Annotated in this window: 54 protein-coding genes and 1 pseudogene (2 of these 55 only partly in view); 24 read left to right on the top strand and 31 right to left on the bottom strand. The window is 62.9% G+C overall.

The window, feature by feature from the left end; translation table 11 throughout:
• From mcpP to OO306_RS06465, 11 genes are all read left to right on the top strand, one after another.
• A protein-coding gene (gene mcpP / locus OO306_RS06515; RefSeq protein ID WP_099429535.1) for a methyl-accepting chemotaxis protein McpP crosses the window boundary here: on the top strand, positions 1–1,448 show its 3' portion. It extends 187 nt beyond the left edge of the window; 1,448 of the gene's 1,635 nt are visible here — the last part of the coding sequence; the start codon falls outside the window, past its left edge; it ends in the stop codon at positions 1,446–1,448.
• Between the two features lie 114 nt (positions 1,449–1,562).
• Positions 1,563–2,129, top strand: coding sequence for a nicotinamide riboside transporter PnuC (pnuC, locus tag OO306_RS06510; protein ID WP_027594774.1), 567 nt, complete (start codon positions 1,563–1,565; stop codon positions 2,127–2,129).
• Positions 2,126–2,677, top strand: coding sequence for an AAA family ATPase (locus tag OO306_RS06505; RefSeq protein ID WP_265968124.1), 552 nt, complete (start codon positions 2,126–2,128; stop codon positions 2,675–2,677). Before pnuC ends, OO306_RS06505 begins: the two co-directional genes overlap by 4 nt.
• A 298-nt stretch (positions 2,678–2,975) precedes the next feature.
• Entirely contained in the window at positions 2,976–3,413 is a 438-nt protein-coding gene (locus tag OO306_RS06500; RefSeq protein WP_027594772.1) for a hypothetical protein, read from the top strand.
• Position 3,414: 1 nt separating this feature from the next.
• Positions 3,415–3,987, top strand: a complete 573-nt coding sequence (locus OO306_RS06495) for a hypothetical protein (protein WP_027594771.1) — start codon at positions 3,415–3,417, stop codon at positions 3,985–3,987.
• A gap of 51 nt (positions 3,988–4,038) precedes the next feature.
• Positions 4,039–5,538, top strand: coding sequence for a heme utilization protein (locus OO306_RS06490; RefSeq protein WP_265968123.1), 1,500 nt, complete (start codon positions 4,039–4,041; stop codon positions 5,536–5,538).
• A gap of 64 nt (positions 5,539–5,602) precedes the next feature.
• Positions 5,603–6,283, top strand: coding sequence for a C39 family peptidase (locus tag OO306_RS06485; RefSeq protein ID WP_027594769.1), 681 nt, complete (start codon positions 5,603–5,605; stop codon positions 6,281–6,283).
• 44 nt (positions 6,284–6,327) lie between these two features.
• Entirely contained in the window at positions 6,328–7,086 is a 759-nt protein-coding gene (locus tag OO306_RS06480; protein ID WP_265968122.1) for a hypothetical protein, read from the top strand.
• A 46-nt stretch (positions 7,087–7,132) separates the two neighbouring features.
• Positions 7,133–8,413 (top strand): hypothetical protein, encoded by a 1,281-nt coding sequence (locus OO306_RS06475; RefSeq protein ID WP_027594767.1) that lies wholly within the window; start codon positions 7,133–7,135, stop codon positions 8,411–8,413.
• 138 nt (positions 8,414–8,551) lie between these two features.
• Positions 8,552–10,753 (top strand): LTA synthase family protein, encoded by a 2,202-nt coding sequence (locus OO306_RS06470; RefSeq protein WP_265968121.1) that lies wholly within the window; start codon positions 8,552–8,554, stop codon positions 10,751–10,753.
• A 96-nt stretch (positions 10,754–10,849) separates the two neighbouring features.
• Positions 10,850–11,575: a thioredoxin family protein gene (locus OO306_RS06465; protein ID WP_265968120.1), complete on the top strand. Its 726-nt coding sequence runs from the start codon at positions 10,850–10,852 to the stop codon at positions 11,573–11,575.
• Positions 11,576–11,713: 138 nt separating this feature from the next.
• On the opposite strand, the gene ureG is transcribed toward OO306_RS06465, so the two are convergent.
• From ureG to OO306_RS06375, 18 genes are all read right to left on the bottom strand, one after another.
• The gene (ureG, locus tag OO306_RS06460; RefSeq protein WP_265968118.1) at positions 11,714–12,337 is read right to left on the bottom strand and encodes an urease accessory protein UreG; all 624 of its coding nucleotides are present in this window, start codon (positions 12,335–12,337) and stop codon (positions 11,714–11,716) included.
• A gap of 11 nt (positions 12,338–12,348) precedes the next feature.
• Positions 12,349–13,023 carry an urease accessory protein UreF gene (locus tag OO306_RS06455; RefSeq protein ID WP_265968116.1) on the bottom strand — a complete coding sequence of 225 codons (675 nt, stop codon included), beginning with the start codon at positions 13,021–13,023 and terminating at the stop codon, positions 12,349–12,351.
• Positions 13,023–13,568 (bottom strand): HupE/UreJ family protein, encoded by a 546-nt coding sequence (locus OO306_RS06450; protein ID WP_265968115.1) that lies wholly within the window; start codon positions 13,566–13,568, stop codon positions 13,023–13,025. Before OO306_RS06450 ends, OO306_RS06455 begins: the two co-directional genes overlap by 1 nt.
• An 18-nt stretch (positions 13,569–13,586) precedes the next feature.
• Entirely contained in the window at positions 13,587–14,084 is a 498-nt protein-coding gene (ureE, locus tag OO306_RS06445) for an urease accessory protein UreE (RefSeq protein WP_027594762.1), read from the bottom strand.
• Between the two features lie 10 nt (positions 14,085–14,094).
• Positions 14,095–15,798 carry an urease subunit alpha gene (gene ureC, locus OO306_RS06440; RefSeq protein ID WP_265968114.1) on the bottom strand — a complete coding sequence of 568 codons (1,704 nt, stop codon included), beginning with the start codon at positions 15,796–15,798 and terminating at the stop codon, positions 14,095–14,097.
• Positions 15,795–16,112, bottom strand: a complete 318-nt coding sequence (locus OO306_RS06435; protein ID WP_027594760.1) for an urease subunit beta — start codon at positions 16,110–16,112, stop codon at positions 15,795–15,797. The genes ureC and OO306_RS06435 overlap by 4 nt, the downstream gene beginning before the upstream one ends.
• Positions 16,113–16,131: 19 nt before the next feature.
• The gene (locus OO306_RS06430; RefSeq protein ID WP_027594759.1) at positions 16,132–16,434 is read right to left on the bottom strand and encodes an urease subunit gamma; all 303 of its coding nucleotides are present in this window, start codon (positions 16,432–16,434) and stop codon (positions 16,132–16,134) included.
• Positions 16,435–16,444: 10 nt separating this feature from the next.
• Positions 16,445–17,278 (bottom strand): urease accessory protein UreD, encoded by an 834-nt coding sequence (locus tag OO306_RS06425; RefSeq protein WP_265968111.1) that lies wholly within the window; start codon positions 17,276–17,278, stop codon positions 16,445–16,447.
• Positions 17,279–17,647: 369 nt separating this feature from the next.
• A complete protein-coding gene (xerC, locus tag OO306_RS06420) occupies positions 17,648–18,562 on the bottom strand; it encodes a tyrosine recombinase XerC (RefSeq protein WP_027594757.1) in 915 nt (304 codons plus the stop codon).
• Positions 18,563–18,822: 260 nt separating this feature from the next.
• Positions 18,823–21,084, bottom strand: a complete 2,262-nt coding sequence (locus OO306_RS06415; RefSeq protein ID WP_265968109.1) for an ATP-dependent DNA helicase — start codon at positions 21,082–21,084, stop codon at positions 18,823–18,825.
• Positions 21,081–22,730: a VRR-NUC domain-containing protein gene (locus OO306_RS06410; protein ID WP_265968108.1), complete on the bottom strand. Its 1,650-nt coding sequence runs from the start codon at positions 22,728–22,730 to the stop codon at positions 21,081–21,083. Before OO306_RS06410 ends, OO306_RS06415 begins: the two co-directional genes overlap by 4 nt.
• Positions 22,731–22,982: 252 nt before the next feature.
• Complete coding sequence (locus OO306_RS06405; protein ID WP_265968157.1) at positions 22,983–24,290, bottom strand: MFS transporter; 1,308 nt, start codon at positions 24,288–24,290, stop codon at positions 22,983–22,985.
• 97 nt (positions 24,291–24,387) lie between these two features.
• Positions 24,388–25,605 (bottom strand): fumarylacetoacetate hydrolase family protein, encoded by a 1,218-nt coding sequence (locus OO306_RS06400; RefSeq protein WP_027594754.1) that lies wholly within the window; start codon positions 25,603–25,605, stop codon positions 24,388–24,390.
• A 26-nt stretch (positions 25,606–25,631) separates the two neighbouring features.
• Positions 25,632–26,702, bottom strand: a complete 1,071-nt coding sequence (locus OO306_RS06395; RefSeq protein ID WP_265968107.1) for an Ldh family oxidoreductase — start codon at positions 26,700–26,702, stop codon at positions 25,632–25,634.
• Between the two features lie 16 nt (positions 26,703–26,718).
• A complete protein-coding gene (locus OO306_RS06390; RefSeq protein ID WP_265968106.1) occupies positions 26,719–28,299 on the bottom strand; it encodes an aldehyde dehydrogenase (NADP(+)) in 1,581 nt (526 codons plus the stop codon).
• Positions 28,300–28,334: 35 nt separating this feature from the next.
• Positions 28,335–29,876 (bottom strand): UxaA family hydrolase, encoded by a 1,542-nt coding sequence (locus OO306_RS06385; protein WP_265968105.1) that lies wholly within the window; start codon positions 29,874–29,876, stop codon positions 28,335–28,337.
• 164 nt (positions 29,877–30,040) lie between these two features.
• Entirely contained in the window at positions 30,041–31,006 is a 966-nt protein-coding gene (locus tag OO306_RS06380) for a LysR family transcriptional regulator (RefSeq protein WP_265968104.1), read from the bottom strand.
• Between the two features lie 34 nt (positions 31,007–31,040).
• The gene (locus OO306_RS06375) at positions 31,041–31,988 is read right to left on the bottom strand and encodes a LysR family transcriptional regulator (protein WP_099429552.1); all 948 of its coding nucleotides are present in this window, start codon (positions 31,986–31,988) and stop codon (positions 31,041–31,043) included.
• 101 nt (positions 31,989–32,089) lie between these two features.
• Between OO306_RS06375 and OO306_RS06370 the strand changes: the two genes are divergently transcribed.
• Together OO306_RS06370 and OO306_RS06365 are read left to right on the top strand one after the other, a co-directional pair.
• On the top strand, positions 32,090–33,403 hold the full coding sequence (locus tag OO306_RS06370; RefSeq protein ID WP_265968103.1) for an L-fuconate dehydratase: 1,314 nt from the start codon (positions 32,090–32,092) through the stop codon (positions 33,401–33,403).
• Between the two features lie 67 nt (positions 33,404–33,470).
• A complete protein-coding gene (locus tag OO306_RS06365) occupies positions 33,471–34,772 on the top strand; it encodes an MFS transporter (RefSeq protein WP_265968102.1) in 1,302 nt (433 codons plus the stop codon).
• Positions 34,773–34,779: 7 nt separating this feature from the next.
• On the opposite strand, the gene OO306_RS06360 is transcribed toward OO306_RS06365, so the two are convergent.
• The 3 genes from OO306_RS06360 to OO306_RS06350 form a co-directional block, all read right to left on the bottom strand.
• A complete protein-coding gene (locus OO306_RS06360) occupies positions 34,780–36,153 on the bottom strand; it encodes a GntR family transcriptional regulator (protein ID WP_265968101.1) in 1,374 nt (457 codons plus the stop codon).
• The gene (locus OO306_RS06355; protein ID WP_265968099.1) at positions 36,153–37,535 is read right to left on the bottom strand and encodes a hypothetical protein; all 1,383 of its coding nucleotides are present in this window, start codon (positions 37,533–37,535) and stop codon (positions 36,153–36,155) included. Before OO306_RS06355 ends, OO306_RS06360 begins: the two co-directional genes overlap by 1 nt.
• A 515-nt stretch (positions 37,536–38,050) precedes the next feature.
• On the bottom strand, positions 38,051–39,076 hold the full coding sequence (locus OO306_RS06350) for a zinc-dependent alcohol dehydrogenase family protein (protein WP_027594744.1): 1,026 nt from the start codon (positions 39,074–39,076) through the stop codon (positions 38,051–38,053).
• A 204-nt stretch (positions 39,077–39,280) separates the two neighbouring features.
• Here OO306_RS06350 and OO306_RS06345 point away from each other — a divergent pair, with 204 nt between their 5' ends.
• The 3 genes from OO306_RS06345 to OO306_RS06340 all read left to right on the top strand — a co-directional run bounded on the left by OO306_RS06345 (position 39,281) and on the right by OO306_RS06340 (position 40,870).
• Positions 39,281–40,195 carry a LysR family transcriptional regulator gene (locus OO306_RS06345; protein WP_027594743.1) on the top strand — a complete coding sequence of 305 codons (915 nt, stop codon included), beginning with the start codon at positions 39,281–39,283 and terminating at the stop codon, positions 40,193–40,195.
• Positions 40,196–40,239: 44 nt separating this feature from the next.
• Positions 40,240–40,398, top strand: a complete 159-nt coding sequence (locus tag OO306_RS28415; protein WP_369124824.1) for a Wadjet anti-phage system protein JetD domain-containing protein — start codon at positions 40,240–40,242, stop codon at positions 40,396–40,398.
• A 154-nt stretch (positions 40,399–40,552) separates the two neighbouring features.
• Positions 40,553–40,870, top strand: a complete 318-nt coding sequence (locus OO306_RS06340; RefSeq protein ID WP_265968098.1) for a type II toxin-antitoxin system PrlF family antitoxin — start codon at positions 40,553–40,555, stop codon at positions 40,868–40,870.
• Positions 40,871–41,028: 158 nt separating this feature from the next.
• On the opposite strand, the gene OO306_RS06335 is transcribed toward OO306_RS06340, so the two are convergent.
• Positions 41,029–42,489, bottom strand: a complete 1,461-nt coding sequence (locus OO306_RS06335; RefSeq protein WP_265968096.1) for an MFS transporter — start codon at positions 42,487–42,489, stop codon at positions 41,029–41,031.
• Between the two features lie 98 nt (positions 42,490–42,587).
• Here OO306_RS06335 and OO306_RS06330 point away from each other — a divergent pair, with 98 nt between their 5' ends.
• Complete coding sequence (locus OO306_RS06330) at positions 42,588–43,418, top strand: helix-turn-helix transcriptional regulator (protein WP_265968095.1); 831 nt, start codon at positions 42,588–42,590, stop codon at positions 43,416–43,418.
• Positions 43,419–43,888: 470 nt separating this feature from the next.
• Here the strand turns inward: OO306_RS06330 and OO306_RS06325 are convergent, their stop codons facing one another.
• A complete protein-coding gene (locus OO306_RS06325) occupies positions 43,889–44,404 on the bottom strand; it encodes a cupin domain-containing protein (protein ID WP_265968094.1) in 516 nt (171 codons plus the stop codon).
• A gap of 157 nt (positions 44,405–44,561) precedes the next feature.
• On the opposite strand from OO306_RS06325, the gene OO306_RS06320 reads away from it, so the two are divergent.
• The 4 genes from OO306_RS06320 to OO306_RS06305 all read left to right on the top strand — a co-directional run bounded on the left by OO306_RS06320 (position 44,562) and on the right by OO306_RS06305 (position 50,168).
• The gene (locus tag OO306_RS06320) at positions 44,562–46,349 is read left to right on the top strand and encodes a thiamine pyrophosphate-requiring protein (protein ID WP_265968093.1); all 1,788 of its coding nucleotides are present in this window, start codon (positions 44,562–44,564) and stop codon (positions 46,347–46,349) included.
• A 98-nt stretch (positions 46,350–46,447) separates the two neighbouring features.
• Entirely contained in the window at positions 46,448–46,975 is a 528-nt protein-coding gene (locus tag OO306_RS06315; protein ID WP_265968092.1) for a (2Fe-2S)-binding protein, read from the top strand.
• Positions 46,972–47,973, top strand: coding sequence for a xanthine dehydrogenase family protein subunit M (locus OO306_RS06310; protein ID WP_265968091.1), 1,002 nt, complete (start codon positions 46,972–46,974; stop codon positions 47,971–47,973). Before OO306_RS06315 ends, OO306_RS06310 begins: the two co-directional genes overlap by 4 nt.
• Entirely contained in the window at positions 47,970–50,168 is a 2,199-nt protein-coding gene (locus OO306_RS06305; protein WP_265968090.1) for a xanthine dehydrogenase family protein molybdopterin-binding subunit, read from the top strand. Before OO306_RS06310 ends, OO306_RS06305 begins: the two co-directional genes overlap by 4 nt.
• Before the next feature lie 15 nt (positions 50,169–50,183).
• Here OO306_RS06305 and OO306_RS06300 read toward each other — a convergent pair whose 3' ends face one another.
• Positions 50,184–50,414, bottom strand: a complete 231-nt coding sequence (locus OO306_RS06300) for a hypothetical protein (RefSeq protein ID WP_238214826.1) — start codon at positions 50,412–50,414, stop codon at positions 50,184–50,186.
• A gap of 162 nt (positions 50,415–50,576) precedes the next feature.
• Here OO306_RS06300 and OO306_RS06295 point away from each other — a divergent pair, with 162 nt between their 5' ends.
• A complete protein-coding gene (locus OO306_RS06295; protein WP_238214825.1) occupies positions 50,577–51,080 on the top strand; it encodes a CinA family protein in 504 nt (167 codons plus the stop codon).
• Between the two features lie 16 nt (positions 51,081–51,096).
• Here the strand turns inward: OO306_RS06295 and OO306_RS06290 are convergent.
• From OO306_RS06290 to OO306_RS06280, 3 genes and pseudogenes are all read right to left on the bottom strand, one after another.
• Positions 51,097–51,765, bottom strand: a pseudogene (locus OO306_RS06290) (OprD family outer membrane porin); the annotation flags it as partial.
• 140 nt (positions 51,766–51,905) lie between these two features.
• Positions 51,906–52,628: a DUF72 domain-containing protein gene (locus OO306_RS06285; protein WP_265968089.1), complete on the bottom strand. Its 723-nt coding sequence runs from the start codon at positions 52,626–52,628 to the stop codon at positions 51,906–51,908.
• A complete protein-coding gene (locus tag OO306_RS06280) occupies positions 52,628–52,912 on the bottom strand; it encodes a hypothetical protein (RefSeq protein ID WP_265968156.1) in 285 nt (94 codons plus the stop codon). Before OO306_RS06280 ends, OO306_RS06285 begins: the two co-directional genes overlap by 1 nt.
• 357 nt (positions 52,913–53,269) lie before the next feature.
• Between OO306_RS06280 and OO306_RS06275 the strand changes: the two genes are divergently transcribed.
• Positions 53,270–53,758: a DUF2878 domain-containing protein gene (locus tag OO306_RS06275; RefSeq protein WP_265968155.1), complete on the top strand. Its 489-nt coding sequence runs from the start codon at positions 53,270–53,272 to the stop codon at positions 53,756–53,758.
• Positions 53,759–53,956: 198 nt separating this feature from the next.
• Here OO306_RS06275 and OO306_RS06270 read toward each other — a convergent pair whose 3' ends face one another.
• From OO306_RS06270 to OO306_RS06255, 4 genes are read right to left on the bottom strand one after another with little or no spacing between them, the layout of a single operon-like run.
• Positions 53,957–55,498, bottom strand: coding sequence for a cryptochrome/photolyase family protein (locus OO306_RS06270; RefSeq protein ID WP_265968087.1), 1,542 nt, complete (start codon positions 55,496–55,498; stop codon positions 53,957–53,959).
• Positions 55,492–55,797, bottom strand: coding sequence for a DUF6482 family protein (locus OO306_RS06265; protein WP_099429573.1), 306 nt, complete (start codon positions 55,795–55,797; stop codon positions 55,492–55,494). The genes OO306_RS06270 and OO306_RS06265 overlap by 7 nt, the downstream gene beginning before the upstream one ends.
• Positions 55,794–56,330, bottom strand: coding sequence for a DUF3833 domain-containing protein (locus OO306_RS06260; protein WP_265968085.1), 537 nt, complete (start codon positions 56,328–56,330; stop codon positions 55,794–55,796). The genes OO306_RS06265 and OO306_RS06260 overlap by 4 nt, the downstream gene beginning before the upstream one ends.
• A 2-nt stretch (positions 56,331–56,332) precedes the next feature.
• Positions 56,333–56,869 carry a chalcone isomerase family protein gene (locus OO306_RS06255; protein ID WP_265968154.1) on the bottom strand — a complete coding sequence of 179 codons (537 nt, stop codon included), beginning with the start codon at positions 56,867–56,869 and terminating at the stop codon, positions 56,333–56,335.
• Between the two features lie 223 nt (positions 56,870–57,092).
• Here OO306_RS06255 and OO306_RS06250 point away from each other — a divergent pair, with 223 nt between their 5' ends.
• Positions 57,093–57,276, top strand: the start of a protein-coding gene (locus OO306_RS06250) for an SDR family oxidoreductase (protein ID WP_265968084.1). Its footprint extends 1,145 nt past the window's final position; 184 of the gene's 1,329 nt are visible here — the first part of the coding sequence; it begins with the start codon at positions 57,093–57,095; its stop codon lies off the right edge, out of view.

The raw sequence follows: 57,276 nt of genomic DNA, 5'->3' as shown, positions 1-57,276 counted from the left end.
GCCTGGAGGCGGCCGGCACGCTGAGCCGCGATGCCGCCCAGCAACAGGCGTTGCAGGTGGTGCGCGCCCTACGTTACGACCACGACGACTACTTCTGGATCAACGACCTGGGGCCGAAGATGATCATGCATCCGGCAAACCCCAAGCTCGACGGCCAGGACCTGTCTGCCATTCGCGACCCCGACGGTTTTGCCGTGTTCAACGAAATGGTCAACCTCGCCCGCAGCCAGGGCGCCGGCCCGGTCAACTATCGCTGGCCCAAACCCGGCGCCAGTGAACCGGTGGCCAAAACCTCCTATATACAGCTGTTCAAGCCGTGGGGCTGGGTTATCGGCTCAGGCGTTTACATCGATGACGTGCAGGCCGAATTTGCCCGGCAATTGCGCGACGCCTCGCTAGTCGGCCTGGGCATTGCGCTGCTGATGGCGCTGGTGGTCATGCTGATTGCCCGCAGTATCGCCCGCCCCTTGCAGGAGGCCGTGCAGGCCATGGGCACAATCGCCAGTGGCGAAAGCGACCTGACCCGACGCCTGGACACCCACGGCCGAGATGAAATCACGCACTTGGGTGAACACTTCAACCGCTTCAACGGCAAGCTTCAGGGCGTGGTCGGCCAGCTACAGGGCGCCGCCCATGACCTGGCCAGGTCCGCCGGCCATGTCGGTGACAACGCCGGGGCAGCGCAACAGCACAGTGCCCAGCAATCCCAACAGATGGAGCAGGTGGCCACGGCCGTCAACGAAGTCACCTACGCCGTGCAGGATGTGGCCAAGACGGCCGAGCAGGCCGCCGGGGAAATGCGCGCGGCGCAGCAACAAGTGCAGCACGGCCAGCAGGCCATTCATGGCAGCCTGGAACAGATCGATCGGCTGTCGGCGACCATCGACCAGGCTGTTCATGTGATTCGCGACCTGGCCGGGCACAGCACGCGCATTGGGGGTGTGCTGGACGTGATCCGCTCCATCGCCGAGCAGACCAACCTGCTCGCCCTCAACGCGGCCATCGAAGCGGCACGCGCCGGTGAACAGGGCCGTGGCTTTGCGGTGGTCGCCGACGAGGTTCGCCTGCTGGCCCAGCGCACCGCTCAGTCCACGGCCGAAATCCATACCATGATCGAGCACCTGCAAGGCCAGTCGGACGCGGCAGTACGGGCTATCGACACCAGCAGCGAGGCTTCGCGCCAGACTATCGAGCAGGCCCGCGAGGCCGGTGCCAGCCTGGATGCCATCAGCCAGGTGCTGCATAACCTGACCGCGCTCAACGCGTCCATCGCCAGTGCCACCTTGCAGCAATCGCATGTGGTCGAAGAGATCAACCGCAACGTGCTGGATACCGCCGGCTTGTCCCAGCAGACCGCCGAGGCGGCGCGCCAGTCGAGTGATGCAGGCGTGGCGCTGGGGCGGTTGAGTGAGGAACTGGAGCAACTGTTGCGGCAGTTCCGCGTGTAGCCCCCTGTAGGCGCGGCCTTATTGCCACGCAGGCCGCGCCTACACCCGTACTACTCCTTCTATTATCGACAAGCTACAATCGCGCCCCTCTTATCGCCTCTCCAAGGATCGCCGATGTCCGGCCTTGAACTCATCGCCGCCGTACTCGGCGTCACCGCTGTCTGGCTCACCGTCAAGCAGAACGCCTGGTGCTGGCCGATCGGGCTGGTCATGGTGTTGATCTATGGCTGGCTGTTCTTCGAGGTGAAGCTGTACTCGGGTATGTTGCTGCAAGTGGCCTACGCCCTGTTGCAGCTGTACGGCTGGTGGCAATGGAAGCGCCCAGGCCGTGCGCACGATGCCCGCCAGGTGACACGCCTGCACACGCGCGCGCTGTGCACCGGGCTCGCACTCGGCGCACTGCTCAGCACGGCCCTGGGTGCAGCCATGGCCAACTGGACCGATGCCGCCCTGCCCTGGCTCGACGCCACGCTGACCGGCTTCAGCCTGGTCGCGCAACTGTGGATGGCACAGAAACGCCTGCAATGCTGGCCATTGTGGTTTGTGGTAGACATCGTCTATGTCGGCCAATACCTGCATCAGCAACTGTATTTCACCGCAGGCTTCTTCGCGGTGCTCACGCTGATCGCCATACGTGGCTGGCTGGAATGGCGCCGTGACCCCGCGCTGGTGCAAGCATGAAGGTGCTGGTGCTGTGCGGGCCGGAATCCAGCGGCAAGAGCTGGCTAAGTGGCGTGCTGCAGGCGCATTTCGGTGGCGTGGTGGTCGCTGAATACGTGCGCCACTTCATCGACCAGGAATGCCGCGACACCTGCTACGCCGACATCCCCACCATCGCCCAGGGCCAGCTCGAGTGGGAAGACCGCGCCCGCGCGCAAGCGCCCGAACTGTTGATACTCGACACCCACCTGCTCAGCAACATGCTTTGGAGCCGCGCCCTGTTCGACGACTGCCCGGCCTGGCTGGAACACGCCTTGCTTACTCGGCACTACGACCTGCACTTGTTACTGAGCCCTCAAGGCGTGGACTGGGTTGCCGATGGCCAGCGTTGCCACCCCGACCTGAACGACCGTCAGCGCTTTTTCGACGACAGCCTGCAGTGGCTGCAACGCCATCAACAAGCGCTATTAGTGATTGATGGCAATTGGCCGCAACGCCAGTTGCGGGCCTTGCAAGCAGTCGCTACGCTGCTTGATAGCGATGCGCCAGCCTGCCCCACCGAGTGTTAAGCCACTGACACACCCTGGTGGGTGATAGTCCCCGCAAATGCGGGGGTTGCCCCTGTTCCGGGGGCAGTGTCAACCTCGTGAAACACCCCTGCAAAAATCCCTCCAGGCACGGCCTGTGCTGGCTTTGCCAGTGGCTGGCCAAATGCTCTGTTTCAGCGGTGATACAAAAAAAGCCGCTCTTCTTCAGCTTTTCTTCCCAACGTGTTGATTCCATAGCATTAACTGAAAGCGGCACACCTTCTGCTCTCTTCTTCGCAACGCTGAATAGGGCCAGCGCTCAAAAGAAGGAATTGCCATCGTGGGGAATCTTGATAAAGGCATTTATCGGCTCCTGCTGGTCAGTAGCATCGTCGGATCGGGTTTGAGCCTGCCTGCCCAGGCCGAGAATGGGATCATCACCATTACCCGCGATGTGCAAACGCGCAACGCGACCATCCCGCCGCTGATTCCTGACCCCAGCCCGACCACCGTCAACGCCAACCCGTCCGCGCAGATTCTCAAGCAAACCCATGAGCTGAGCGACGGCGACTTTGCCAACATCAGCAGCGGTGCCGGCATCAGCGCCCTGGTCACGCAACAGACCAACACCATTGGCGGCAACGTCACTAACCAGACGCAACTGCCCAACCTCGCCGCCGGGCGCGGCTCAGGTTCAGGCAACGGCATCTCCAACATGGTCAACTCAAGCGTGCAACGCGGCCTGGCCCCCTTGCAAATCCTGACGGGAGGCAAGTGAGATGAGGCATACGCTGCTGATCCTGGCCACGCTCTGCAGTGCGCCGGCCTTTGCCCAATCCCCCGTGATCAACAACGCCAACATCGACGATTCGGGCAGCCAATACCAGGGCAACCTCACCGTCAACCAGGCAGCCGGCGACCTGCAGCAGCAGGCTAACGCCCGCGCCATCGCCGTGGGCCATGAGGCCAGCGCCACCACCCAGATACGCCAGCGGCTCGGCACCGCAGTCGACCGCAACATGGATGCCACCGCCAGCATCCAGGGCAATGCTTTCAGCCAAGGCAGCGGCGCCCTGGGCGTCAACCAGAGCGCCGGTGCCAGCACCCAGCAAGCCAACGCACTGCGCATCAGCCTCAGTACTCAACCGCAAAGCATCGACGACAGCGTCCTCATGCAACAGAACGTGGCGCTGCTCAACAACTCCGATCCAGCTGACACCGCACCCGGCCATCGCCAGGTCACGACCAGTGACCAGGCATTCACCGGTAGCCGTGGGGTGATTCAGGTGAATCAGAGTGCCGGGGTGGGAAACCGAATGGCCAACACCTTGAGCATACGGGTCGCGGATTGACCCAAACAGTTAAGAACAACACTTAACCTAAATAAAGTACGGAGAATCACCATGAAACCCTCGATGGCAATCAAGCCTCTGGTTTTCGCAATTGCTGCGGTCATGGCTGTTGCTGTACAAGCTGGGCAAAACGATCGGCGTAATGACCATCACAATGGCCACCACAACAATGGTCAGCACACGCCTCCACCCACCAAGATCCCGGTGTACGCCACCGCCAATGCCATAGATAGCCAGCGCAGCACCGGCAATACCGTCACCAACCAAGGCACCATCAACGAAGCCGAGATGAGCAGCTCGGCCACCGGTGCCAGCGGCAACGTCGGGGTCAACGTGGCGGCCGGTAACGGCAACCAACAAGACAACGCCGCTGCCATCGCCAACGCAGCGTCCGACTCGAGCCTGGACAACAGCTTCGTGTTCGGCACCGCCGAAGCCACTGCGGACGTTCGCCAGTTCAGCAACAACAACCGGGTCGACAACTGGTCTACCCAATCGTCTGCGGTGATGAGCGGTTCGGGTGACGGCTCCTCCGGTAACGTGGGCGTCAACATTGCTGGCGGCGACCTCAACCAACAGAAAAACACCATGGCGATCGCCAACACCAATGCGCCATTGGGTAATGCCACCGCAACCGCCTCTGCCGACCAGAACGGCCCAGGCCTGACCGTGCACAACAACGCGGACCGCACCTACCGTGTGGATACGCTGACCTTCACCACGTCGGCCAGCGGCTCGAGCTCTCGCGATGGCTCGTTCACCTCCAGCGATGACCGCAGCTCGTCCTCGAGCTTCAGCGTGGCGGGCGCCCAAAGCGCCAGCAACAATGGCTCCAGCTCCTGGAACTCCAGTGGCTCGGCCAGTTCGAACGCCAGCGGCTCCAACAGCTCCAACGCCAGCGGGTCGAACAGCGCCACTGCCAGCGGCTCCAATAGCTGGAACGCCAGCGGCTCTGCCAGCGGCAACGCCAGCTCGTCCAGCAGTGCCAGCCTGAACGCTACCCTGGCTGCTGCCGCCGATGCGACGCGCACTGTGACCACCGACGATGGCCGTCGTGAACGCACCCGTACCGACAGCTTCGATGCTTCGCTCAATGCGTCGCTCGATGCTTCGATCGACAAGTCGCATGAAAGCGCCTACGACTCGTCGTTCGAAAAAGCGTTCGACTCCTCCTACGACAAGACCCGCAACTCTTCGTACGACAAGTCTCGCGACTCTTCGTACGAGAAGTCCCGCGACTCTTCGTATGAGAAAGCCCACGATTCTTCTTACGCAAACGCTTCGGAGTCTGCGTACGAAAAATCGGGCGAAAAAGCCAATCAATCGTCTAACGACGTGTCGAAAAGCTTCAGCGAAAGCAGCTCGTATGACCTGAGCAACACCGTGTCCTTCCAAGTGCTGACCCCAACCGGCTGGGCCAACCCTGTGACCAACACTGCAACCCTGAGCGGTTCGGTGAATGGCGGCAGCGGCAACCTGGGCGTCAACGTGGCAGCCGGTGTGGGCAACCAGCAAAGCAACTCGCTGGCCATCTCCAACACCTCGTTCTAACGGCTGTAGCCTCGAGGCCCCCTACGGGGGGCCTTTTTCAACCAGAACAAGAAGGCACCCGATCATGCGTATTTTCGCCTTGGCGTTTTTGCTGTGCCTGGCCAGCGTGAGCGAAGCTGCACAAATGCCGTTGTCCGTGCTGCCCGGTGGCGCGGTGGTGTTCAAACCCATCCAGAGTGTGCGCGAGCGCAAGTTCGCCGACCTGGTGCAACAAAAAACCGACTTCAGTTGTGGCGCCGCGGCGCTGGCCACCATCCTGCGCCAGGCCTACTGGCTGGACGTGGACGAACAACACATCATCGAAGGCATGCTGGCGCACGCCGATCAAGACCTGGTGCGCACGCAGGGCTTCTCCATGCTCGACATGAAACGCTACGTGGAAAGCCTGGGCATGCGCGCCCGTGGGTACCGGGTAGCACCCGAAACCCTGACCAGCGTGCGTATCCCGGTCGTGGTGCTGATGGACATCCGTGGCTACAAGCACTTTGTGGTCATGCAAAAGGTCGACAACGGCTGGGTGTACATCGGTGACCCTGTGCTGGGCCACAAACGCTTCAAGGTCGAGGACTTCCTCAAAGGCTGGAACGGCATCATCTTCGCCGTGATCGGCCAGGGTTATGACAAGGGCAATGCCCTGCTCGACCCGCCTCTGCCACTGACTGCCAAGGGCCGCGTCAATAACTTCACCCCGGTGCAGGACGCAGAGCTGCTGGATTTCGGCTTCATCAAAAGCGACTTTTTCTAACGGTTCTTCTAACGATAGGGAGCACGACGCTCCGGGAGCATCCAATGAAGATTCCATTCTGGCTAGCCGTGGCATGCCTGGCCGCCAGCCTACCGACCCACGCACAGCCGCTCACCCCCATCGAACTGAAGGATCAGGAGTTGGCGAACCTGCGCGGGCGCTACGTGATGCCGGGGCGGATCGTCAGCTTCGGCATCGTCATGACCAGCACCTGGCAGAACGCCAAGGGCGACGTGATCGGGGCATCGTCGACGCTGCAAGTACAGCAAAACACCATCAAACCGCAGTTCTATGTGTCGATGATCGACGAAAAAGGCACCAGTGCGGCTCATTCGCAAAGTGCCAGCCCTGCGCCCGGCACCGGTGCGGTAAGCGGCGGCAGCGGCCTGAACACCACCGAAGGGGTGACCCAGGTGGTGCGTGCGGCGGGCGACAACAACACCGCCTATAACAATGTCGACATCAACGTCACCAAGGCCAACCAGGCGCCCGTGGCCCAGCCGCAGGGCCAGGCACTGACCGCAGGCTCGACCCTGGTCGGCGAAAACGGCGCAGGCGCGCTGAGCGTTTCGTCCACCGGCGTGGGCGTGCAGCTCAATATCAATGCCGCCAACAACCAGGGCAGCACCGTGCAACGCCTGGCCCAAGGGGGCCTGACGCAGAACACGACGTTGCTTGGCAACGGCAACCAGGTCAGCAACCTCACCTCCCTCAACGTCGTCATGCGCGAGAACGTACCCACGGCCGCTTCGCTGAACGGTAGCCTCGACCAGCTCAAAGGTCTTCGCACTCTCGGATACTGATCTACGCTCAGTCTCATCAAAAGTAGTCGGAAGGGACGGCATATCCATGCACCGATCGTTAACGTTCAGAGCTTTTGTCTGTTTGACTACCCTGGCCCCATCCACCGCCCTTTATGCAGCAGTCGACCCACAGGTTGAGGCCCTGAAACAAGAATTGATGGCGTTGAAACAGCGCTACGAAGCGCAGCAGCAAGCGTTGATGGTCCTTGAACAACGGGTTCGCCAGGTGGAGGAGACCCCCGCGGCGCCGCAGCCTAAACGGTTGACCAAATCCCCGGCCGAAACGGTCAAAGGCGGGCAGACCGTCGCCGCCGGGGCGCCAGGCACCACCGGTAGCTCCTATGGCCAGTCGCTCAAGGACGATTCCGAACCTGCGCAAAGTGTGTCCAACCTGTACGACGAGGCCAGCGGCTTCTTCGGGGGCGGCAAGTTCAGCTTCGAAACCGGCGTCACCTACACCCATTACGACACCCGCGCACTGGTGCTCAACGGCTTCCTTGCGCTGGACTCGATTTTCCTCGGCAACATCAACCTGGACCGCATCAAGGCAGACAACTGGACCCTGGACATGACCGCCCGCTACAACCTGGCACAGCGCTGGCAGTTCGACATTAACGTCCCAGTGGTCTACCGCGAATCGACCTACTCGTCTGGTGGCGCCGGTGGTGCAGCCCCGGTCACCAGTGATGAAACCGTCACCCGCGACCCGGAAATCGGCGATATCAACGTCGGCGTTGCCTACAAGTTCATGGACGAGTCCGAAAACTGGCCCGATGCGGTAGCGACACTGCGGGTAAAGGCGCCAACCGGCAAGGACCCGTATGGCATCAAGCTGCGCGAGGTGCCAGGCAACGACAACCTGTCGGTGCCAGAAAGCCTGCCGACCGGCAACGGCGTATGGGCGATTACACCGGGCATCTCGCTGGTCAAGACCTTCGACCCCGCCGTGCTGTTCGGCAGCCTGTCCTACACCTACAACATGGAAGACTCGTTCAGCGACATCAGCCCCCAGGTCAACAGCAAGGTGCCGGGTGACGTGAAACTCGGCGACTCCTGGCAAGTCGGGGCCGGTATCGCCTTTGCCTTGAACGAGAAGATGAGCATGTCGTTCTCGGTTTCCGACCAGTTTGCCCGCAAGAGCAAGATCAAGCCGGATGGCGGCGACTGGCAATCGATCAGCAACAGCGATTACAACTCAGCCAACTTCAACATCGGCATGACCTTTGCGGCCAGCGACAACCTGACCATCGTGCCCAACCTCTCGATTGGCCTGACCGACGATGCGCCAGACTTCTCCTTCAGCCTCAAATTCCCCTACTACTTCTGACCCCCAGCCGCCTGCCGGGCCTGCGCAAGCCAGCCCGGCATTTAGTTACCAGCCTTGTAGCCCGCCGTATTCCCTGGCCCAGCCTGTTATCATTCAGCACAGTTGCATGACGATTTAATGGCAAAAGGGAAGTTTTCTGTGAAGAACCTGTTCGACCACCCACGCACCCGGCTCGTCGCTTTGGCGGGCCTGGTGCTGGTGATCCCACTGGGTACGCGCGCCATGCTGGGTTGGTCCAACCCGCTCGGTTATCTGTCCGACCTGGCCCTCGGCAGCCTGCTGGTCTTGCTGCTGCACCGCCGGCCGTGGTGGCTGGCGTTGCCGGTTTTGCTGGCCTGGGCGGCGCTCTGGGTGGCGTCGGCCGAGCTGGTGAGCGCGGTGGGCAGGCTGCCCACCAGCGCCGACCTCGGCTACCTGACCGACTCCCAATTCATGGAGAACTCAACCGGCGGCGGCCTCGCGCATGGCTGGTTGCCCTGGCTTTTGGCGGCCGGCCTGCTGGGCTGGTTGCTCAGCGTCTGGAGCAGCCGCGGCCAACGTGTCGCCCCCCTGCCCCGCAAGGCCTGGGCAGTTACGCTGCTGCTGTTTGGCGCGCACTGGGGCAGCCAACACCTGGCGCCTTCCGATGCCGAGCAGTGGCGGCAGTACAACCTCTCCCATCAGTTGCTGTCGGCCGGCGTCGGTAGCCTGCAGCGCCAGGCCCTGGGCTGGGCCGGCCAGGAACAGGGGGTCACGCCCTTGCCCAGCAGTGGCCTGACCCAGTCCGACCTGCATGGCCAGAAGCTGCTCAAGGCACCGGGCAGTGCACGCAACCTGTTGGTCATCACCGTCGAAGGCATCCCCGGGGCCTACATTCGCCCCAACCGCCAGGCCCTGCACAGCCGCTTCGACGAAGACCTGATGCCAAAGCTCAGCCGTTGGGCCGAGCGCGGCATGAACACCCCGGATTATGTGCTGCACACCCACCAGACCATCCGTGGCCTGTACTCGATGCTGTGCGGTGATTACGACAAGCTGGCCAACGGCACGCCTAAGGGCGTCGAACTGCTGACCCAGAACGACCGTAACCAGGCCTGCCTGCCGGCACAGTTGCGCCAGGCCGGGTTCACCACCCACTACCTACAGGGTGCTGGGCTGCGCTTCATGGCCAAGGACCGCATCATGCCGCACATCGGTTTCGATTCGGTGCATGGCCTGGAGTGGTTCCGCAACAAGAACTACCTGGAATTCCCTTGGGGCAAGGACGACCGCGCTTTCTTCGAAGGTGCCCTGGACTATGTCGGCCAGCTGAGGAAACAAGACAAACCTTGGATGCTGACCTTGCTGACCGTGGGCACTCACCAGCCATATTCGGCACCGGCGGCTTACCTCGAGCGCTACGACACGCCCAAGCAGGCTGCCGTCGCCTACCTGGATGATGCAATCGGCGCGTTTCTCGATAGCCTCGAACGCCAGGGTGTGCTCAAGGACACCCTGGTGGTAGTCACCTCCGACGAGTCCCACGGCATAGACGGCGTGCGCCTGGCATCCTCGTGGGGTTTCAACCTCACCCTGGCGCCGGAGCAGGCGGAGCTACCCACTATCAAGCGCGGCACTTATGGCCATATCGACCTGACCACGTCGCTGCTCGACTACTTCGCCTTGCCGATCCCCGTCGCACTGGGTGGCCGCTCGCTGTACCGCGATTACGACACTGGCCGCGAGATGATCTCCTACACCAACGGCATGCTGCGTTACCACAACGGCCAAGGCGTGTTCACCGAATGCGACTTCCAGCAGCGCTGCCGACGCTATGCCAGCGAAGGTTTCATCGCCGACCAGGCGCGCTACCTCGGCACCGGTGACGACATGCTCGGCCAGCAGGTCGTTACCCTGGCCGGCACCCTCGACCAGTCGCTGCTGCAAACGCCGCTCAACCTGCGCTACCAGTTCGGCGGCCCATCACCGATAAAGTTGCGCAAGCGTATTCACGATGACTGGGCCGACAACCTGATCGGTGCGCAGTACCTGGAGATGCCCGGCGGCTCGCACACCCGTGTACGGGTCAAGGTGCGCTCGCTGGACCCGCGTCGTGCGGCCTACATTCAGCTCAAGGCCAAGCAACTGGAACAAGATGTGCCATTGGGGCTGCCAGAAGAAATCCGCGTGACGGCGGATCAGCCACTAGAGATGGAGTTCAGCTTTGACAACCCGACCGAGCGCAAGGCGTTTTCCTTCCACCTGCTGGGGTATGGCGGCGGTGCGGTCGAAGTCAGCGACTTCAGTGTTATTACCGCATTACCTGGGGAAAGCGACGTGCCGGATGAACTGACCGACGACCCTATCGCCCATTCGGGCTGACGCCAAGCCCACCGTTCATCGCACCACCTTCGATGCCTGTCGATCTGGCCCTGCCCCGCTCGACCAGTGCTGAATCCCTACCCTGGAGTCAGCACCATGAGCAGTGAAAACAGGCATGAGGTGGTCTCCCGCAGCCAGTGGCTGGCAGCACGCCGGCAGCTGTGGTTGCACGAAAAAGCCTTCACCCATCAACGCGACGAGCTGGCTGCAGCACGTCGCGCTTTGCCCTGGGTGAAGGTCGAACAAACCTATCGATTCCAAGGGCCGGAGGGCGAACTGAGCCTGGCCCAACTGTTCGCCGGGCGCAGCCAGCTGTTGCTCTATCATTTCATGTTCGCCGAGGGTTGGTGTGAAGGTTGCCCAGGCTGCTCTTTCCTAGCTGACCATTTTGACGGCGCGAACCTGCACCTGGCGCACCACGATGTATCGCTGGTGGCCGTCTCCCGGGCGCCCTACGCCGAGTTCCAGGCATTTCGCCAGCGCATGGGCTGGCAGTTTCCCTGGTACTCGTCCGCAGGTAGCGGGTTCAATGAAGACTTTGGCGTCAGCGTGGGTAGCGATGGGCCTCGGCAGTACAACTATGAGCCTTATGAAGGCAGCGAAAGCGAGTTGCCGGGGTTGAGTGCGTTCTACCTTGACGCGGACGGCGGCGTGTACCACACGTACTCAACCTATGCCCGCGGGCTGGACATTCTGGTCAATACCTACAACTTCCTCGACATTGCGCCGTTGGGGCGTAACGAGGTCGGGACCATGGACTGGGTGCGGCACCATGACCGCTATGAAGGGCAGACCGGCAAGGCGCATTGTTACCATGACTGATGCAAGCCTGCCCTAAATGTTGCGCTGTAGGAGCAGCCTTGTGCTGCGAAGAGGCCGGCGGCTACACAGTAAATGTTTGCTGCTTTCACCGGCCTCTTCGCAGCACAAGGCTGCTCCTACACGCGTATTGCATGCGGGCTAGCCGCGCACGCCAAGCATCCCGCCTTCAACGATGAAATCGATCACCGCCTGCAACCCTTCGCCCTTTTTCAGGTTACTGAATGTCCATGGCCGCTGTGGGCGCATGCGCTGGGTGTCGCGCTCCATCACCTCCAACGATGCACCGACGTAAGGCGCTAGGTCGGTCTTGTTGATCACCAGGAAGTCGGACTTGGTAATCCCCGGTCCGCCCTTGCGCGGGATCTTCTCACCCTCGGCAACATCGATGACGTAGATGGTCAGGTCGGCCAGTTCAGGGCTGAAAGTGGCGCTGAGGTTGTCACCACCGCTCTCCACGAAGATAACCTCAAGGTTACCGAACTTGCGCGCCAAGGCCTCCACCGCCGCCAGGTTCATCGAGGCGTCTTCGCGGATCGCCGTGTGTGGGCAGCCGCCGGTTTCCACGCCGACAATGCGCTCAGGCTCCAGTGCACCGGCCTCGGTGAGGATGCGTTGGTCCTCTTTGGTGTAGATGTCGTTGGTCACCACGGCGATCTGATAATGATCGCGCATGGCCTTGCACAGGGCTTCGAGCAGCGCGGTCTTGCCGGAACCGACCGGGCCGCCGACACCGACGCGCAGGGGTTGTTGATAGCTTTGCATGAAGGCAGTCCTCAGGAGCGGAACAAACGGGTGTATTGGGTTTCATGTCGCGATGAAGCAATCGCCAGCAATGGCAGGCCGCCACCGAGCTGGTCATCGCCCAGGGCCAGCGCCTGGTCGAGTACGGCGGGTAAGTCCTGGCCAAGGTCGCGCAGCAAGGTTTGCGCCGCCTGCTGGCCGAACGGCACCAGCTTGACCCCGGCCATCACTGCGCCTTCGAGCCAGGCGAAGCCAATGCCCAGCGCCAACTGACGCAGCGGGATCGACCAGTAGGCGCCGAGCCAGGCCATACCGCCCAGTTGGCTGAGTTCAAGGCTGGCCCGCCAGGCGGGGTCCTGCCCCAATTGCCAGCCATCGAGCAGGCGTGCCAGCGCCGAGCCACGCTGTTGTTCTTCCAGGCGCAACTCCGCGGTTTCCCGGTTGGCCAGCAGAAAGCGGCTCCATTGGCTGAATGCTTGGGCATCCGTGGCCAGGCAGGCCTGATACAGGCGTGCCAGCACGGGCCAGTCGACGCAGCCCAGGGTGTCGTGCAACTGCTCGCGCTGCCAGGCGCTGAAGCTGGCGATATCCTTCACCCAACCCGCTTCGACGGCCCATTCCAAGCCTTGCGAGTAGGTGAACCCACCCACCGGCAAACCCGGGCTGGCCAGTTGCAGCAAGCGCAACAGCGCCAGGTCGCTGTCCATCAACCGGCCAGGACCAGTGCGGCGCCGGCCAACAGGCCACCACCGAAGGCTTTTTGCAGGCCGCTGCGGCGGCGCAGCAAGCAACCCACCGCGAACCCGGCCACCAGCAGCAGGCCGCTGACGGTCACGAAGCCAGCACTGAATTGCCAGAACGCGCTGGGCGTGGCTTCAACGCCATGCGCCCAGCCGTGAAACAGGGCGAACACCGGCATGGCCAGCGCCAGCAACAGCTGGCGGCTAGGCAGCAACAGGGCTCCGGCGGCGACCAGCAACGACACGCTGATCATCGTTTCCATGCCCAACACATCCCCAAAAAGATGGCCGCACACCGCGCCACCAAACATCGCCGCCAGGGTTGCCAAGGGCAAGGTCAGGTTGCGTCGGGTCAGCGCAGCGAGCACGCCAGTGCCCAGCAGCATCAGCAAGTGGTCCAGGCCGGTCAGCGGGTGCAGCAGGCCGTCCTGCAACGGGTTGCTGTCGTGGCCGGGGTGGGCGAAGGCCGGCACCGCCAGCATCAGCAGAAACAGGGCGAACGTCTTTTTCATCAGTGGCTCCAGGGCAGTTCAGGAATGGGCAGGCAGGCGCACGAACGGGTGGTCGTTGCCATGGCTGTGGCTATGGCTGTGCGGCGCGCTCTGGTAGGCGCCCGCCTCGGGTTCGAACGGCGCCTGTTCGGTTTCCACCGTCAAGCCCAGGCCTCGCAGCATGTCGTCCAGCACATAGTCGTGCTGGTAACGCAGCAGGCCAGGTTCGATCTGCAGCGGCACATGACGGTTGCCCAGGTGGTAGGCGGCCCGTGCCAGCAAGTGGGGGTCGGCGCAACGTACCGTCGAAACCGTTTCTGGGGCGGCCAGCACGCGAATGACCTGGCTGCCATCGGCATCGGCCAGCAGTTCACCGCCGCGCAGCAGGTGGCCGCGCGCGAGCATCAGCCCGGCGTCGCGGCCGTCGTCGAGGGTTACCCGCAGGCGGCTCTTGATTCGGCTGTCCACATCCAGGGTGACGGTGCCGGTTTCGGCAAGCGAGCCGGGTTCGGTGACCCGGCGAGTCAGGACTATCATCTGTGCTCCTTCAGAACAGGAAGTAACGCTGGGCCAGCGGCAGTTCGCTGGCCGGTTCGCACACCAGCAACTCGCCGTCGGCACGCACCTGGTAGGTCTGCGCATCGACTTCGATGACCGGCTGCAAGGTGTTGTGGACCATGTCGGCCTTGCGCACCCGTCGGCAGCCGTGGGCCACACCGATCAGGCTGCGCAGGTTGAGTGATTCGGCCAGGCCGCTGTCCATGGCGGCCTGCGGCAGAAAGGTCATCCGCGTGGCGTGCCGCGCCGCGCCCAGGGCGCCGAACATCGGCCGGTAGTGCACGGGTTGCGGCGTCGGGATCGAGCCATTGATATCACCCATGGGCGCGGTGACGATCATCCCGCCCTTGATCACCAAGGCGGGCTTGACCGCAAAAAAGGCCGGGGCCCACAGCACCAGGTCAGCCAACTTGCCCACCTCCACTGAACCCACTTCATGTGCAATGCCGTGGGTCAACGCTGGGTTGAGCGTGTACTTGGCGATGTAGCGCTTGACCCGGAAGTTGTCGCTGTAGCTGTTGTCCGGCGCCAGAGGCCCACGGCGCAGCTTCATCTGGTGCGCCACCTGCCAGGTGCGCAGTACCACTTCCCCTACGCGGCCCATGGCCTGGGAGTCGGACGAGGTCATGGCGAAGGCGCCCATGTCGTGCAGGATGTCCTCGGCAGCGATGGTCTCGCGGCGGATGCGCGACTCGGCGAACGCCACGTCCTCGGCGATGCTCGGGTCCAGGTGGTGGCAGACCATGAGCATGTCCAAGTGCTCGTCAACGGTGTTGACGGTGTACGGCAAGGTCGGGTTGGTCGAGGACGGCAGCACGTTGGCTTGCCCTGCGGCGCGGATGATGTCCGGCGCATGGCCACCGCCCGCGCCCTCGGTATGGAAGGTGTGGATGGTGCGGTCGCCAATGGCCGCTAGGGTGTCTTCGATACAACCGGACTCGTTGAGGGTGTCGGTGTGGATCGCCACCTGGATGTCCATTTCCTCGGCCACGCCCAGGCAACAGTCGATGGCTGCCGGGGTCGAACCCCAGTCCTCGTGCAGTTTCAGGCCGACGGCGCCTGCCGCGATCTGCTCGCGCAATGCCTCGGGGCGCGACGCATTGCCTTTGCCCAGCAGGCCGATATTGATGGGCAGGCTGTCGGCGGCCTGGAGCATGCGCGCCAGGTACCATGGGCCAGGGGTGCAGGTGGTGGCGTTGGTACCGGTGGCCGGCCCCGTGCCGCCACCGATGAAGGTGGTGACGCCGCTGGTAAGGGCCTCCTCCACCTGCTGCGGGCAGATGAAGTGGATGTGCGAGTCGATGCCGCCAGCGGTGACGATCTTGCCTTCTGCAGCGATCACCTCGGTGCCTGGGCCGACTGGCACGGTGACCCCTGGTTGCACATCGGGGTTGCCGGCCTTGCCAATGGCAGCGATGCGGCCGTGCTTGACGCCGATGTCTGCCTTGACGATACCCCAGTGATCGATGATCAACGCGTTGGTCAGCACCAGGTCCATGGCTATGGCCGCCAGCATCTGGCCTTGCCCCATGCCATCGCGGATGACCTTGCCACCGCCGAACTTGACCTCTTCGCCATACACGGTGAAGTCTTTCTCGACCTCCACCCACAGCGCGGTATCGGCCAGGCGCACGCGGTCGCCCACGGTGGGGCCGAACATGTCGGCATAGGCCTGGCGGGAAATACGGCTCATGCCCTGCCCTCCAGTGCGCCCATCACCTTGCCCTGGAAGCCATAGACCTCGCGCTTGCCGGCATAGGCAACCAGTTGCACGGTGCGTGCCTGGCCCGGCTCGAAGCGCACGGCGGTGCCGGCTGGAATGTCCAGGCGAAAGCCTAGGGTAGGCGCACGCTCGAACACCAGTGCGTCGTTGACCTCGTAGAAGTGGTAGTGCGAGCCGACCTGCACGGGCCGGTCGCCGTGGTTGGCCACGCTGACGCTCACCGTCGCGCGGCCGCTATTAAGCTCGATGTCGCCGCCGGCGACCTGGATTTCACCTGGGATCATGCTGGGCTCCTGGGCTGTATCAGACGATGGGGTCATGCACGGTCACCAGCTTGGTGCCATCGGGGAAGGTCGCCTCGACCTGCACGTCGTGGATCATTTCAGCGACGCCAGGCATAACTTGCTCATGGCTCAACACTTCACGGCCCAGGCTCATCAGCTCGGCCACCGTGCGGCCATCCCGGGCGCCCTCGAGCACGGCGGCACTGATCAGCGCCACCGCTTCCGGGTAGTTGAGTTTCAGGCCGCGGGCCAGGCGCCGCTCCGCCAGCAACGCGGCGGTGAACAGCAGCAGTTTGTCTTTCTCTCTTGGGGTCAGCTCCATGGCGCTTCTCTCAGGTAGCCCAGATACGCGGCGGGCATGCCGGCAGGCCGAGGACGGCCGGGCGCAAGGCATGCCAGAGGCGTTGCAAGGTGTGTTGCAGGTGTTGGTTGTCGTGGTCGAGCAGGCGGATGACCAGCAGCGAGCCGATCAGGGTGGCGCCAGCGGGGTTGTCCAGCTCATCGAGCAAGGCCCGGACGTGCTCCAGCAGCGCAGGGTCCGCCGGGGCGGCGCAAAAGGTGGCAACCAAGGGATGCCCACCGAGCTTGCCTAATTGCCCGCCTTCGATGCGCAGGCGCTCGTACAGGCCTGGGTCATCGGGCATTTCGATGTGCAAGCGGCTGACGAGGGCGCCGTGATCGAAGCGCTCATTCATCACCGGGCGGCCCAGGCACAGGGTTTCCCAGGCCAGCAACCGGGCGCCTGGCGCCAGGGTGAAGCGGCTGTCGAGGCTGGCACGGGCACCGGCGAAGAAAATGCTGTCTTGAGGCAGCCATTCCAGGGTGCTGTCCGCGGCCAGGTGAAAACGCTGGGCCAGCCGTGCGGTGGGGCCGATGCTGCGGTAGAACTTGCTCGCGCCGGGCATGGTCAGCAAGGCGTGGCTGCCAGGTTCAAGGTGGATGTCGAGTTCCAGCCGGTCACCGGCAACGATGCCGCCGGGCGGATGCAGCACATAGACATGGCACGGCGCGCCCTCGGGATAGAAAGGCCGCTGCACCAAAAGAGGTCCAAAATGCCGCCGCGCACCAAGGCGGGTCACACCGTCGCGCTGGGTAAAGCGCAACTGCAGGAAGGCGCTCCAGCCTGCATCGTCTTGTTGTTGTTCGATCTGCTCCGCGAGCGACATCCTGCGGCCCCTGATATCCGTGGCCTGGTGGCCGTTTAGAGGGCCAGGCAGGCGGCGCTTGAGGGCTGCCAGCCTGACCACTCGATCAAATTCTCAGGCTGGATATAGCAGGTTGCGGGCCAACTACGCAGGTGAACAAAAATGAAATCGACAGCGCGACCGCTCTGGCATCGGGCACACAGGGGTGGCGCGCACAAAGCGAGGGCGCGCGAAGGCCCTGTTTCGGTGCCGGAATGTAATGAGCTTTGTTTTTTGTAGGAGCAGCCTTGTGCTGCGAAGAGGCCGGTGCAAGCAGTGGAGATTGCAGGTGCTTACACCGACCTCTTCGCAGCACAAGGCTGCTCCTACAGACAGCTATGCAGTGAGGCTTCAGTAATCGAAGCGGTCTACCGCCCGCCGCCGTTCGTTGTCATCCCGGCGGTCGTAACTGGCAGTGGTCTGGATATTGGCATGGTGCGCGAGCTTCTGGGCAATCGACAGGTCGTGCTCTTCAATAACCCGGGTGATGAATGCACGGCGAAAATCATGGGGCATGATCTTCACACCCACCTGGGCACCGCGTTGGCGCGCAATGTAGTAGATCGCATGCTTGGTGATGCGGGCGCGGGTAATGTGGTTACCCCGGCGAATACGGTTGAACAGGAACGGGTCGTCCGCTGCCCCCTCCGGCAAATCGTTGCGACGCAGGTCTAGCCACGCCTGCAGCTTTTCGAACGCCCAAGGCGGCGCATACTTGATCAACTGCCGGTTGCCCTTGCCCAGTACCTGCAGGCTGCGAGCATCGAAGTCGACCTGGTCCAGGTCGATGTCGACCGACTCCGACTTGCGCATGCCGGTGCCGTACAGCAAGGCAATGATCGCCGCGTCGCGCACACCTTGCGGCCGAGGGTCGGCCGCGCACACGTCCATCAACTCACGGATCAGGCTGCGCCGCAGGTTGCGCCCCGGTGGCAGGCGGCTACCGGTCGCCGGCTTGACCTCGCGGATCCTCAACAGCTGCTCATGATCGATCAGGCCCTGGCGCCATGCCTCGTTCATCACCCCACGCACCGCATTCACATACAGCGACGAACTGTTAGGGGCGTAACCATCCTCGCGCAATGCCGCTACCAAGCCGATCACATGCCCAGGTTCAAGCAAGTGCCACGGTACATCGACAAGGTTGCAGTCGACGAAACCCAGCCGGTCGGCCGCGTCCTGAAGGATGTAGCGCATGGTTTGCTGGCTCGACGGCGCCAGGCGGGCCATGTACTGCAGCAGCGGGTTCTTCGAGAGATCGGTCACAACGTGAATCCTGTAGCGACGCTTGACCGGTACGGGGGCAGCCAAAGCGTGAAGCGAGTCTATTCGACATGAAAGCAAGCCCAAATGACAACGCATGGCCATTCGGGCTTGGAGCAGTGCCATCACCTTGATATTCAAGGGGTTTGAAGACGGCGCGGAGGGTAATGTTACCCCAACTGACGCCCGCATAACGAACCCAAGCCCGCCTACCCGTCCACAGTTTGACCAGCGGTGAACGGCGCCAAGGGCAGCGGCAAGCGTCACGCACCGCCCGACCGCCACCAACTGGGAAACATCTGCTGAACCCGTGGTTCGGCAAAGCGTTCGTCGATCAGCACCAACACGCCTTGGTCCTGATCCCCCCGAATGACCCTGCCCGCCGCCTGAATGACCTTGCGCACGCCTGGGTAGAGGTAGGCGTAATCAAAGCCTGCGCCAAACTGGCGCCCCAGGCGCTGCTTGAACTGCTCGTTGACAGGGTTGACCTGGGGCAGCCCGAGGGTCGCGACAAACGCCCCGATCAAGCGCGTGCCGGGTAAATCGACCCCTTCCCCGAACGCGCCCCCCAGCACCGCAAAACCCACCCCGCAGCCATCCGCCACGAAGCGATCGAGAAATGCCTGACGCGCCTCTTCATCCATGCCTGCCGCCTGCGCCCACAGGGGGATGTCTGCATGCTGCTCTGCCAACAAGCCGGCCACCTGCTGCAGGTATTCGAAACTGCTGAAAAAGGCCAGGTAGTTACCGGGCATGCGCTGGTACTGCTCGGCGATCAGCGCGACGATTGGCGCCAGCGAAGCCTGGCGTTCTCGGTAACGGGTCGAGACCTGGCTGGCGATGCGTACTTCGAGTTGTTCGGCGCGAAACGGCGCTGCCACTTCCAACCAGGCCGTGTCGGCCGGCATGCCGAGCAAGTCGCTGTAGAAATGCCGAGGGCTCAGCGTGGCGGAAAACAGCGTCACACTGCGCGCCGCCTGCATGCGTGGGGCCAGCAGCCGCGCCGGGGTGACATTGCGCAGGCACAGGGTGGCCAAGCGCCGCTTGCGCTGGCCTTCGCGCTGGCTGATGTCGAAGATGAAATGCTCGTCGAACAATTCAGCCACCCGGCTAAACTGCAACGCCTGGTAGAAGAACTGCAGCACCTGCACATCTACCTCGGCTGGCGCCTGATTCAAGCGCTCCTGGATCAGCCCGATGCACTGTTGCAGGGCGCGTATGAAGGCCTCCGGCAACTGCTCGCTGGCCTGATACGGTGCACGCTGCTCTTTGTACAACGCGTTCCACTGCCGGTTGAGGCGGTCCAGCGCATGGGTGAGCCCTTGCGGTTTGCTCTGGCGCAAGGCGAGCAACTGGCCTTGCTCGAGGCTGGCGCTGTACATGCCGCGACCGCGCTCGACCAGGTTGTGCGCTTCGTCTACCAGCACCGCCACCCGCCATTGGTTAGCCTGGGCCAAGCCGAACAGCAAGGCATGGGCATCGAAGTAATAGTTGTAGTCGGCCACCACCAGGTCGACCCAGCGGGCCATTTCCTGGCCCAGGTAATAAGGGCAAACCTGATGCGCCAAGGCCACCTCGCGCAGGCTGGCACGGTCCAGCAACGGCACCGCTGCTGCAGCCTCGCGCGCGGCGGGCAGGCGGTCGTAGAAGCCTTGCGCCAACGGGCAGGACTCGCCATGGCAGGCTTTGTCGGGGTACTCGCAGGCCTTGTCGCGGGCGATCAGCTCCAAGGTGCGCAAGGCCGGTTGCGGCGTGGCATCGGTGATCTGGCGCATGGCATCGAGGGCCAGCGCCCGGCCCGGCGTCTTGGCCGTCAGAAAGAACACTTTGTCGAGCTGCTGCGGCACCATCGCCTTGAGCAACGGGAACAAGGTGCCCAGGGTCTTGCCGATACCGGTACTGGCCTGAGCCATCAGGCATCGGCCGGTGCTGACGGCCTTGTACAGGGTCTCGGCCAGTTGCCGCTGGCCCTGGCGGAATTGCGCATAGGGAAACCCCAGCGCCTGCAGATCGCGGTTACGCTCGGCCAGTCGGCCTTGCTGACGCTGCGCCCAAGCCAGAAAGCAGCGGCACTGGGTTTCGAAGAACGCTTGCAGCGCGGCAGCCGTGTGGTGCTCGCTGATCAGCGTCTGGCCGTCGCTGTCCACGTCCAGGTACACCAGGGCCACTTCGATGGCCGGCAATTGCCGCGCTTGGCACATCAACCAGGCGTAGACCTTGGCCTGGGCCCAGTGCAGCTGGCGATGGTTGGCCGGCTGGCGCGCAAGGTCGCCGCGGTAGGTCTTTATCTCTTCCAAGCGGTTGCAATTGGGGTCGTAACCGTCGGCCCGGCCTCGCACCCGCAGGCTTTCAAACTGCCCCTCAAGGGCCACTTCCGACTCGTAATCAGCCGCACGCCGCGCCACTACCCGACGGTGCCCCTCGATGCCTTCCTGGGCCGTGGGCGACGGGGTGAAGCGCAAGTCCAGGTCGCCAACCTTGGCACTGAACTCGCACAGGGCACGCACCGCCACGCTGTAGCTCACGCCGCCTCGCTCCAGCGCACATGGCACACTGCAACGGGCAAACCTTGGGCACGGCAGAACTCTAGCCAGCGTAATTGGTTGTCTTGCAGGCGGTCGCCCGGCCCCTTGACCTCGACCATGCGGTAGCCGCCCTGCTCGGGCCAGAACTGGATCAGATCAGGCATCCCGGCGCGGTTGTTGCGGATGTCCTGCAACAGGCGCAGGAAGCACTGCTTCAGGTGCGCGGCCGGTAGGCAAGCCAGTGCCTGTTCGAGCAAGGCTTCGCTGAGCATCGGCCAGAACACGAACGGCGACTGCAGGCCGTGCTTGGCGGCGTAGCAGTCGAGAATGGCCTGGCGGTGGCTACCCTCGTCGAGCCGCCCCAGGCAGCGGTCGAACAACGCACTGCGCCGTTGCTGGAAGTCGCTGTCGTGGAGGTCTTGTGGCGCAGCCTGGAACGGGTTGAAAAAGGCACCCGATACCGGCGCGAAGATCGCCTCCCAGCACAGCAGACCGAACAAGCTGTTGAACAGTGTGTTTTCCACGTAATGGACCTGCCCGCCGGCCTCGGCCAAGTGCTGGCGCACAGCCTCCTCCACACCCAGGGCTGCGTGTTCACGCGGCAGCTCAAGTTCGATCAAGTGCAGCGGCGCAGCACGCTGGCGACGTTGTGGCGGGCCGCCGAGTTTGCGGGCCAGGCGCGGCAGCATGCGTTCGAGCGCCTGCACCTCCAGCGCATTGGCCGGGGCCGCGGCCAGCTGCTGTGCCAGTGCATGGGCCTGCGGCCATTGTTCGCTACGTTCCAGTACACGCACCTGACGGATTCGTGCTTGCGCATGGCTGCACTGGCCGTAGACAGCCATGGCCTGGTCCCAGTCGCCCTGGCGCTCGCATTGCTGGCCCAGGGCAAACAGCAGGCGCGCATGGCGCCGGGCCAACCAAGGGTTGTCACTGTGCAGCCCTGCCATCGCGCCCAGAATCGACAGCGGGTCATCGCCGTGCTCCAGCCGCTCGGCGCACTGGTGCAAAGCCATGGCCAGATCGACCTCGGCGCGATGGCGCAAGGCGCGGGAATCGGGGCTGAAAGGCACGTGCTCGTAGCGCAGCAAGCCCAGGTCGGCGAGCACGAAGTCCGACCAGTCCTGGTAAAGGTTGCCGAAGAACAACAGGCGCATGCGGTCACACAGCGGCTGCAGGCACCACTGGAAAATGCGCACGTCACTGCCGGGGAACCACGCCTGCAACGGCCTGGCCGTTAGCCCCAGGGGTTGAAGCTGTGCGAGCAAGTCGTGCTTGGCGGCGCGCGGCCGGCTCAATTGGGCGGCGAAGCACGAAGCCAGTTCGTCCTTGCGCAGCAAGCTGAACAGCTGCTCCAGCTCCAGATGCGCAGGCTCCCGAACCCAACCCAACGCCTGCAACGGCTGCAAGGCCAGCGCGGTATCGCCGATCTCGGCATAGGTCAGCTTGTCACTGCGAAACAGCTCGCCCTTGCGCATGACCATACGCACCATCAAGGCCTGCGCCGGCGCGTCCAATTGCGTAAACGCCTGGATGAACGCCAGCTCCTGGTCATCGAGCAGGTCGTCATAGCGCTGCTCGACCCATAGCAGCACCTGGCGGAAGTTATGCAGGTAATAGAACGGGTCGTCGACAGAATGGGCGATCACGGGGCAAGGTCGGGCAGTGAATGTGGGTACTGGTTATACATACAGATACCCACACCTGACAAGTGCCGTAGGTCCAATTGCGCTGCCAGGCTGTTCGCGGGGCCTGGGTGTGGGACTTGGTTGTAGGAGCGGCCTTGCGTCGCGAAAGGGCCGCAAAGCGGCCCCGGCATTCTTCGTTGCAATACGAGAATTTGGGGCCGCTACGCAGCCCTTTCGCGACGCAAGGCCGCTCCTACAAGGGCCAATCCAGCGCTATTCGGTCACCCCAACCATCGGCCCCGCCTCGGCCTTGGCACTGCCGATCGGTGCCTTCAGCAGCAGGAAGTAAGCCACCGCCGAGCACAGTGCCACGATCGCGCTGATCATGAATGCCGTGTTGAACGAGCCCGAGTATTGGATGCTGAAGCCGGTGACGATCGGTGCCACGGAGCCCGCAATGTAGCCGCCGAAGTTCTGGATCGAGCCAAACGACGCCACCCGCGGGCTGTCGACGATGGTGTTGACGATCATCCAGGCAGTGGCACTGGCCATGTTGATGCTGAACAGCGCCAGGCACAGCAGGACCACACAGCCGGTCAGGCCACTGACGAAGGACAACGGCAAGGTGAACAGCGCCGCCAGCACCAGGCCAGTGATCACGCTGAATTTGCGACTGCCAAGGATGCTCATGCCGCGTTTGACCAGCAAATCGCAGAAGCGCCCGGCGACGATCGTGCCCGCCGCGCCAAAGCCATAGGCCAGCGAAACCACCCAGGCAGTCTTGTACAGGTCCAGGCCGTGCTCACGCTCGAAGTAGCCGGGCAGCCAGGTCAGGTGCAGCCAGAGCATGTAGATCACCCCCATGAAGCCCAGTACCGCCCCCCAAGTGCTGCGGTGCTTGAACAAGTCGAGCCAACCCGCAAAGTACGACACCTTCGGCGCCTGTGGATTGGACGCAGGCAGCGGCTGCTTGTACTCGGTAGGCAACGGCTTACCTTGCGCAGCGAGCTCAGCCAGGTACTGCGCCTTGCTCTTGTAGAAGCTCAACCAGCACACCGCCAGCACCACACCGATCAACCCGGTAATGATAAACATGCCGCGCCAGCCGAAATTGACCATGAACAGCGTCAGCAAGGGGGGCGCCAGGCATGGGCCAAGGCAGGTCGAGGACCAGACGATACCGGTCGGGGTGCCGCGTTCGTTGGCATCGAACCATTCCGACAAGGCCTTGGCCGCCGAAGGGAACATCGGCGCCTCGCCAATCCCCAGCAACACGCGCAAGCCCATGAAACCGGCAAAGCTGCTGACCATGCCAAAGGTGGCCTGGGCCACCGACCAGGCCAGCAACGAGGCGCCGAGGGCGATCTTGCTGCCCAGGCGGTCGATGATCATGCCCATCGGCAACTGGGCAAAGGCATAAGCAATGGAGAAGGCCGACAACAGAATGCCCATCTGCGAGGGGCTGATCATCATGTCTTTCTGGATCGAGGTGTTGGCGATCGACAGCGCACTACGGTCCAGGTAGTTGACGATGCCAATCAACAGCAGGAAGACAACGGTGAGGCGCTGATACTTCTTCATAGGGTTCATTGGGTGGCCTTTATTATTATTGTTGCGGCGCCTTCAGCGCCTTGGCGATCCGTCGGTCCTGTTGCGTTCATCCTTGGTGCGGCAACCCTCAAGGTTGACGCGCAGTTACCGCCGCCTCGAGCAGGCCGCGCCGGCTCAGGCTGTCGATCAGCGCACGCAGGCCGAAGCCCCACTGCGGCGCGAGGTCGCTGGTGGTGACGCGGTTGCACAGGGTGCCCAGTTGCGCGTTGCTGATGGCGACTAGGTCGCCTGGCTTGTGGGTAAAACCGTTGCCTGGCTGGTCGCGGTCCTGCTTGGGCGCGAACAGGGTACCGAGAAACAGCACCAGGCCGTCGGGATACTGGTGGTTTTCGTTGAGGGTCTGCTGCACCAGGTCCTGGGGGTCGCGGCTGATCTGGCGCATGGAGCTGCGGCCGGACAGGATGAAGCCGTCCTGGCCCTCGACACGCAGGTCCACTTCGGCGTTACGCACATCGTCCAGGCTGAAGCTTTCGTCGAACAGGCGCAGCAATGGCCCCAGCGAGGTGGAAGCGTTGTTGTCCTTGGCCTTGGACAGCAGCAAGGCACTGCGCCCCTCGAAGTCACGCAGGTTGACATCGTTGCCGAGCATGGCGCCCTTGATGCTGCCGTCGCTCGACACCGCCAGTACCACTTCCGGTTCCGGGTTGTTCCAGCTCGACTTGGGGTGGATACCGATGTCGGCACCATGCCCGACCGCCGACAGTGGCTGCGCCTTGGTGAAGACTTCGGCATCCGGGCCGATGCCCACCTCCAGGTATTGCGACCACAGGCCCTGCTCCACCAGGACCTTGCGCAGCGCTTCGGCCTGAGCAGAGCCCGGGATGATCTGCGAGAGGTCCGCACCGATCCGGCTGGCCAGGGTGTCGCGAATGGCATCGGCCTTGGCCGGGTCGCCCTTGGCTTGCTCCTCCACCACTCGCTCCAGCAAGCTGGCGGCGAAGGTGACGCCGGCAGCCTTCACTGCTTGCAGGTCGATCGGTGCCAACAGCCAAGGCAAGCGCGCGTCACGTTGACCAGGGTCGCTGTTGGCCAGCAGCGCCGGCAACTCGATCAACGCGTCGGCCAATGGCAACGCACGCAGGTAGGCCACCGGGTCGGCCACTTCCAGCAGGGCCGAAACCGTCGCTACATGAGCACTGATATCGTGCACGGCGCCGGCTTTGACCAGCACCACGGCGGGGCCTTGATCCGGCAGCCAGACGCGCCCCACCCAACTGCCGGTGTCGAACACGGCAAGGTCGTGGCTTAGCGGCAGTGGCTGGTTGGCATTCGATTGGTCTGTCATGGGTGCACCCTTGTTGTCATTGTCATTCATTGGGAAAGCGCCTGCGAACGGGTCGCCAGCTGCAACTGCTCGGCCAGCCGGTCGAGGTCGTCGAGCACTGGCTGGGACAGGCTCAGGCCCTGAGCCAAGGCTTGCCGGCGCAACGCCAGGCCAGCTTGCCCAGGCAGGCGCACCGGGCGCTCGGGGTCTACCGGTCGGCTGGCCACGATCAACCGGCCAAGGAAGCTGGTTTCGTCGGTAAACGCTTGCAAGCCGCCGAAGAAGCGCGGGTCGATGACCACCGCGGTGGCCGACGCGCCCCACTGGTCCGGGGCGTCCTTGCGGCCATGGCCGGCCAATGCCGAGGTCAGTGCCTCGACCAGGATTGCCAGGGCAAAGCCCTTGTGGCCAAAGGCCTGACCCCCCAGTGGCAGAATGCTGCCCTGGGGCGTGGTGAAGAAGTCACGCGGGTCATCGCTCAGGTGGCCATCGTTGCTCATCAGCACCGGGTGCGGCAGCCGGCTGCCGGCATCACGGCACTGCCCGACCAGGCCGAGGGTCACCGTAGACATGCTCACGTCCAGCAGGATCGGCTCACCCTGGGTCGGTATGCCGGCGGCAATCGGGTTGGGCGTGAACACCGGGTCGACCCCACCATGGGCACAGACCAGCCCCACGGACGGGTCCGAGGAATACACCATGGCCACCAGGCCACGGTCGGTATAAGGCTTGAGGTAAGCCGCCAGGCAGCCAATGTGCGCAGCCCGGCGCACCACGGCAATGCCGATGCCCTGTGCGCTGGCACCTTTGGCCGCACACTCTAGGGCCCGGCTGACACAGTACGGGCCAAGTACGTAATGGCCGTCGAAAAGACTGGAAATGCCGCTGTCCGACACCTGCTCCAGCGCCTGAGCCTGCGCCTTCACCTGCCCGCTGAGCATACCGCCAATATAGCGGCTGACCAGGTTCAGGCCATGGGTGCGATGGCCCAGCAGTTCGCCTTCGAGCAATACCTGGGTCACCACCTGGGCGACCTCGGCATCGGCACCGGCTTTTTCAAACAGTTGCTCGACGAACCGGGTTAGCGCCTGCACGTCATACCGTTTGGTTTGCGTCATGCCTGTCACTCCACGGTCAGTTCAGGGCTGCGGTGCTGGGCTTGCCGTCCACCAGGCGCTGGATGCCCAGCGGGTTGGCGTTCTGCAAGGCGGCAGGCAGCAAGGCGTCAGGCACGTTCTGGTAGCACACCGGGCGCAGGAAGCGGTCGATGGCCAGGGTGCCGACCGAGGTGCCGCGGGCGTCCGAAGTGGCCGGGTATGGGCCGCCGTGGACCATGGCATCGCACACCTCGACCCCGGTGGGGTAGCCATTGAGCAGCACGCGACCGACTTTTACTTCCAATGCACCCAGCAAGTAGCCGTAGGCCGCCAGGTCGGCATCGTCCGCCAGCAGCGTGGCGGTCAGTTGGCCGCGCAAGGCTGCCACCGCGCGCATAAGCTCGGCTTCATCGGCAACCTGCACCACCACCGTGCACGGGCCGAACACTTCTTCCTGAAGCAACTCGTCCTGCTCCAGCAGCAGGCTGACATCGGCCTCGAACAAGTGCGGTTGGGCCTGGTTACCGTGTTGCGCCTGGCCGCTCAACCGCTTGACCCCAGGGTGGGCAATCAAGGCCTGCAGGCCCTTGCCGTAGCTGCCCAGGGTGCCAGCGTTGAGCATGGTCTGCGGCGCTTGCTCTGCCATGTGCCCGGCCAACTGCTCGACAAAGGCACTGAACGCTGGGGAGCGAATGCCCAGGACCAAACCCGGGTTGGTGCAAAACTGGCCACAGCCCTGCACCACCGACGCGGTGAGGTCCTTGGCCAGTTGCGCACCGCGCGAGGCCAAGGCCTGGGGCAGCACCAGCACCGGGTTGATGCTCGACATTTCGGCGAACACCGGAATCGGCTGCGGCCGTGCCGCCGCCATGTCGCACAGCGCACGCCCACCCTTGAGCGACCCGGTAAACCCGACGGCCTGGATGCCGGGGTGCTTGACCAGGGCCTCGCCAACCCCGCCACCGAAGATCATGTTGAACACACCGGCTGGCATGTTCGTGCGTTCGGCAGCACGAACCAGTGCTTCAGCTACGCGTTCGGCAGTGGCCATGTGGCCGCTGTGGGCCTTGAAGACGACCGGGCAACCGGCCGCCAGGGCTGCTGCGGTATCGCCACCCGCTGTGGAGAACGCCAGCGGGAAATTGCTGGCGCCGAACACCGCCACCGGGCCCACACCGATGCGGTACTGGCGCAAGTCTGGGCGTGGCAACGGCGTGCGGGCAGGCAGGGCCTGGTCGATGCGGGCGCCATAGAAGTCGCCACGGCGCAGCACCTGGGCGAACAGGCGCATCTGCCCGCTGGTACGCCCCCGCTCGCCCAGGATCCGGGCAGTAGGCAGGGCCGTTTCCTGGCAGGTCAAGGCAATGAAGTCTTCGCCGAGGGCGTCGAGCTCGTCGGCAATGGCCTCCAGGAACTCGGCGCGGCGCACCGCTGGCAGGTTACGAAACAGCGGGAAAGCCGCCGAGGCCGCGCCCACAGCGTTGTCGACTTCGGCCAGGGTGGCCTGATAGAAACCGCCGGGCAGGCGCTCGCCGGTGTGGGCGTCGACGCTGTAGACCAGGGTCTGGCCCAGCGCGCTGCGCTGGCCGGCAATGAAGTTGTATCCGCTAACGTGCATAAAAGGTTGCCTCAAATTCGGAAGTGGGCTGTCGATCAGGTCACGGCGCCGATCTGCCAGGGCACGAACTCGTTCTGCCCGTAGCCGTGCTGTTCGCTTTTGCTGCGCGCGCCAGAGGCGATGCGCAGCATCTGTTCGAAGATGTACGCGCCACGCTCTTCGATGCTGGTGGAGCCATCGGCGATGCCACCGCAGTTGACGTCCATGTCCTCTTCCTGGTGCTCGAACACCCGGTTGTTGGTCGCCAGCTTGATCGACGGCGCCGGGGCGCAGCCGTAGGCCGAACCGCGGCCAGTGGTGAAGGCAATCAGGTTGGCGCCGCCCGCGACCTGGCCGGTGGCCGAGACCGGGTCGTAGCCCGGCGTGTCCATGAACACCAGCCCATGGGCGCGTACCGCTTCGGCGTACTGGTAGACGTCGACCAAGTTGCTGGAGCCGGCCTTGGCCACCGCACCCAGCGACTTCTCGAGGATGGTGGTCAGGCCGCCCGCCTTGTTGCCGGCCGAGGGGTTGTTGTTCAGTTCAGCGTTCATGCGCTGGCAGTAGTCTTCCCACCAGTGGATGCGCGCCACCAGCTTCTCGCCGACTTCGCGGCTTACGGCGCGACGGGTCAGCAGGTGTTCAGCGCCATAAATTTCGGGCGTTTCAGACAGAATCGCGGTGCCACCGGCCGCCACCAGGCGGTCGACGGCATTGCCCAACGCGGGGTTGGCGGTGATCCCCGAGTAGCCATCGGAGCCACCGCATTGCAGGCCAACGATCAAGTGGCGGGCGCTGACCGGCTCGCGTTCGACCTGGTTGGCTTGGGCCAATAGCGCCTTGACCTGCTCGATACCGGCGGCGATGGTCTTCGAGGTGCCGCCAATGCCTTGGATGGTGAAGGCGCGCAGTTGCGTGCTGGTGGTAAGCCCTTGGGTCTCCAGCAGGCTTTCGATCTGGTTGGTTTCACACCCCAGGCCGATGATCAGCACGGCCGCGAAATTGGGGTGTATGGCATAGCCGGCCAAGGTCCGACGCAACAGGCCCAAGGCTTCACCGGAAGGGTCCACTGCGCAGCCGGCACCGTGGGTCAAGGCCACTACACCGTCGATATTCGGGTAGTCGCCCAGCGCTTCGGGGTGGATGTCGCGGCGGAAATGGTCGGCCACGGCCCGGGCCACGGTCGCCGAACAGTTCACCGAGGTGAGAATGCCAATGTAGTTGCGGGTGGCTACCCGGCCATCGGCACGCACAATGCCCTGGAACACCGCCTCAGCGACCGGCGTGCTGCGGGCATCGACGCCAAAGGCATAGTCGCGGGCAAAATCACCCATCTGCACGTTGTGCACGTGAACATGGTCGCCGGCGTCGATGGCCTGTGAAGCAAAACCGATGATCTGGCCATAGCGGCGCAGGGGCTGGCCCTGCTCCACGCGCTGGGTGGCGACTTTATGGCCTGAGGGGATCGCCTGGCGCACGATGATCCCTTCTGCGTCGAGGTGCAAACCTTCAGGCAAGGCCTGGCGGGCGATGAGAACGTTGTCCAGCGGGTTGAGGCGGATGACGGCAAGGTCACCAGAGCGGGCAATCAGTTGCATGGGACCTCTCAGGGCGGTGCGGCTGACTTCTTGTTATGGCGTCGCCCGTTCGATACCGGGCGAATCTGCGACCACTGTAAGAAGCCTTGCGCAACATTCCCAATGAGATGATCCGATCAAGCGATAACCCAGGGTTATCGATACCGTCTATCGGTGGTGTTTTATCAATCGCTTACTGTGCCCTGCGCGACACGTCGCTGCTGCGCGAAGTCGAGCAGAATCTCGACGAACGCGTGGGCCGACGGGGTGAGAGGCTCGTCCTTGCGGGTAACGATGCCGTACTCCAGCGCGGGCAGGTGCAAGGGGCTCTGCAGTTCCTTGAACTGGCCGCTGCTCAGCTGTGCGGCGACCATCGACCTGGGCAGCATCGCGATCATCGGGCCCGATTGCAGCAACTGCAGGAACATCGGCATCGAGATGGTCTCGACGCTGTCTGCCGGTGTGGCAATACCAGCCACCCTGAAGGCCTGTTCCAGGCGATTGCGAATTGGCGTGCCCACGGGGTAAAGCACCCAGGGCCACTCACCCAGTGCCTCCACCGGGGTGCTGGCCAGTGCATTGAGCGGGTGGCGGCTGTTGACCACCAGGCTGAAAGGCTCGGGCTCGAGGGGTTGATAATCGAACAGCTGGCTGAAGCGTTCTTCCGTGAAGCGGCCGATCATGATGTCGAGTTTGTTCTGCTCCAGCATGGCCAACAGGTGGTCACTGGAGTGCTCGACCACTTCGATCGAGAGCAACGGGCTGCGTGCCTTGATGGCGGCAATGGCTTGAGGCAGCACCACGGGGGTGGCCGCAAAAATGCCACCCACGCGGATGAACCCGTGCCCGCCCTTGCGCAGCCGGTTGACCTGGTCGACAAACTGCTGCGAGTCGCCCAGCACCCCTTGGGCGTAGCGCACCACATACTCGCCAAGCTCGGTGGGCGGCATGCTGCGTGGCAGGCGCTCGAACAAGGCGAAGCCAAACTGCTCCTCCAGGTCACGCAGCATTTTGCTCAGCGCCGGCTGGCTGAGGTTCATCCGCGTAGCGGTGGCGTGCATGTTGCGGGTGCGTGCCAGGGTGTCGATCAGCACCAGGTGCTTGTAGCGGACCCAGTTGCAGAAGCTGGAGTGGGTAATGTCCGACGGCATCAGAGGGCAACCTCGAAAAGGTGTAAAGGCAGGGCTATTGCGTGCGCAGGTACTGCAGCAACCTGTCCAGGGCCACGGAATTGGGGCGCGAGCGTAAGGTCAGCAAGCCCAGGTTGGCCATCGAGATCGGCAGCTCTACCGGCAGGATGGCGACCATGCCGTAGCGCGCATAATGCTCGGCCACATCGTTGGGCACCACCGCAATCATCTCGGACGCCTCCAACATCGCGGTGGTGGCCAGGATCGATGCGGTTTCGACAATGTCCAGCGACTGCACCATGCCGCCCGCCTGCAAGGCACTTTCGACCCGGCGGCGCATGGGGCTGCCGATGGGGTGCAGGATCCAGGTCAGGGCCACCAGGTCGGCCAACTGCAACGCCTTGGCGTCGGCCAAGGGGTGGCCGGCGCGGGCGATGACGCGCATCTGCTCACCGCCCTCGAACAGTTCGATGTTCAGGTCCTGGCTGTCGCTCTGGTCGGGCAGGCGCCCGACCACCATGTCGAAATCACCGCGCAGCAGCGCCGGCAACAAGGTATCGCTGGTGCCGACTTCGAGCGAGATACGCACCTTAGGGTGATCGCGCTTGTAGGCCAGCACCGCCTTGGTCAGCAAACCGGGCACCGGCCCCATCACACTGCCCACCCGCACCAGGCCCAAGGCACCGCGCGCCAGTTCGGCGATCTGTGCCTGGGCATGTTCGAACTCGTGCAGCGCGTTCTGCGCGTAGCGAATCATCACCTCGCCATACAGCGTTGGCTGCATGCCACGCGGCAGGCGCTCGAACAGGCGCACGCCCAGGCGTTCTTCCAGTTGCTGCAGCAGCAGGCTGGCCGCCGGTTGCGTGGTGTGCATCGCAGTGGCGGCACGGCGCAGGTTGCCGAACTCGCCCAGGGCGTTGAGCAAGGTGATCTGGCGGCTGGAGATCTTCAATGTGCCAAGGTTTTGCGGCAGCGCTGGGCTGTCTGCGGGCATTTGAGACATATCAATTCCGATATCCCTACTTAGGAATTGGCGATTATGCCTATATCGCTCGACAACCTACAGTCGAGTCTCCCACTGCCTGACCAGAACAAGAGTCCGCCATGAGCATACGCATTACCCACCTGAGCGTCCGTGACATCCGCTTCCCGACTTCGCTGTCGCTGGACGGCTCCGACGCCATGAACAGCGCCCCTGACTACTCGGCCGCCTACGTCGTGCTGCACACCGACGCCGACGCCCTCGAAGGCCATGGCCTGACCTTCACCATCGGCCGCGGCAACGAAATCTGCGCGGCGGCGGTGCAATCGCTGGCACCGATGATCGTCGGCCTGACCCTGGAAGAAATCACCGCCGACATGGGCGCGTTCTGGCACCGTTTCACGGTGGGTGACAGCCAGTTGCGCTGGCTTGGCCCCGAGAAAGGCGTGATCCACCTGGCCACCGCCGCCATCATCAACGCCGTGTGGGACCTGTGGGCCAAGCACGAAGGCAAACCGGTGTGGAAGCTGCTGGCCGACATGACCCCAGAGCAACTGGTGCGCTGCCTGGACTTTAGCTACGTCACCGACGTGCTGACCCCCGAGGAAGCCATCGCCCTGCTCCGCCGCCAGGTGCCAGGCAAGGCCCAGCGCGAAGCGCAAATGCTGCGCGAAGGCTACCCCGGCTACACCACCGCCCCCGGCTGGCTCGGCTACAGCGAAGAAAAAATGCGCCACTTGGCCCGCGAAGCGGTCGCCGACGGCTGGACCCACATCAAGCAGAAAATCGGCGCCGACCTGGAAGAAGACATTCGCCGCGCCAGCATCCTGCGGGACGAAATCGGCTGGGAACGCACCCTGATGATGGACGCCAACCAGGTCTGGAGCGTCGATGAATCGGTGGCCAACATGCGCCGCCTGGCCGCCTTCGAGCCCCTGTGGATCGAAGAACCCACCAGCCCCGACGACATCCTCGGCCACGCAGCCATCCGCCAGCGCATCGCGCCCATCGGCGTGGCCACCGGCGAGCACTGCCACAACCGGGTGATGTTCAAGCAGATGTTCCAGGCGGGCGCACTGGACTTCTGCCAGCTGGACGCGGCCCGGCTGGGTGGCCTGAACGAGGTACTGATCGTGCTGTTGATGGCGGCCAAGTACGATGTGCCGGTCTGCCCGCATGGCGGCGGGGTCGGGCTGTGCGAATATGTGCAGAACATCGCCTTGTTCGACTACATCGCCGTTTCGGCATCGCTGCACAACCGGGTGCTGGAATACGTCGACCACCTGCACGAACACTTCCTCGACCCGGTGGTGATCCGTCGCGGCCGCTACATGCCGCCACAGCGCCCGGGCTACAGCATTGAAATGCACGCTGACACCCTGGAGCGCTACCAGTACCCCAACGGCGCGGTGTGGCTCGACATCAACCGTTCCTGACCTACCGACCTGGGTGTGCCGCCGCAAGCGCGGCACACCACCAGCACTTATCACGGGGAAAAAAACAATGACAATCCTCACCGGCACGACAGCGGCCACCGCGCCTGCCGTCGCTACCGAACAGCGCCTTAACGGCCTGTTGCTGCGCAAATTGATGCCACTGCTTATCGTCGTCTACGTGATGAGCTTCCTCGACCGCACCAACATCGCCTTGGCCAAGGCCAGCATGGGCATCGACCTGGGCCTGTCGGCGGCGGCCTACGGCCTGGGTGCCGGGCTGTTCTTCCTCACCTATGCCCTGGCCGAAGTGCCGAGCAACCTGATCATGCACCGGGTGGGCGCACGCTTTTGGATCACCCGCATCATGATCACCTGGGGCCTGCTGTCAGCGGGCATGGCGTTCGTCCAGGGGGAAACCTCGTTCTACATCATGCGCCTGCTGCTCGGGGTGGCTGAGGCCGGCCTGTTCCCCGGCGTCATGCTGTACCTGACGTACTGGTTCGACCGCGAACAGCGTGCGCGCGCCACTGGCTACTTCCTGTTGGGTGTGTGCCTGGCCAACATCCTCAGTGGGCCGCTGGGCGGCGCGCTGCTGGAAATGGACGGCGTGCTGGGCTGGCACGGCTGGCAATGGCTGTTCGTGCTTGAAGGCCTGCCTGCGGTGGCGCTGGCCTATGTGGTGTGGAAGAAGCTGCCCGATGGCCCCGCGTCGGCACCTTGGCTGTCCGCTGCCGATGCCCAGGACATCGAGCGTCGCCTGAGTGCCGAACGGGCTGCAGCGCCGCAACAGAGCAAGCTGGGGCAAATGTTTCGCGACAAGCAGATCTGGTTGGCGATTGCGGTGTATTTTGTGCACCAGATCACCATCTACACCGTGATCTTCTTCTTGCCAGGCATCATCGGCACCTATGCCGCGCTGTCGCCTTTCCAGGTCGGGTTGCTGACCTCGGTACCCTGGACCGCCGCCGCCATCGGCGCCGCCACATTCCCGCGCCTGGCGACCTCGCCCAGCCGTTGCCGTACCCTACTGTTCTTTGGTCTGCTGACCATGTCCGCCGGGTTGCTGCTTGCTTCGCTGTCCAACTCCTTCATTGGGCTGATCGGCTTTTCGTTGACCGCCTTGATGCTGTTCGTGGTGCAGTCGATCATCTTCGTCTTCCCGTCCAGCCGCCTGAGCGGTAGCGCACTGGCGGCGGGCCTGGCGTTCGTCACCACCTGCGGCCTGTTTGGCGGGTTTGTCGGGCCGTCGGTGATGGGCCTGATCGAACAGGCCACCGGCAGTACCCGCAACGGCTTGTGGATCATTGCTGCGATGCTGGTGGTGGCGGCACTGATCAGCACCCGTTTGCGTCAGGGGCAGGAGCAGTAGCTCGCCCTCATTTCAAGTGCTGCGAGCCGCCCTGCCCTATTGGCCGGCCGCAGCGCAGTTCCAGCGCTTGAGCCAGTTTTTCCAGGGCCTGCTGCAACGCATTTGGATCCTCGCCCACCCAGGTCAGTGCCAGGTATTGCTGATGACGCACCTCCGCGCTGTGCTGCCCGCCCGGGACCACACGCAGGGGGGTGCCTGACAACGCCGCTACCACGTCATCCAGTCGCAGCGGCCAGCGGGAGCGCAACCACAGGGTCCAGCCGCCCTCGGGCATGTCGAACGTCACGTGGTCGCCCAGTTCCAGCTTGAGTTGCCGGCTAAAGCACGCCATGCGCCGTTGCAGTTCTGCCCGCAGCCGCCCCAACTGGGTCTCGATTTCACCTTTGCCAAGCAGATAAGCAAGTGCCTGCAACCGCAACGGCGCCAGCTGAAACGCACGCTGGGCGAACGCCTCGGCCAAGCCGGCATGACGCCCCATCACATAGGCGTAAGGCGCTTCGCCCCCCACTGCGGCCTCGAACGACCCCATCACCAACAGCCAGCGCGGGTCGACCCAGTCGCGCAGGCGCGCATTCGGTGGCCCGCTGTAACACAGTTCGCTGTCCAGGTCGTTTTCCAGCAACCACACCGGGTGGTCGCCAAGCAGTTGGCCAATCTGTTGCTGGTCGTGCTGCGACATCAGCCTGCCCTGGGGCAGGCTGAGGCACGATGGCATGATCAGCATGCCCACCGGCTCGGCACTGAGCAGCCGTGCCAGCGCCTGCACATCCGCCGTGCCGCTGTTACTCAACGGTACCTCCAGCACGCGCATGCCACAGCGCTGCAAGGCGCGCAGCACCGGCCAGCAGCACGGCGATTGCACCAGCACGGTGGCGCCGCGCAAGGCCAACGCTGCCAGCAGCACCTCCACCAATGCCTGCACGTCAGGGGCAAGGTGCACCTCCTCGGCACGCCAGTAATGGCTGGAGGAACGGGTATAGCGCTCGGCCAACGCATTGCGCAGCCGAGCACCGCCGACCTCTTCCACCGGGGCGGTGCCACGCGCACGCTGACGTGCCAGGCGCCGCTCATGGGTAAACAGCGACCGCTCTAGCATCGAGTGAGCGGGCACATGCCATGGCCCAGCCACTGCTTGCACCGGCGAGCCGCCAGCGTGGGCGCGCACGAAGTAACCCGACCGCGGCACGCAATGCACACGGCCCTCATCCTCCAGCAAGCTGTAGGCGCTCTGCACAGTGGCCAGCGATACGCGCAAGCGCCGCGAAAGCGTGCGTAACGACGGCAAGCGCCATGGCTCACGGCCTTGTGCCTCATCGATCAGCGCTTCAAGGTAGCGGTACACCTTCCGATAGGCGTAATCGCCAGGTACCGATCGGCCCATCAGGGCAAGCCCTCAAAGGCGGGCCTTCCTGCAGCGGGCGGGCGCGGCAGCCACTTCAGGTGCACATCGCGGCGAGCCAGGTTGGCCATCAAGCGCCTCGACGACGGTTGCAGGCCCCCCTCATAGATCGCCCGCAACGGTACCAGCGCCAGGCCACTGGTGTTCACCAGCCAGTCCTTCACCGCCTCGGGGCACGGCTTACCCTGCAAGGCCCGGTGCAGGTAGGGCAACGCCACCAACATGTCGGGATGACGGCACCTTAAAAAACGCTCAAGGCCTTTTCCCTGCCGGGCGAAAGGGCTGAACAGCAGGCACACCAGTTGGGTCTGGCTGATGCCGTAGGGTTTGCCCAGGTGCGTGGAGGTTGGCTCGCGCTGCCCGCCGTCGCTGCTAGGGCTTGCCAAGCGTAGTGCCGGCCGATGGATCAGCGGCTCGAGGCTGCGCGCGCGCAAATCGTGCAGCTGGGCCACGGCCCGCGAATCGACAAAGGCCGCCAAGGGCCAGGCGTCCTGGGCCGCATCGAAGCAGCAGCCCAGCATGTGATCGAACTGCTGGTCCTCAAGCAGGTGTGGCAGCAGGTCGTCGATGGCGATCACGCGCAAGGGCGCCTCCTCGGTCGCCATGCTGCTTGAAGCATCCACGCGCTCCAGGGGTGAGCCGGCAACCCCATGTAACCTGCCCAGCCCGTTGGCCAATGCCGACAGGCACTGGTGCACGACGTGGGGGCCACGCTCCCCTGCAAGGCGCAGGCTCCGCCGCGCCCAGGCCAGGTAGCGGCGGCGCTGGCGTGCAGGTACGGCAGTAATCAGCACATCGGCCCGCGGCTGCGCCTGCAGCGCAAGGCCCACTGCGCCCGCCAGCTCCAGGTGCAGCCGGCTGCCCAGCAGGGCTTCGGGCCTGGCATCGACCCCGTGGCCGAACATCAGCATGGCATTGCGCGCCAGTGCCCAGCGCTCCGGCGTAGCCGACAGCCGCCGGCTGAAAGGCACGACTTCACAGCCTTCGGTCATCTGCAGTTGCACCCGCGGGTCATCCTGCATGAACAAGGCATTGAAGCTGCGTTCATGGTTTTCCAGCACGGTATTGCCGGCAGCAGGCAGGTTGACCACCAGTACCCGCAACTGAAACGTCACAGGGGCACGCAAGGCGATACTCAACTGGGCGGCACGCAAGGTGGCCAACAGGTGGGCACTGCGCCGGTCAGCCCCTTGCAACACCAGCAAACGGAACGTGCCAATGTATTCGGGCCCACCGGCAGCCACCAGCAATCGCTGAATCAGCAACTGCAAGGAGGCACGTTGCGCCTGGGACATATGGCTCAACAAGCGCTCGAGCACTTGCTGGTAGATATAGTGCATCGCCTGATCGTGTATAGCGCCCACGTAATCACCTCATCAACTTCATATATCCATCACACTGGCAACTGCAAACAGTGCAATGCGTCCTTCCTGAAGAAATTTCCTACAAACTACGGGAAATAATGACGTGACCTGCTCTGTCGCCAAGCCATCGAAAAAAATGCGCCGCACCGATGACCGGCTGCTGCCATACGCTGCCCTAACTCGGGCATAGCCATGCTCATTCCACGCTCCTTGCGCAAACTATCACTGGGCCATTATCGAGCGTTGGATATCGAATAGAAGATACAGATCAGCGTAAAAAAACCATTCAGCAAGCACGGGAATACACAATGGTCCGGGGACCACAAGTATTCAACTTGAATTTCCTTCCAAGATATTACGACAATAAAAAGCAAAGGCTTAAAATATGTAGTCTTCGTACTTTTTAATTGTAGGATGCGTCTGATTTTTTATGGATATAGCACTTGGGCATTGCACCCGCCAACGCACAAAAAACCCGGGACGTTGCCCGGGTTCTTGTGGTCTTCAACGCCCCTTCAGGAAGGCTGTGCCATATCCAGTACCACCCGCCCGCCACACGGGCATTCATCCATGTACCGATGCGCCTCGACCACCTGATCGAAGGGATACACCTTGATGATCTGCGGGGTCAGCAACTGATCGGCGGTGAACTGGTTGATATCCCGCAGCGCCCGCTGCAGCGCGACCTGGTCCTGGCTGATACCCAGCTCCGGCTTGCCGGTAAAGTTGCCGATACAGTGCACATAGAACTGGATGTTCTTCTGAAACGCCGCACAGGCCGGGAACGGTGTCTGGTTGCCGCCTTGCAGGCCGTACAGCACCAGGCTGCCACGGGGCGCGAGCACATCGCCCAGCAGCGACATCTGCGGCCCACCCATGCCATCGAGGACCATGTCCACGCCACGCCCGTCGGTGTATTTGCCAACCTGCAGCAGCAGGTCCTGCTCCTCGGTGACAATCACCTTGTCCGCCCCCAGGCCCAACAGGTAGTCGCGCTGTTCAGGCTCCTTGGTGGCCGCAAACACCTTCAGCCCCAGCGCCTTGCCCAGTTGCACGAACGCAGGCCCGGCGCAGTGGCTGGCATCGGTCACCAACGCGGTTTGCCCTGCCTTGGCGCGGGCCAGGTCGACATACGCGAAGTAGGCAATCAGCAGCGGCGTGTAATGCACGCTGGCCTCGATCGGCGTGAGAATAGCCGGGTAGCGGGTGATCGCTGTACGTGGCAGCACGATCACGTCGCCATAGACCGGGTGATCATTGGCGCTGGTGGCCGGGAAGCTGGCGACCCGGTCACCCACCGCAATATCCTCGACCCCTTCACCAACAGCTGTCACCACACCCGCCATCTCATGGCCGATCCCCGCCGGCAGGCGGGCTTGGGACGGTGCCAGGTTCTGACGCCAGAGCACGTCATACCAGCTGACGCCGATCGCCTCGACGCGGACCTGCACCTCGTCGGCGGCAGGCGACGGTTCGGCCTGCTCTTCGCAACGGAGCACATCGGCTGCACCGAACTTGTGGAAACGGATCATGCGGGACATCGCATACCTCGCCTTGTGAACCTCTATTACCACGGACTTTATCCGGGCTTTGGCCGTTAGACCATCAGTGGTCATTAATAGTCGACATGCTTGTCATCGATTGGGCACCTGACATTCATCTGAATTGGCCCCCGGAAATCGGTGCAGGGTAACAGCCTTTGGCCTTAAGATTCACCCCTGCCCCACTTTAGGCGAAGCGCACCGATGAATCGAAACGACCTGCGTCGTGTAGACCTCAACCTGCTGATCGTGTTCGAAACGCTGATGCACGAGCGTAGCGTGACCCGTGCTGCCGAGAAACTGTTCCTCGGCCAGCCGGCCATCAGCGCGGCCCTGTCGCGCCTGCGCAACCTGTTCGACGACCCCCTGTTCGTGCGCACCGGCCGCAGCATGGAGCCCTCGGCGCGGGCGCATGAAATCTTCGCCCTGCTCTCCCCGGCGCTGGACTCGATCTCTACCGCCGTCAGCCGCGCGGCCGAGTTCGACCCCGCTACCAGTAATGCTGTGTTCCGCATCGGCCTGTCGGACGACGCCGAATTCGCCTTGCTGCCGCAACTGCTCAAACGCATCCGTGCCGAAGCACCGGGTATCGTGCTGGTGGTACGCCGGGTCAACTACCTGCTGATGCCAACGCTACTCGCCTCAGGGGAAATCTCGGTGGGCGTTAGCTACACCAGCGACCTGCCAGCCAATGCCAAGCGCAAGGTGCTGCGCCGCAGCAAGCCGAAACTGCTGCGCGCCGACAGTGTGCCCGGCAGCATCACCCTGGACGACTTCTGCGCCCGGCCACACGCCCTGGTGTCGTTTGCCGGTGACCTGTCCGGTTTCATCGACGAAGCCCTGGACGAGATAGGCCGCAAGCGCCATGTGGTGCTCGCGGTACCGCAGTTCAATGGGCTGGGGAGTTTGCTGGCCGGTACCGACATTGTTGCCACGGTGCCGGATTACACGGCGGATGCGTTGACGGCTGCCGGGGGGTTGCGTGCTGAGGACCTGCCGATCGAGGTGCGCAGTTTCGAGCTGCACATGGCGTGGCGGGGGGCGCAGGATAATGATCCGGCGGAGCGCTGGTTGCGGTCGCGGATACAGATGTTTTTCGGGGATCCTGACAGCCTTTAAGGCGATTTAGAGGCATTGAAAAGCCGCCTCCAGCGTGGCGAGCCATGTATCAGCGATTGTTGTCGAGCATTGTCGCAGGAACGCCCGTTCATCACTGGGGGGATGTCGACGAAGGCGGCTTTCGCATCGCCTCTGTTCTGGCCAAGGCATCAGCAATCGTCGGTCATGCGTTCATGCCATGGCCCCTGACCACGTCCCCGTGAACATGAGAAAGCCGGCCTCGAAACGGATACCGACCCGGATGACCTGCGACATGAGCAGCCTTCCATTCGGCCTGCACGATCTCTGCAGAAAACCGAGATTGATAGCGTAAGGATTATTCCTTACGACCTCTTCCACACGCCCAGGAGAACACTCATGCCTGCCATCCGCGTAACCGCCACCCTCACCTCCAAGGGCCAGGCCACCCTACCCAAAACCGTCCGCCAACTGCTGGGCCTGAATACCGGCACCAAAGTCGCGTTCGACGTCCGTGGGAACGAAGTCGTAGTCAGCCGGGTGGAGGCCGATCACGAAGACCCTGCCATCGGCGCATTCCTAACCCTGTTGGGGGCTGACATCTGCAACGGACGCAACATCACCGCGCTACCGGACGACCTGGCACAGGCCATGCTCGCCAACGCACGCCACCCTGTGAACCTAGACGAAGAGATTAACGGTGAGGTCGCGTTTTAACACAGCAGCATGGCTGGACGCTGCTGTTCAAGGCAATACGCTGGGCAGCGCATAGCGACTGACACGAATCCAATGCGTAAGCTGCGCCCTTAACCACGCCGCCTAACGCTCAAATGGGCGCTAGCACAATCAGTTCACGTGCCATCGCACGCTTTCTCTCAACTGCCTACCGCCGGCTGCTGTGCCTTCGCCAACCTCAGCAACAAAAGACCAACCAGCAGCGCTGCCCCCAAGTTGTAGAGCATGCCCGTGACGAAAGCCGCCACGTAGTGATCTGCCTGCACGACCCCGCCATCACCCGCGACCAGCGCCTTGTTGAACAGGATGCCCACTACCCCTACTCCCAGAGCCGCCCCCACCTGCTGAACAGTCGAGATCACTCCCGACGCCATACCGGCCTGGGCTTCATCGACAAAACCCAATACCAGGTTCAGCAGTGGCGTCATGATCAAACCCTGACCGGCGCCGACCACCATCAGTACGGGGATCAACCCCGTGGGCCTCAGGGCCGCGCCAGCCATCCAAACCTGCGCAATCAATAGCCCGATCGAAACGGCATACACCATCGCACCTACAACGATGGCGCTCGCCCCCCATCTCGCCACCAGCTTGGGCGCGACGAGCGACGCCAGCACGAACCCCACGCTGCAGGGTGCGAAAATGCTACCCGCAGTCAAAGGATCAAGCCCCAGCCCGGTCTGCACCAACAAGGTGAAGCACAAGAAGAACGAACTGGACGTGGAATACACCAAAAACACCAGCAATGCGCCCAACGCGAAGTGACGCTGGGCCAGCAAGCGCATATCCACCAGTGGCAAGCCGCCGTCTGCTCTTCGCTGCTCCTGCTGCCTATGGAAAAGTACCAGCAGTACTCCCGCCAGGCCCAACGACCCTAGACTCCAGGCTGGCCAGCCTAGCGCCGGTCCTTCGATCAACGGCACCAGCAGCAGCACCAGGCCGGTGCTGACCAGCCCTACGCCCGTCCAGTCCAAGGCTGGTCGCTGTGGTGCGCGCGACTCAGGGATATAACGTGCCGCCGCGATGGCCAACAGGCCGATAGGCACGTTGATGAGGAAGATGCTACGCCACCCCAGGCCGAACAGGTCGGCATGAATCAACCCGCCACCCAGCACTTGGCCTGCGATGGCGGCCAGCCCCAGGGTCATTCCCAGTAGACCAAAAGCACGACGGCTGTCGCCGTCATTGAAATTGACACGGATAGAGGCATAGACCTGCGGGAACAGCAACGCCGCCGCCAGCCCCTGTAATACCCGCGCAGCAATCAGGAAGCCGGCAGTGGGGGCCAGCCCGCACAGCAGGGAGGCGAAGGTGAACCCGGCCATGCCGATCACGAAGAGGCGGCGGCGCCCGAACAGGTCGCCCAGACGGCCGCCGGTAATCAGCAAGACGCCAAACGCAAGTTCATAGCCGGCCACGATGAAGCCAACCTGTGCGAAGCTGGCCGCCAACCCTGCTTGCAGGCTGGGGATGGCCACATTGACCACAAACAGATCGAAAATCGTCACGAAACCGGCCAATAGCAGCACCGACAAACCGAGCCAGGGCGGGCCGTCAACAGTGCGCACAGGCAGTACCGAAGGGTGGGAGTTCGAGTTCATCTTGCGCATCCTGAGAAGAGACGTCAGCATTCTCGAACCACCGTTAAGCGATTACAATTTAACCCTTTATGCTATTACTCAAAGTAACGAGATAAGCGATGCGAACCTTGGCACGAACACGCGTCGATCTGGCGGCATTCCTCCTGGCGCACCGCCAGCGGCTATCGCCTGTCGATGTGGGCCTACCCAGTGGTGGTCGCCGCCGCACGCCTGGGCTGCGACGTGAAGAAGTTGCCGCACTCGCAGGTGTCGGATTGACCTGGTACACGTGGCTGGAACAGGGCCGTGACATAGGGGTTTCGGCTGCTTTTCTGGACAACTTGGCGCGGGTGCTGAAGCTGGATGCCGCAGAACGACGCCACTTGTTCCTGTTGGCTCACGAACGGCCACCTGCCGAACCCGGCAAAACATGGTGCGTGCTACCCCCACTGGTACGGCGCCTGATGCACGACTTGCCGCACCCCGCCTTTGTACTCAACCTGCGCTGGGATGTACTGGGCTTCAATGCGCTTGCTAACCAGCTGTTTAACTTTGGCTCGCACACACCCGAGCGTCGCAATTTACTGTGGCTGCTGTTTACCGACTCTGTTCTGCGAGAGCAATTGTATGACTGGGATGAACAGGCGCCGCAGATGTTGTCGGGTTTCCGCCGCGACTTCGCCCGCGCCCCGCAAGATGCGGACATACATGAACTGGTGTCAGAACTGGAGCGCGTTTCACCGGAGTTCAAAGTTTGGTGGCGCCGGCACGATGTTCACGCCCCCTCTGCAGGCATGCGCAAGCTGACGATTGACGGCAAGATCGAGCTGTTCGAGCACACCTCGCTGACCATCGACGAAGACCGCCACCTACGCCTGGTGGTCTATGCCAAGTTAGCAGAGCCTTCCGTCGCTCTGCAGGCACCCTCTGGCTATCAGCAGGCCGAATAGAGGGTGAACAACCAGAAAAGGCGCTCCGCCATGAAGCCAACAAAACCACATACATTACTGCTCGCGTTGTGCCTGAGCCTGGGTGCCCCCCTTGCCTTGGCTGCCACAGACCTTAACGATCAGCGCGCCCCGGGCACACAATCTCACGACAATGGGCACATGAACGGCCAAGGCGATGCGACGGGCTCAGGAACACCAGGCGATAGCATGGGTACCGGTGATGGCGGTACTGATGACAATGGGACGGACAACACCGGAGGTGACGGTACCAACAGTAGCTCGGGAACCGGCAGTAATGGCTCTGGTGATAGCGGTACAGGCTCGGGCAGTGGAAGCCGCGGCTCGGCCGGTAGCGGATCAGGCTCAGGTTCCGGCAGTTAACTGAAATAGCCGATGGCGATGGGTTACTCGTTCATCGCCTATTTGGCGGCCCTGAGATCGTTTCAGCGCAAGCCCCGTTAGCCGCGCACTTAACGCCAATGCGTCATCAATGCACCGCGGATGCCACTGACCGGGTCTTGCTCAGGGAGCGGCACCTTGGCGATGCGCGCCAGCGCGCGCGGGTGGGCGGCGCTGTCGGGCCGCTGGATGTCGTAGTCTTCCTGCCCGTGTGGGTAGGCGCCGACCACCAGAAAGTCATCGCTGCATTCGATGCAGCAATGACCCGTGCCTGCCGGCAGCACCAGCACATCGCCGCGTTTTACGCTGACGCTTTGCCCAGATGCTCCGCCAAGCGTCAATCGGGCCTGCCCGCAAGCAATCCCCAGCGCCTCATGAGCGTTAGGGTGAAAGTGGTCATAATCGAAGATCCCGTCGCGCCACAGCGGGGTCCATTGGTGAGCCGCAAACAGTGCTTCGAAGGCACGGGCATTATCCAACGACGGATCAAGCTTCAGCCGATAGAACAGCACGGGAAAACGGCTGTTCGGCGTAGCGCCGTCGTCCTCGAAATACAACGCCTGCACGGCGGCATCTGCTGTGTTCATGAGCGTCACGATGCGCATCCTGATCGGTTGTTGGGTTCACCTTCGAACCCGCCCGCTGTTGCCAAGTTCCAGCCGGCAGACGGGTGCGGATACCGTTGAAACTTTCCCGACACCTGCCAAGTCCAGACCCCTATCGATCACTAAACGGGAGCAGGTAATGACCGGCACGGTAGGCGATTTTCTGGTGGAGCGTTTGTATCAATGGGGCGTGCGGCGCATCTTCGGTTACCCCGGCGACGGCATCAATGGCGTGTTCGGCGCGCTGAGCCGGGCCAACGGCAAGATTGAATTCATCCAGGCCCGCCATGAGGAAATGGCCGCCTTCATGGCCAGCGCCCATGCCAAGTTCACTGGCGAGCTTGGTGTTTGCATCGCGACCTCCGGCCCGGGCGCCTCGCACTTGCTGACCGGGCTGTACGATGCACGCATGGACCATCAGCCAGTGCTGGCCATCGTCGGTCAACAGGCCCGTGCAGCACTGGGCGGCCACTACCAGCAGGAGTTGGACCTGCTGTCGATGTTCAAGGATGTCGCCGGTGCGTTCGTCCAGCAGGCTTCCACGCCAGAACAGGTGCGCCACCTGCTCGACCGTGCGGTGCGTACGGCCGTCGGCGAACGCCGGGTCACCGCTGTTATTCTGCCCAACGACTTGCAGGACCTGCCCTACAACGAACCCACGAGGGCTCACGGTACGGTGCATTCAGGCATCGGCTACAGCAAGCCGAGGGTGTTGCCGTTCGACGAAGACCTGCAGCGCGCCGCCGCTGTACTCAACGCCGGGCGCAAAGTGGCGATACTGGTGGGTGCCGGCGCCCTGCAGGCGACTGAGCAGGTAATGGCGGTCGCCGAACAGCTCGGCGCTGGCGTGGCCAAAGCGCTGCTGGGCAAGGCTGTGCTACCGGATGATCTGCCGTGGGTCACCGGGTCGATCGGCCTGCTCGGCACCGAACCCAGTTATCAGCTGATGAGCGAATGCGACACCCTGCTAATGATCGGCTCCGGCTTCCCCTACTCCGAGTTTCTGCCCAAGGAAGGCCAGGCACGAGGCGTGCAGATCGACCTGCAACCCGACATGCTCAGCCTGCGCTACCCGATGGAGGTCAACCTGGTCGGCGATGCCAGCGAAACACTGCGCGCACTGTTGCCGTTACTTGAATACAAGACCGAACGGCGGTGGCGCGACAAGGTCCAGACCTGGCGTGCGGAGTGGGACAAGACCGTGGCCAAGCGCGCCCTGGTCAAGGCTGACCCGATCAACCCGCAACGTGTAGTGCATGAGCTGTCCCCTCGCCTGCCCGACCACGCCATCATCACCAGCGATTCCGGCTCCTGTGCCAACTGGTTTGCCCGCGACCTGCAGATTCGCCAGGGGATGCAGTGTTCGCTGTCCGGGGGCCTGGCTTGCATGGGCGCAGCTGTGCCCTACGCGATTGCAGCCAAGTTCGCCCACCCGCAACGGGCTGTGGTTGCCCTGGTGGGCGATGGGGCGATGCAGATGAACAACCTCGCCGAGCTGATCACCGTGGCCAAGTACTGGCAACAGTGGGACAACCCACAATGGATCTGTGCTGTGTTCAACAATGAGGACCTCAATCAGGTGACGTGGGAGCAACGGGTCATGGAGGGCGACCCCAAGTTCGAAGCGTCGCAGTCGATCCCTGACGTGCCCTACCATTTGTTCGCCATTTCCATTGGTCTGCAAGGTATCTACGTAGACCGCGAAGAGGATGTTGCCGCTGCGTGGGAGCGCGCGTTGGCTGCGGATCGGCCGGTACTGATCGAGTTCAAGACCGACCCGAACGTGCCGCCCCTGCCACCGCACATCAAGCTGGAGCAAGCGAAAAAGTTTGCCAGTACCTTGCTCAAGGGCGACCCCGACCAGGCGGGCATCATCGTCCAGACAGCCAAGCAGGTGCTCGGCTCGGTGCTACCAGGCAAAAAGTGATGGGCACGTCGGCTAACCGGCTGAACGTTTGCTCAGCCGGCCCGGTCGCACAACAAAGACGCAGCGGACTGCGCGAACCCTGACCGTGAGGACCTACCATGAGCGCGACCTCTCCCAATGGGGCTGAAGAACACCCCCTCTGCCTGACCCTCAATGGTCAACCCCGAACACTGCAGGTGCACCCCTGGACCACCTTGCTCGACCTGTTGCGTGAGCAGTTGGACCTGGTCGGCACCAAGAAGGGCTGTGACCATGGCCAGTGCGGGGCCTGCACCGTGCTGCGCGATGGCAAGCGCGTCAATGCTTGCCTGACGTTGGCCATCATGTGCGACGGGGCCGAGTTGGTAACCATCGAAGGGCTGGCCAGCGGCGACGTTCTGCACCCCATGCAGCGCGCATTCATCACTCACGATGCGTTTCAGTGCGGGTATTGCACGCCGGGCCAGATCTGCTCCGCCGTCGGGCTTGCCCATGAAGGGCATGCCGATACCCGCGAGGCGATCCGCGAACAGATGAGCGGCAACCTTTGCCGCTGTGGTGCCTACAGCAACATCGTCGCTGCGGTGGAAGAAGCCCTGCCGTTGATGAAGGACGAGGCCCAGCCACAACGAGGGCCGAACCCATGACGCCCTTCAGCTACCATAAGCCCGCATCGGTCAGTGAAGCCGTCGGCCTAGCTGACGCTTGCTCGCACTTCATTGCCGGGGGCACCAACCTTGTCGACCTGATGAAGGAAAACGTGGTTCGCCCCAAGCGCCTTATCGATATTTCCGGCCTTGGGCTGAACGGCATCCACCCCACCTCAAACGGCGGCGTGCGGATCGGCGCATTGGTGAGCAATGCCGACTTGGCCTGGCACCCGACGATCGAACAGCACTACCCGCTGTTATCGCATGCCATCCTCGCGGGGGCATCACCGCAGTTGAGGAACATGGCCAGCACCGGTGGCAACCTGCTGCAACGCACCCGTTGCTACTACTTCTATGACACCGGCACCCCCTGCAACAAGCGCGAACCGGGCAGCGGATGCCCTGCGCGTACAGGTATGAACCGCATCCATGCCATTCTCGGCGCCAGTGATGCCTGTGTCGCGACCCATCCCTCGGACATGTGCGTGGCATTGGCAGCGCTCGAAGCCGTGGTGCATGTACAGGGGCCGGGCGGTGAACGCCAGATACCCTTTGCGGCGTTCCATCGGCTCCCCGAGGACACCCCGGAGCGCGACAATCACCTGGCAGGCAATGAATTGGTGGTTGCCATCGAGCTGCCGCCCCCGGCGTTCGAACACCATTACCGTTACCTGAAAATACGCGACCGCGCCTCTTACGCGTTCGCGCTAGTGTCGGTCGCCGCCGCCTTGAGCTTCGATGGCATGCTGATCCAGCAGGCTCGCCTAGCGCTAGGCGGCGTTGCCCACAAGCCGTGGCGGGACCCGGTCGTGGAGCGCATGCTGGCCGGCCAAGTGCCTTGCGAAGCGCTCTTCACCCGCGCTGCGCAAGCGTTGCTGCAAGGTGCACAGCCCCTGAGCCACAACGGTTTCAAGGTGTCGCTCGCCCAGCGGGCAATCGTGCGGGCATTGAATGATGCGGCGCGCGGCGCCGCGGACTGGGGAACACGACCATGATCAAACCCATACTGGTAGTTGGCACGCCCCTGGACCGCGTTGACGGCGTGGCGAAGGTCACCGGGCAGGCGCGCTATGCAGGCGAATACCCCGAGGCGGGGTTGCTTCATGGCAGCGTGGTATCCAGTACCATCGCCTGCGGTCGGGTGCTCGACATCGACAGTTCGCAGGCCATGCGAGTGCCCGGGGTCATCGCCGTGCTCGACCATGGCCATCGTCCGCGCATCTCCAGTTACGACGACGACTACAGCGACGCCGATGCTGCGCAGGGGTCGCCGTTTCGGCCCTTGTTCAATGATCGCGTGCTCTACAGCGGGCAACCGTTGGCGCTAGTGGTCGCCGAAACCCTCGAACTGGCCCGCTATGCAGGTTCGCTGATCAGGATCGACTATGCCGAGGAAGCCCACCAGACAGACCTTGGCGCATGCCAACAGTCACATGCGGCACCTGCGCAAACACCGGCGCCGCGTGGCGACTTCGCCGGGCAGTTTGCCGGGGCCGCGGTGCAGGTGGATGCCACCTACCTGACGGCCAACGAGCATCACAACCCGATGGAGCCCCATGCCTCGACCGTACTGTACAAAGCCGATGGCACCCTGGAAATCCACGACAAGACCCAAGGCACCCAGAACTGCCAGGACTACCTGCACAAGGTGTTCGGCCTGCCCAAGGCAAGCATCCGCGTGCGCGCGGCGTTCGTCGGCGGTGCTTTCGGCTCGGGATTGCGCCCGCAGTACCAGTTGCCGCTGGCAGTGATGGCAGCGTTGCACCTGCAGCGCTCGGTGCGGGTTACGCTAACGCGCCAGCAGATGTTCACTTTTGGCTACCGGCCCCGCACCGAGCAGCGCCTGCGCCTGGGTGCAGACGCAAACGGGCGCTTGCTGGCGATCGCCCACGATGCGCTTGGCCAGACCTCCCGTTTCGAGGACTTCACCGAGCACCTGGTGGAATGGAGCGGCATGCTCTACCAGTGCGACAATGTGGCGCTCAGCTACCGCCTGGCTTCGCTCGATGTGTACACCCCGCTGGACATGCGTGCGCCTGGGGCCGCGTCCGGGATGATTGCCTTGGAATGCGCCATGGATGAGCTGGCCTGTGCAGCGCAGATCGACCCGGTTGACCTGCGCCAGCGTAATTTTGCCGCCAACAATGCCAACGAAGGCAAACCCTATTCCAGCAAAGAGCTGCTGGCGTGTTACCAGCAAGGCGCCGAACGTTTTGGCTGGCGTAACCGCAACCCCCAACCGCGCAGCATGCGCAATGGCAGCCAGTTAGTAGGCTGGGGTATGGCCGGTGGCGTTTGGGAAGCCATGCAGATGAAGGCCAGCGCCAAGGCCCATATCAATGCCCAAGGCCACCTCACCGTCAGCAGTGCCACCACCGATATCGGGACCGGCACCTACACCGTCATGACTCAGATTGCCGCCGACGCCGCTGGCGTCAGGGTGCAGGATGTCACCTTCATGCTGGGTGACTCCTCACTGCCCACCGCCCCGCTTCAGGGCGGATCGTTCACGGTGTCGTCGGTGGGCTCGGCCGTGCGCCAGGCCTGCCAGGTACTGCGCACCAAAGTGCTGGAACATGCGCGCAAAATGTACCCCCAAGTGGCCAGCACGCCCCGGGAGCAGATCGTTTTCGCCGAGGGCTACCTGCACGCGGGCAACCATCGGCTGGTCTTGGCGGACATCGTTGCCAGCGCCCCCGACGGGGAGTTTGCCGTGCAGATCGACGCCGAACCCGGCGCCAGGCGCCAACCGTTCTCCACCGCCACCCATTCGGCGGTCTTCGTGGAAGTCCACGTCGACGAGGACCTTGGCATGATCAAATTAACTCGAGTGGTCAGCGCGGTGGCGGCAGGATGGGTGGTCAATCCGAAAACCGCGCGCAGTCAGATTCTGGGGGGCGTGGTGTGGGGGGTGGGCATGGCCCTGCACGAAGCAGCGTTGACCGACCATCGGTTGGGCCGCATCGTCAACCACAACCTGGCGGAATACCAAATCCCAGTCAACGCAGACAGCGGGGATATTGACGTGATCTTCGTTGAAGAGCACGACGATATTGTCAACGAGCTGGGGTCCAAGGGTGTCGGCGAAATCGGCATCGTCGGTGTAGCCGCCGCGGTGGCCAACGCGGTCTACCATGCCACGGGCAAGCGTGTAAGGGACTTTCCCATCACGCTCGACAAGGTGCTGTGATTGAGCCAGCCAACATCACACGGCGCAAACCTCAATGTGGGACAACCCAAGCACATTGGCTTGAGCCATGATCTCGCTCGGCGATGAATCAGCAGCAGGCAGCACAAGCCCGTTTTCGCTGTCCCCGAAATGCAACACAATCAGGTGCATTGCAGCTTCGTGACGACTGAGCGTGCCCTGCTCCACCTCCAATCGATAACGTTTCGGCTCTTCAGCCAAGCGATAGTTAATGTTGTAAGTTGCCATACTCACCTCAGGTCCAAGTGCAGGGGTTCGGCGCCCCGCTCCGTGTTCCTTCAGGGAGATCAACGCAGGCAAAAAAGTTCAGCTCAGGCAACCAAGCGAACCTGGTGAACCATTTGCATCGTCAATACGTCCACCGCAAAAGCACTACGAGTCGACACCAAGATGGCAAATGATCCCGTATTGGCCGTGCTCGGCTATCTCAAAGACCACCACCTGGTACTTACCACTGCCGAATCCTGTACAGCAGGCTGCATGGTTGCTTTGCTGGCGGCTTTCCCCGGTACAGGCGAGGTACTGGAAAGCGGCTATGTCGTCTATTCCCCTTCCGCCAAGAAGCGCCTACTCGGGGTAAGCGCGGAAACGATCGAACGGTACGGGCTGACCAGTGAGCCAGTCGCCTGGGAAATGGCCCGAGGGGCATTGAAGGACAGCGATGCCAACGTCGTTATTGCAACTACCGGTGTAGCCGGGCCTAGCCCAACCTCTGGGGTACTACCCGGCACACTGTGCTTTGCGTGGGCATTTGCCGGCGAGCCCATTGCCGTGTTTACCCGCACCCAGCGATTTTTTGGAGAGCGGTCGCAGGTCATGCATGACGGCGCCGTCTACGGGCTAACCCGGCTGATTCATTATCACGAGCGCTGGCTGCGTGGGGAGCGCGCCTGAGAGCAAGGGTGCCGCATTACCAAATCGCAATGTCGTAGGTCAGGTAGATGCGGTTACTGTCGCGCCCGCGGGAAAAATCAGAACGGTAGACATAGTTGCGTAGTTTTACACCCAGCCCTTTGACAGGCCCTGACTGCACAACGTAGGCCAGTTCCATGTCACGTTCCCATTCGTTGAGTTCAGCTTCAGCGGAACGACCGTTGTCCCCGCTCAGGTATCGCGCCATGAACGTGAGCCCAGGGACACCGGCTGCTGCAAAATTGTAGGCATAGCTTGCCATCCAGGTTTTCTCTTCCTCCTCGATGAACTTGCCGATGCCGACGTTGCTGAACGAATAAACCGTCGCACCGCTGATGTAGGGCAGCCCGGCATCGCCATCTAGCATCTGGTAACCGGCACCGACGGTGTGCCCGGAGTGGGTATACGACACCTGCCCGCTGAACATGTCGTTGTCGATCTTGCCGCCATAAGCAGCTCCGCTGTCACGGCTCTTGAAGTAGCGCAGGTCGGTGGTGAACACCCCGCCGGCCAAGGGTAGATCGTGCACCAGCCCTGCATAATCCTGGCGGTAGAAGTGCTCGAGCTGGCCGTGGAAGTAGCTCACACGCAGTTGCTTGCTGATGGCAAAGTCAGCACCCGCAAAGCTGAAATCGCCAGAATCATCGCCGCCGTAACCATCCAGGTAAGGCCAGGCCCGCTGCCGTCGGAGAGACGCCGGTAAGTGCTGGGCCATGTTACCGAACGGTGCCAGTCCATGCTCGACACCGTCTGTGGATCCGACGCACTGCGCTAGCGACGTTACAAGGTCAGCACTGGCCCGCGCGCCTAAGCGTCATTGCGCAGATAGGCCGACATAGCCAGGGCATCGCCCAACGCGGCACCGTTTGCAGTGTTGTCGAACACGCACCACGTAGGTAGCCCCGCAGCACGTCGAACGTTTAACTGGGCCGCCAGGCGCTGCAGATACTCGCTGCCATAGGCGCTGCGGTAGATCTGCGGCTCGCCATGCAAACGCCAGTAGACCAGCCCCGGCCAGCCTCCTGGCAGCTCATCCACGCCAAAGCGCGCCGGGCTGGCAGCGACCTGAGCGACCTGAAAGTCGACAAGCAACGGCTGCGCTGCCGACCATGATCGATGCCTGGGTTCAACGGCCAGCGACCCTGCATAACGCTTTCGCACGGACTCAAAAAATCGATAGGCCACGGCTCCGTCGTACGCCAACGAAGGTGGCAACTGCACCAGCAGGCAGCCGAGACGACTGCCCAAATGCCCGCACTCATCAAGGAACCTGTCGAGCGGCCCCTCACACGCTTGCAACCTCTGCTCATGCGTGACGGCCTTGGGCAGCTTGACTGAAAAGCGAAAATCCTCAGGTACCGATTCAGCCCATCGGGCATAGGTTTTTGGGCGATGAGGACGGTAAAACGACGTGTTGATCTCAACCGCATTCAAGCGTGCCGCGTAACGCTGCAACTGGCTTCCCTCTAAAGCAAACTCATTGCCGTAAGGGCGTGACAAGCTCCAGCCGGCGCAACCGAGGAGAATCATTACGCAAGCGCCGTGGTCCGCAGGGGCGTCACCGTGAATGCATGATAATCCGCACCCGCGACCGCCATCATAAAAGACTGATCGGCCAAGCGACGCAGGTCACGCCACGCCTCCCAGTCGATCAGGTCCAGCCGGTCCATTTCATCGGCCTGGCGCAGCAGTTCCTCGTGGTAACTGCTGGGGCAGTTGCGCCGAATTGCCTGGTCATCGAAGGTTACAAACCAACGAGTGATGGCTTCGAGACGGCGCTGCTCTGCGCCGACGGGCTTTGTAAACGCATTCATCTCGATCACCCCATGCTCTTCTGATAATCGAGACGCGAGCACTGGAATAGGTTCCTTCGTAGCACTCAGCCGGTCATTCAGTATCAAAATGAACACCGAACAGCGGGTTCGCGAACTGCAAGCGGAAATCGCTCACTTACGTACCCGTTGAGTGAGGCCAGGACTGGATAAAAAGCTGTACAACTTCGTTGACTTGTACAAATTTAGTCATAGGCTTGAGCTATATCCCTTCAACAGTTCACTGTTGCTTGAGGATCATCTGGAGCCAAACATGTCCGTTTTTCAGCCATTCGCCAAGCCCTTCAATAATCTTGAAAGGGGCAATCTCGACGCCCATTTTTGTCCGGCCGGTGAATGATGCCCAGCAGCTGGCTGGTCGCCAATGCACTCTGGTTGCAGGCCGGTTGGTGGGCTTGCGTGCTGGGCGCTCGCTACCCTGGCTTATTGCTGCTGGTGCCGCTCGGCCTGGCCATACACCTGTGGCTCTGCCCGGACTACAAGGTAGAAATCAAGGCATTGTTGCGTGTCGTATTGGCCGGCTGCGTGCTGGATAGCGTGCTGGGGGCACTGGGCGTATTCAGCTTCGATACGTGGCCCCTGCCCTTGTGGCTGGTATTGCTGTGGTGGGTACTGGCCAGCGGCCTTCGCCATAGCCTGGCCTGGGCCGGCCGGCCCTACTGGCGCGGCGCGTTGCTGGGCGCCCTTGGCGCCCCACTGGCCTACGTCGGTGGCGCCAGGTTGGCGGGGGTCGGCCTGCCGCTGGGTGTGATTGAAACCGGCTTGTTGCTTATGCCGGTGTGGGCCCTGGCCCTGCCATTACTGCTGCGCATCGCGGCGCGGCGCTGACCGGCGGCAGCGTTCGGAGCAAGGGCCAATGGGGCCGCTGCGCGGCCCATCGCAGGCAAGCCAGCTCCTACAGGGCTTGCGTATTTCATGTGACTCTCGCTCACCTGTAGGAGCTGGCTTGCCTGCGATGGGCTGCACAGCAGCCCCAATTACAGCCGATGACTTCTAACTGACTGGCATTAGGCAGGAGGCTCTTTTTCATACCACCTCGCCAGCATCCAGCCGCGTCAGCAGTGACTGGCCACGCTGCCACACCGCTTCGCGATGGCCAGGCGGCATGCCGTCCAAGTTACGGTAGACCATGGCCAGGCGTGGATTGGCCGACAGCTGAGCGCGGTGACGTATCAGAAAATGCCAGTACAAGGCGTTGAATGGGCAGGCATCCTCCTCGATCACATGGTCGACCTTGTAGCTGCACGCCTTGCAATGGTCGGACATCCGCTGGATGTAACGACCACTGGCACAGTACGGTTTCGACCCCAGGTACCCACCGTCGGCATGCATGACCATGCCCAGCGTGTTAGGCAGTTCGACCCAGTCGAAGGCATCCATGTACACGGCCAAGTACCACTCGCAAATGGCGTCTGGCACGATGCCGGCCAACAGGGCGAAATTACCGGTAACCATCAGCCGCTGGATATGGTGGGCGTAACCCAAGCGCAACGTCTGCCCGATGGTTTGCGCCATGCAGCGCATGCGGGTGGCGCCCGTCCAGTAGAATTCCGGTAAGGCACGCTGGTTTCCCAGATGATTGAGCCCGGCATACTCAGGCATTCGCAGCCAGTAGATGCCGTGCACATACTCGCGCCAGCCAATCAACTGGCGGATGAAGCCTTCGGCGGCATTCAGCGGCACCCGCCCCTCACGCCACGCCTTGTCGAAATCGTCGCACAGGCAACGCACATCCAGAAGGCCAATGTTGAGTGCCGCGCTGATGCGCGCATGGAACAGGTACGGTTCGCCTTCTGCCATGGCGTCCTGGTAGTCACCGAACGCCGCCAGGCCGAAATCGAGAAAATGCTGCCAGAGCTGATGAGCCTGCTCATGGGTCACGGGGTAGTTGAACCCGTCCACGGCCCCGTAATGGTCACTGAAACGCTGCCGAACCAAGGCCACTACCGCTGTCGTGATCGCGTCCGGCTCAAACTGCGCAGCGAACGGCCCTCGCAACTGGCGCGGCAACGGCTTGCGGTTGTCCCCATCAAAATTCCAGGCACCGCCTGCGGGGCTGCCATCGGCCTCCAACAGCAACCCGCAACGCTTGCGCATGCCGCGGTAGAAATGCTCCATGCGCAGTTGCTTACGCCCCTGCGCCCACCGCGCGAAGGCTTCACGCGAGCACAAAAAGCGCGTATCGCGGTGCCACACAAGCGGCAGCTGCGCATCGCGCAGCGCCTGCTCCAGGCGCCATTCACCGCACTCTGTCAGGTGGATGTGCGTGGCGCCCAATGCCTGCTGCCAACGACGCAGCTCGCCCGCAATGCTACCGCTGTTGCCGGCAGCGTTAAGCTCGACATAGTGCACCTGCCAACCCCGCTCCCGCAGCGACTTTGCGAAATGCCGCATGGCACTGAAGATGAGGATGATCTTCAGCGGATGATGCGGCACGTAGCGGGCCTCACCCTCCACTTCCGCCATCAGAATAGCGTCGCGGGTAGGGTCCAGGGCCGCCAGGCTTGCCAGGTCGAACGACAGTTGGTCACCGAGCACCAACCCCAGCCGCGAGGGCCGGGCTACCATTGGGTTGTCAGCGTCACGGGCACCCGCAGCGGCGCGATAGGCCCGTCACGCTGCCCACACATTTCATCATGCACCACCTGCTGCACCAGCATGCACGGCACCGGTGGCAGCTCGGCCAGCAAGTGGCGCAGCTCGGTGGTGGAGCGCAGGCGAACGGGCTGACCACGATCATCAATCAACGTGACCGGGCCGGCACCGGTCAGTGCGCGGAGGATGTAGAAGCCACCTTCGAGCGACAGCAGTTCAAGCTCTTTTACTTCACCGGCCGTAACCCGTTGAGTGAGCGCATTCAGGTTCATGGTGTGCCCTCTGGCAAGCGGCGGAAGAACAGCGTGATCTGCCCAATCTCCACACCCAGTTTGCTCATGCTTGAGCGGTTGATCAGGGTGTCGTCATCCATCAGGTACATCCAGTCGTCCAGGTCCACCTGCCAATGCTCCCCGTCTACCGGCAGGTCCAGCCGGTAGCGCCAGCGCAGCGCATTACCGGCCGATTCGCCATGGGCCTCGCCGATCACGTCACCTGCTGTTCCTCGCCAGCGGCCCGCACCTTCCGGCACCAGCGTCCAGGTTCGCTGCTGACGCGTGCCATCGCTGTAAAGAAAATGCTCATCGAGGATCAGCCGCTCACCGTCGCGGCGGCTGTCGATACGCACGTGAAAGCGCTTCACCACCTCGCCGGAACGCTTCTGGAACATCCCCCAGGCTTGCACCGGTCGCGAGAAGAATGCCGCCAGGTCGAGTTTCGGCTGCTCCTTGGCGTAGTGCTCGACACCGACGTTGCCACAACTGCCGAGGAGCAGGCAGCCAACCAGTAACAGTGCTCTGTACATGTTCACGTCCCTCGGTCGTTGCCCGCCAGCCCGAGCAGGCGCTGGCGCAGCTGTGGGTCCCTGGCCCGTGGGTCGAGCCAGATGGCGAAGAATGCTCGGGAAAATTCCGGGTCGGCGATTACCTGGCTGAGTGCGCCATCGACATAGAAGCGAGACCCTTGCCCTGGCAGGTACACACCCGTGATACGCATACCCGGGCGCACATCCACGAATGCCGCTTCAAGCGCCTTGCTCCACGCTGCGCGTTGCTGCGGCGTGATGTTGGCGTTAAGGCGGCGTATCTCCGCAAGGCTCGCGTCTACCAGCGTCTCCTTGGACAGCGATCGGTGGTAGCGCAGTTCCAGGGCAAAGGGCTGGTTCCAGTCCTGAACCGGCCCCACTGTCCACAGCCGGGCGCTGTAAAGGCGCACGCCGAACCACGTGAAATCGCCAGCACCCAACGGTTGCGCCGTTGGCAATTCGGCTCGCCAGTCCGCTGCTACGGTCGACAGCGCAACCATCAGCACGCACAGGCTGGCCCAACGCGCAGGAGGCACCATGCTTACCTCGAACAATTGGGAAAATCCTGTACAAGAATAGCTTTTTGTATAGGTTTCAACAAACCCTTGTACAGCGTTGATGAGGACGGTAAACACGGGTCATCCGCCGCTAAAAAAAACCGCTGAAACGCTTGCTCTGAACTTTGTCCTGCCCAACGGATTCCCCTGCTTACTCACTGCAATATCTGCTGCACAGCCGGCTTTCAGAAAAGGGGTTTTCACCATGATCGATCAAGCGACAGGTATGAAACCAGGCGAGCGCTATTGCGTGGAGAACGTCGAGCGCGCCCATCAGTTCCCGGGGTACTTTCAAGACGGCAAGTATTACCTCGGCTCCGAACTGCTGACTGCGGTCGGCTGGCTCGAAGGCACGCAGTTCATCTACGACAGCCTGGATGCTGAAGGCG

This window comes from Pseudomonas sp. DCB_AW, from assembly GCF_026240895.1.
Taxonomy (GTDB): Bacteria; Pseudomonadota; Gammaproteobacteria; order Pseudomonadales; family Pseudomonadaceae; genus Aquipseudomonas; species Aquipseudomonas kermanshahensis.
The sequence above is the reverse complement of the archived record's forward strand: the minus strand, read 5'-3'. Positions and strand labels throughout refer to the sequence as shown.

Bases quoted from the DNA above. Each gene is read 5' to 3' on its own strand.
- OO306_RS06260 (WP_265968085.1), bottom strand. From the start codon at position 56,330: ATGTACAGAGCACTGTTACTGGTTGGCTGCCTGCTCCTCGGCAGTTGT.
- OO306_RS06255 (WP_265968154.1), bottom strand. From the start codon at position 56,869: ATGGTGCCTCCTGCGCGTTGGGCCAGCCTGTGCGTGCTGATGGTTGCG.
- OO306_RS06340 (WP_265968098.1), top strand. From the start codon at position 40,553: ATGCCTGCCATCCGCGTAACCGCCACCCTCACCTCCAAGGGCCAGGCC.
- OO306_RS06275 (WP_265968155.1), top strand. From the start codon at position 53,270: ATGCCCAGCAGCTGGCTGGTCGCCAATGCACTCTGGTTGCAGGCCGGT.
- OO306_RS06400 (WP_027594754.1), bottom strand. From the start codon at position 25,605: ATGACAGACCAATCGAATGCCAACCAGCCACTGCCGCTAAGCCACGAC.
- ureE (WP_027594762.1), bottom strand. From the start codon at position 14,084: ATGATAGTCCTGACTCGCCGGGTCACCGAACCCGGCTCGCTTGCCGAA.
- OO306_RS06295 (WP_238214825.1), top strand. From the start codon at position 50,577: ATGGCAAATGATCCCGTATTGGCCGTGCTCGGCTATCTCAAAGACCAC.
- OO306_RS06490 (WP_265968123.1), top strand. From the start codon at position 4,039: ATGAAACCCTCGATGGCAATCAAGCCTCTGGTTTTCGCAATTGCTGCG.
- OO306_RS06315 (WP_265968092.1), top strand. From the start codon at position 46,448: ATGAGCGCGACCTCTCCCAATGGGGCTGAAGAACACCCCCTCTGCCTG.
- OO306_RS06505 (WP_265968124.1), top strand. From the start codon at position 2,126: ATGAAGGTGCTGGTGCTGTGCGGGCCGGAATCCAGCGGCAAGAGCTGG.
- OO306_RS06435 (WP_027594760.1), bottom strand. From the start codon at position 16,112: ATGATCCCAGGTGAAATCCAGGTCGCCGGCGGCGACATCGAGCTTAAT.
- pnuC (WP_027594774.1), top strand. From the start codon at position 1,563: ATGTCCGGCCTTGAACTCATCGCCGCCGTACTCGGCGTCACCGCTGTC.
- OO306_RS06480 (WP_265968122.1), top strand. From the start codon at position 6,328: ATGAAGATTCCATTCTGGCTAGCCGTGGCATGCCTGGCCGCCAGCCTA.
- OO306_RS06495 (WP_027594771.1), top strand. From the start codon at position 3,415: ATGAGGCATACGCTGCTGATCCTGGCCACGCTCTGCAGTGCGCCGGCC.
- OO306_RS06390 (WP_265968106.1), bottom strand. From the start codon at position 28,299: ATGCACGTTAGCGGATACAACTTCATTGCCGGCCAGCGCAGCGCGCTG.
- OO306_RS06375 (WP_099429552.1), bottom strand. From the start codon at position 31,988: ATGTCTCAAATGCCCGCAGACAGCCCAGCGCTGCCGCAAAACCTTGGC.
- OO306_RS06335 (WP_265968096.1), bottom strand. From the start codon at position 42,489: ATGAACTCGAACTCCCACCCTTCGGTACTGCCTGTGCGCACTGTTGAC.
- OO306_RS06270 (WP_265968087.1), bottom strand. From the start codon at position 55,498: ATGGTAGCCCGGCCCTCGCGGCTGGGGTTGGTGCTCGGTGACCAACTG.
- OO306_RS06380 (WP_265968104.1), bottom strand. From the start codon at position 31,006: ATGCCGTCGGACATTACCCACTCCAGCTTCTGCAACTGGGTCCGCTAC.
- OO306_RS06320 (WP_265968093.1), top strand. From the start codon at position 44,562: ATGACCGGCACGGTAGGCGATTTTCTGGTGGAGCGTTTGTATCAATGG.
- OO306_RS06280 (WP_265968156.1), bottom strand. From the start codon at position 52,912: ATGAATGCGTTTACAAAGCCCGTCGGCGCAGAGCAGCGCCGTCTCGAA.
- OO306_RS06325 (WP_265968094.1), bottom strand. From the start codon at position 44,404: ATGAACACAGCAGATGCCGCCGTGCAGGCGTTGTATTTCGAGGACGAC.
- OO306_RS06310 (WP_265968091.1), top strand. From the start codon at position 46,972: ATGACGCCCTTCAGCTACCATAAGCCCGCATCGGTCAGTGAAGCCGTC.
- OO306_RS28415 (WP_369124824.1), top strand. From the start codon at position 40,240: ATGTATCAGCGATTGTTGTCGAGCATTGTCGCAGGAACGCCCGTTCAT.
- OO306_RS06425 (WP_265968111.1), bottom strand. From the start codon at position 17,278: ATGTCGCTCGCGGAGCAGATCGAACAACAACAAGACGATGCAGGCTGG.
- OO306_RS06395 (WP_265968107.1), bottom strand. From the start codon at position 26,702: ATGACGCAAACCAAACGGTATGACGTGCAGGCGCTAACCCGGTTCGTC.
- OO306_RS06370 (WP_265968103.1), top strand. From the start codon at position 32,090: ATGAGCATACGCATTACCCACCTGAGCGTCCGTGACATCCGCTTCCCG.
- OO306_RS06300 (WP_238214826.1), bottom strand. From the start codon at position 50,414: ATGGCAACTTACAACATTAACTATCGCTTGGCTGAAGAGCCGAAACGT.
- OO306_RS06405 (WP_265968157.1), bottom strand. From the start codon at position 24,290: ATGAAGAAGTATCAGCGCCTCACCGTTGTCTTCCTGCTGTTGATTGGC.
- OO306_RS06350 (WP_027594744.1), bottom strand. From the start codon at position 39,076: ATGTCCCGCATGATCCGTTTCCACAAGTTCGGTGCAGCCGATGTGCTC.
- OO306_RS06285 (WP_265968089.1), bottom strand. From the start codon at position 52,628: ATGATTCTCCTCGGTTGCGCCGGCTGGAGCTTGTCACGCCCTTACGGC.
- OO306_RS06345 (WP_027594743.1), top strand. From the start codon at position 39,281: ATGAATCGAAACGACCTGCGTCGTGTAGACCTCAACCTGCTGATCGTG.
- OO306_RS06455 (WP_265968116.1), bottom strand. From the start codon at position 13,023: ATGGACAGCGACCTGGCGCTGTTGCGCTTGCTGCAACTGGCCAGCCCG.
- OO306_RS06360 (WP_265968101.1), bottom strand. From the start codon at position 36,153: ATGGGCCGATCGGTACCTGGCGATTACGCCTATCGGAAGGTGTACCGC.
- OO306_RS06305 (WP_265968090.1), top strand. From the start codon at position 47,970: ATGATCAAACCCATACTGGTAGTTGGCACGCCCCTGGACCGCGTTGAC.
- OO306_RS06430 (WP_027594759.1), bottom strand. From the start codon at position 16,434: ATGGAGCTGACCCCAAGAGAGAAAGACAAACTGCTGCTGTTCACCGCC.
- OO306_RS06385 (WP_265968105.1), bottom strand. From the start codon at position 29,876: ATGCAACTGATTGCCCGCTCTGGTGACCTTGCCGTCATCCGCCTCAAC.
- OO306_RS06475 (WP_027594767.1), top strand. From the start codon at position 7,133: ATGCACCGATCGTTAACGTTCAGAGCTTTTGTCTGTTTGACTACCCTG.
- OO306_RS06365 (WP_265968102.1), top strand. From the start codon at position 33,471: ATGACAATCCTCACCGGCACGACAGCGGCCACCGCGCCTGCCGTCGCT.
- OO306_RS06465 (WP_265968120.1), top strand. From the start codon at position 10,850: ATGAGCAGTGAAAACAGGCATGAGGTGGTCTCCCGCAGCCAGTGGCTG.
- ureG (WP_265968118.1), bottom strand. From the start codon at position 12,337: ATGCAAAGCTATCAACAACCCCTGCGCGTCGGTGTCGGCGGCCCGGTC.
- OO306_RS06485 (WP_027594769.1), top strand. From the start codon at position 5,603: ATGCGTATTTTCGCCTTGGCGTTTTTGCTGTGCCTGGCCAGCGTGAGC.
- OO306_RS06330 (WP_265968095.1), top strand. From the start codon at position 42,588: ATGCGAACCTTGGCACGAACACGCGTCGATCTGGCGGCATTCCTCCTG.
- OO306_RS06450 (WP_265968115.1), bottom strand. From the start codon at position 13,568: ATGAAAAAGACGTTCGCCCTGTTTCTGCTGATGCTGGCGGTGCCGGCC.
- OO306_RS06265 (WP_099429573.1), bottom strand. From the start codon at position 55,797: ATGAACCTGAATGCGCTCACTCAACGGGTTACGGCCGGTGAAGTAAAA.
- ureC (WP_265968114.1), bottom strand. From the start codon at position 15,798: ATGAGCCGTATTTCCCGCCAGGCCTATGCCGACATGTTCGGCCCCACC.